Annotated in this window: 48 protein-coding genes, 1 pseudogene and 1 CRISPR repeat array (1 of these 50 running past the window's edge); of the genes and pseudogenes, 31 read left to right on the plus strand and 18 right to left on the minus strand. The window is 53.3% G+C overall.

Translation table 11 applies throughout. The annotated features are described in order from the left end of the window. The 5 genes and pseudogenes from cas3f to cas6f form a co-directional block, all read left to right on the plus strand. Nucleotides 1-276, plus strand: partial view of a type I-F CRISPR-associated helicase Cas3f gene (cas3f, locus tag KKH3_RS16145; RefSeq protein WP_039361443.1) — the final stretch only. 3,021 nt of this gene lie to the left of the window's left edge; the window shows 276 of its 3,297 coding nt (coding positions 3,022-3,297); its start codon lies beyond the left edge, outside the window; its stop codon occupies nucleotides 274-276. A gap of 23 nt (nucleotides 277-299) precedes the next feature. Continuing rightward, nucleotides 300-1,634: pseudogene (gene csy1, locus KKH3_RS16150) on the plus strand (type I-F CRISPR-associated protein Csy1). Continuing rightward, nucleotides 1,631-2,563, plus strand: coding sequence for a type I-F CRISPR-associated protein Csy2 (gene csy2 / locus KKH3_RS16155; RefSeq protein ID WP_039361445.1), 933 nt, complete (start codon nucleotides 1,631-1,633; stop codon nucleotides 2,561-2,563). The pseudogene csy1 and the gene csy2 overlap by 4 nt, the downstream one beginning before the upstream one ends. A gap of 13 nt (nucleotides 2,564-2,576) precedes the next feature. Continuing rightward, a complete protein-coding gene (gene csy3, locus KKH3_RS16160; protein ID WP_039361447.1) occupies nucleotides 2,577-3,587 on the plus strand; it encodes a type I-F CRISPR-associated protein Csy3 in 1,011 nt (336 codons plus the stop codon). A 9-nt stretch (nucleotides 3,588-3,596) separates the two neighbouring features. Next, nucleotides 3,597-4,151 carry a type I-F CRISPR-associated endoribonuclease Cas6/Csy4 gene (gene cas6f, locus KKH3_RS16165; RefSeq protein WP_039361449.1) on the plus strand — a complete coding sequence of 185 codons (555 nt, stop codon included), beginning with the start codon at nucleotides 3,597-3,599 and terminating at the stop codon, nucleotides 4,149-4,151. A gap of 129 nt (nucleotides 4,152-4,280) precedes the next feature. Then, a CRISPR array of direct repeats spans nucleotides 4,281-5,749; the repeat unit is 28 nt; unit sequence GTTCACTGCCGCATAGGCAGCTTAGAAA. A 99-nt stretch (nucleotides 5,750-5,848) separates the two neighbouring features. Here the strand turns inward: cas6f and KKH3_RS16170 are convergent. Together KKH3_RS16170 and uvrA are read right to left on the minus strand one after the other, a co-directional pair. Continuing rightward, the gene (locus tag KKH3_RS16170; RefSeq protein WP_039361451.1) at nucleotides 5,849-6,268 is read right to left on the minus strand and encodes a secondary thiamine-phosphate synthase enzyme YjbQ; all 420 of its coding nucleotides are present in this window, start codon (nucleotides 6,266-6,268) and stop codon (nucleotides 5,849-5,851) included. A gap of 16 nt (nucleotides 6,269-6,284) precedes the next feature. Beyond that, on the minus strand, nucleotides 6,285-9,119 hold the full coding sequence (gene uvrA, locus KKH3_RS16175) for an excinuclease ABC subunit UvrA (RefSeq protein ID WP_039361453.1): 2,835 nt from the start codon (nucleotides 9,117-9,119) through the stop codon (nucleotides 6,285-6,287). Between the two features lie 242 nt (nucleotides 9,120-9,361). Between uvrA and ssb1 the strand changes: the two genes are divergently transcribed. Beyond that, a complete protein-coding gene (ssb1, locus tag KKH3_RS16180) occupies nucleotides 9,362-9,904 on the plus strand; it encodes a single-stranded DNA-binding protein SSB1 (RefSeq protein WP_039362532.1) in 543 nt (180 codons plus the stop codon). Nucleotides 9,905-10,096: 192 nt separating this feature from the next. On the opposite strand, the gene KKH3_RS16185 is transcribed toward ssb1, so the two are convergent. Further along, nucleotides 10,097-10,483 carry a winged helix-turn-helix transcriptional regulator gene (locus KKH3_RS16185; RefSeq protein WP_039361455.1) on the minus strand — a complete coding sequence of 129 codons (387 nt, stop codon included), beginning with the start codon at nucleotides 10,481-10,483 and terminating at the stop codon, nucleotides 10,097-10,099. A gap of 112 nt (nucleotides 10,484-10,595) precedes the next feature. Here KKH3_RS16185 and KKH3_RS16190 point away from each other — a divergent pair, with 112 nt between their 5' ends. Both KKH3_RS16190 and KKH3_RS16195 read left to right on the plus strand, forming a co-directional pair. After that, nucleotides 10,596-11,645, plus strand: a complete 1,050-nt coding sequence (locus KKH3_RS16190) for an NAD(P)-dependent alcohol dehydrogenase (protein ID WP_039361456.1) — start codon at nucleotides 10,596-10,598, stop codon at nucleotides 11,643-11,645. A gap of 197 nt (nucleotides 11,646-11,842) precedes the next feature. Continuing rightward, entirely contained in the window at nucleotides 11,843-12,838 is a 996-nt protein-coding gene (locus KKH3_RS16195) for a LacI family DNA-binding transcriptional regulator (RefSeq protein ID WP_039361458.1), read from the plus strand. A gap of 124 nt (nucleotides 12,839-12,962) precedes the next feature. Here KKH3_RS16195 and KKH3_RS16200 read toward each other — a convergent pair whose 3' ends face one another. Continuing rightward, a complete protein-coding gene (locus tag KKH3_RS16200; protein WP_139338637.1) occupies nucleotides 12,963-14,396 on the minus strand; it encodes a glycoside hydrolase family 32 protein in 1,434 nt (477 codons plus the stop codon). Nucleotide 14,397: 1 nt separating this feature from the next. After that, nucleotides 14,398-15,663: an MFS transporter gene (locus KKH3_RS16205; RefSeq protein ID WP_039361459.1), complete on the minus strand. Its 1,266-nt coding sequence runs from the start codon at nucleotides 15,661-15,663 to the stop codon at nucleotides 14,398-14,400. A gap of 357 nt (nucleotides 15,664-16,020) precedes the next feature. Between KKH3_RS16205 and KKH3_RS16210 the strand changes: the two genes are divergently transcribed. After that, a complete protein-coding gene (locus KKH3_RS16210) occupies nucleotides 16,021-16,476 on the plus strand; it encodes a GNAT family N-acetyltransferase (protein WP_039362538.1) in 456 nt (151 codons plus the stop codon). A gap of 66 nt (nucleotides 16,477-16,542) precedes the next feature. Here the strand turns inward: KKH3_RS16210 and KKH3_RS16215 are convergent, their stop codons facing one another. From KKH3_RS16215 to KKH3_RS16240, 6 genes are read right to left on the minus strand one after another with little or no spacing between them, the layout of a single operon-like run. After that, the gene (locus tag KKH3_RS16215) at nucleotides 16,543-17,580 is read right to left on the minus strand and encodes a LacI family DNA-binding transcriptional regulator (protein ID WP_039361460.1); all 1,038 of its coding nucleotides are present in this window, start codon (nucleotides 17,578-17,580) and stop codon (nucleotides 16,543-16,545) included. Continuing rightward, nucleotides 17,580-18,632, minus strand: a complete 1,053-nt coding sequence (locus KKH3_RS16220) for a carbohydrate ABC transporter permease (RefSeq protein WP_039361463.1) — start codon at nucleotides 18,630-18,632, stop codon at nucleotides 17,580-17,582. Before KKH3_RS16220 ends, KKH3_RS16215 begins: the two co-directional genes overlap by 1 nt. Before the next feature lie 8 nt (nucleotides 18,633-18,640). Continuing rightward, nucleotides 18,641-19,639, minus strand: coding sequence for a carbohydrate ABC transporter permease (locus KKH3_RS16225; RefSeq protein ID WP_039361464.1), 999 nt, complete (start codon nucleotides 19,637-19,639; stop codon nucleotides 18,641-18,643). A gap of 23 nt (nucleotides 19,640-19,662) precedes the next feature. Next, the gene (locus tag KKH3_RS16230; RefSeq protein ID WP_039361466.1) at nucleotides 19,663-20,754 is read right to left on the minus strand and encodes an ABC transporter ATP-binding protein; all 1,092 of its coding nucleotides are present in this window, start codon (nucleotides 20,752-20,754) and stop codon (nucleotides 19,663-19,665) included. Between the two features lie 2 nt (nucleotides 20,755-20,756). Further along, nucleotides 20,757-21,863 (minus strand): beta-galactosidase BglB, encoded by a 1,107-nt coding sequence (bglB, locus tag KKH3_RS16235; RefSeq protein WP_039361468.1) that lies wholly within the window; start codon nucleotides 21,861-21,863, stop codon nucleotides 20,757-20,759. Nucleotide 21,864: 1 nt separating this feature from the next. Then, nucleotides 21,865-24,327 (minus strand): hypothetical protein, encoded by a 2,463-nt coding sequence (locus KKH3_RS16240; RefSeq protein WP_039361470.1) that lies wholly within the window; start codon nucleotides 24,325-24,327, stop codon nucleotides 21,865-21,867. 441 nt (nucleotides 24,328-24,768) lie between these two features. Between KKH3_RS16240 and KKH3_RS16245 the strand changes: the two genes are divergently transcribed. From KKH3_RS16245 to KKH3_RS16275, 7 genes are all read left to right on the plus strand, one after another. Further along, complete coding sequence (locus KKH3_RS16245) at nucleotides 24,769-26,076, plus strand: ABC transporter substrate-binding protein (protein ID WP_039361472.1); 1,308 nt, start codon at nucleotides 24,769-24,771, stop codon at nucleotides 26,074-26,076. Continuing rightward, nucleotides 26,073-26,624 (plus strand): glucosamine kinase, encoded by a 552-nt coding sequence (locus tag KKH3_RS16250; RefSeq protein WP_039361474.1) that lies wholly within the window; start codon nucleotides 26,073-26,075, stop codon nucleotides 26,622-26,624. Before KKH3_RS16245 ends, KKH3_RS16250 begins: the two co-directional genes overlap by 4 nt. Beyond that, nucleotides 26,621-27,535, plus strand: coding sequence for a glucosamine kinase nucleotide-binding domain-containing protein (locus tag KKH3_RS16255; protein WP_039361476.1), 915 nt, complete (start codon nucleotides 26,621-26,623; stop codon nucleotides 27,533-27,535). The genes KKH3_RS16250 and KKH3_RS16255 overlap by 4 nt, the downstream gene beginning before the upstream one ends. 25 nt (nucleotides 27,536-27,560) lie before the next feature. Beyond that, entirely contained in the window at nucleotides 27,561-29,384 is a 1,824-nt protein-coding gene (locus KKH3_RS16260; protein ID WP_039361478.1) for a metallophosphoesterase, read from the plus strand. A 539-nt stretch (nucleotides 29,385-29,923) separates the two neighbouring features. Beyond that, complete coding sequence (locus KKH3_RS16265) at nucleotides 29,924-30,634, plus strand: metal ABC transporter ATP-binding protein (protein WP_039361480.1); 711 nt, start codon at nucleotides 29,924-29,926, stop codon at nucleotides 30,632-30,634. Next, on the plus strand, nucleotides 30,631-31,485 hold the full coding sequence (locus KKH3_RS16270) for a metal ABC transporter permease (RefSeq protein WP_039361482.1): 855 nt from the start codon (nucleotides 30,631-30,633) through the stop codon (nucleotides 31,483-31,485). The genes KKH3_RS16265 and KKH3_RS16270 overlap by 4 nt, the downstream gene beginning before the upstream one ends. A gap of 40 nt (nucleotides 31,486-31,525) precedes the next feature. After that, on the plus strand, nucleotides 31,526-32,404 hold the full coding sequence (locus KKH3_RS16275; RefSeq protein ID WP_039361484.1) for a metal ABC transporter substrate-binding protein: 879 nt from the start codon (nucleotides 31,526-31,528) through the stop codon (nucleotides 32,402-32,404). A gap of 58 nt (nucleotides 32,405-32,462) precedes the next feature. On the opposite strand, the gene KKH3_RS16280 is transcribed toward KKH3_RS16275, so the two are convergent. The 3 genes from KKH3_RS16280 to dtnK form a co-directional block, all read right to left on the minus strand. Continuing rightward, the gene (locus tag KKH3_RS16280; RefSeq protein ID WP_039361486.1) at nucleotides 32,463-33,278 is read right to left on the minus strand and encodes a DeoR/GlpR family DNA-binding transcription regulator; all 816 of its coding nucleotides are present in this window, start codon (nucleotides 33,276-33,278) and stop codon (nucleotides 32,463-32,465) included. Nucleotides 33,279-33,424: 146 nt separating this feature from the next. Continuing rightward, nucleotides 33,425-34,405, minus strand: coding sequence for a D-threonate 4-phosphate dehydrogenase (locus KKH3_RS16285; RefSeq protein ID WP_039361488.1), 981 nt, complete (start codon nucleotides 34,403-34,405; stop codon nucleotides 33,425-33,427). Continuing rightward, nucleotides 34,398-35,726, minus strand: coding sequence for a D-threonate kinase (gene dtnK / locus KKH3_RS16290; RefSeq protein WP_039361490.1), 1,329 nt, complete (start codon nucleotides 35,724-35,726; stop codon nucleotides 34,398-34,400). The genes KKH3_RS16285 and dtnK overlap by 8 nt, the downstream gene beginning before the upstream one ends. Nucleotides 35,727-35,962: 236 nt before the next feature. Here dtnK and KKH3_RS16295 point away from each other — a divergent pair, with 236 nt between their 5' ends. From KKH3_RS16295 to KKH3_RS16335, 9 genes are all read left to right on the plus strand, one after another. Continuing rightward, nucleotides 35,963-37,099, plus strand: a complete 1,137-nt coding sequence (locus tag KKH3_RS16295; RefSeq protein ID WP_039361492.1) for an iron-containing alcohol dehydrogenase — start codon at nucleotides 35,963-35,965, stop codon at nucleotides 37,097-37,099. A 68-nt stretch (nucleotides 37,100-37,167) separates the two neighbouring features. After that, nucleotides 37,168-38,052, plus strand: coding sequence for a dihydrodipicolinate synthase family protein (locus tag KKH3_RS16300; protein WP_039361494.1), 885 nt, complete (start codon nucleotides 37,168-37,170; stop codon nucleotides 38,050-38,052). Between the two features lie 38 nt (nucleotides 38,053-38,090). Next, entirely contained in the window at nucleotides 38,091-39,506 is a 1,416-nt protein-coding gene (locus KKH3_RS16305; RefSeq protein ID WP_039361496.1) for a sodium:solute symporter family protein, read from the plus strand. 3 nt (nucleotides 39,507-39,509) lie between these two features. After that, nucleotides 39,510-40,697: a sialidase family protein gene (locus KKH3_RS16310; protein ID WP_039361498.1), complete on the plus strand. Its 1,188-nt coding sequence runs from the start codon at nucleotides 39,510-39,512 to the stop codon at nucleotides 40,695-40,697. Between the two features lie 199 nt (nucleotides 40,698-40,896). Continuing rightward, entirely contained in the window at nucleotides 40,897-41,367 is a 471-nt protein-coding gene (locus KKH3_RS16315; protein ID WP_039362542.1) for a NanQ anomerase/TabA/YiaL family protein, read from the plus strand. Nucleotides 41,368-41,518: 151 nt separating this feature from the next. After that, nucleotides 41,519-42,208 (plus strand): SDR family NAD(P)-dependent oxidoreductase, encoded by a 690-nt coding sequence (locus KKH3_RS16320; RefSeq protein ID WP_039361499.1) that lies wholly within the window; start codon nucleotides 41,519-41,521, stop codon nucleotides 42,206-42,208. Between the two features lie 574 nt (nucleotides 42,209-42,782). Then, nucleotides 42,783-43,844: an ABC transporter substrate-binding protein gene (locus tag KKH3_RS16325; RefSeq protein WP_039361501.1), complete on the plus strand. Its 1,062-nt coding sequence runs from the start codon at nucleotides 42,783-42,785 to the stop codon at nucleotides 43,842-43,844. A gap of 363 nt (nucleotides 43,845-44,207) precedes the next feature. After that, nucleotides 44,208-45,824: an acyl-CoA dehydrogenase family protein gene (locus tag KKH3_RS16330; RefSeq protein WP_052201356.1), complete on the plus strand. Its 1,617-nt coding sequence runs from the start codon at nucleotides 44,208-44,210 to the stop codon at nucleotides 45,822-45,824. A 43-nt stretch (nucleotides 45,825-45,867) separates the two neighbouring features. Further along, nucleotides 45,868-46,917, plus strand: coding sequence for a fatty acid desaturase (locus tag KKH3_RS16335; RefSeq protein ID WP_039361503.1), 1,050 nt, complete (start codon nucleotides 45,868-45,870; stop codon nucleotides 46,915-46,917). Nucleotides 46,918-47,179: 262 nt separating this feature from the next. On the opposite strand, the gene KKH3_RS16340 is transcribed toward KKH3_RS16335, so the two are convergent. Further along, the gene (locus KKH3_RS16340) at nucleotides 47,180-48,370 is read right to left on the minus strand and encodes a LacI family DNA-binding transcriptional regulator (protein ID WP_039361505.1); all 1,191 of its coding nucleotides are present in this window, start codon (nucleotides 48,368-48,370) and stop codon (nucleotides 47,180-47,182) included. Between the two features lie 256 nt (nucleotides 48,371-48,626). Here KKH3_RS16340 and KKH3_RS16345 point away from each other — a divergent pair, with 256 nt between their 5' ends. From KKH3_RS16345 to fsa, 4 genes are read left to right on the plus strand one after another with little or no spacing between them, the layout of a single operon-like run. Continuing rightward, nucleotides 48,627-49,070, plus strand: coding sequence for a PTS sugar transporter subunit IIA (locus tag KKH3_RS16345; RefSeq protein WP_039361508.1), 444 nt, complete (start codon nucleotides 48,627-48,629; stop codon nucleotides 49,068-49,070). 22 nt (nucleotides 49,071-49,092) lie between these two features. Beyond that, entirely contained in the window at nucleotides 49,093-49,380 is a 288-nt protein-coding gene (locus KKH3_RS16350; RefSeq protein ID WP_039361510.1) for a PTS sugar transporter subunit IIB, read from the plus strand. A 16-nt stretch (nucleotides 49,381-49,396) separates the two neighbouring features. Continuing rightward, nucleotides 49,397-50,656 (plus strand): PTS ascorbate transporter subunit IIC, encoded by a 1,260-nt coding sequence (locus tag KKH3_RS16355; RefSeq protein ID WP_039361512.1) that lies wholly within the window; start codon nucleotides 49,397-49,399, stop codon nucleotides 50,654-50,656. A 53-nt stretch (nucleotides 50,657-50,709) separates the two neighbouring features. After that, nucleotides 50,710-51,375 carry a fructose-6-phosphate aldolase gene (gene fsa, locus KKH3_RS16360; RefSeq protein ID WP_039361514.1) on the plus strand — a complete coding sequence of 222 codons (666 nt, stop codon included), beginning with the start codon at nucleotides 50,710-50,712 and terminating at the stop codon, nucleotides 51,373-51,375. Between the two features lie 62 nt (nucleotides 51,376-51,437). On the opposite strand, the gene yacL is transcribed toward fsa, so the two are convergent. Further along, nucleotides 51,438-51,797 carry a protein YacL gene (yacL, locus tag KKH3_RS16365; RefSeq protein WP_039361517.1) on the minus strand — a complete coding sequence of 120 codons (360 nt, stop codon included), beginning with the start codon at nucleotides 51,795-51,797 and terminating at the stop codon, nucleotides 51,438-51,440. Between the two features lie 186 nt (nucleotides 51,798-51,983). Further along, nucleotides 51,984-54,581 (minus strand): bifunctional aconitate hydratase 2/2-methylisocitrate dehydratase, encoded by a 2,598-nt coding sequence (gene acnB / locus KKH3_RS16370; RefSeq protein WP_139338638.1) that lies wholly within the window; start codon nucleotides 54,579-54,581, stop codon nucleotides 51,984-51,986. Between the two features lie 445 nt (nucleotides 54,582-55,026). On the opposite strand from acnB, the gene KKH3_RS16375 reads away from it, so the two are divergent. Further along, on the plus strand, nucleotides 55,027-55,533 hold the full coding sequence (locus KKH3_RS16375; RefSeq protein WP_039361521.1) for a DUF3060 domain-containing protein: 507 nt from the start codon (nucleotides 55,027-55,029) through the stop codon (nucleotides 55,531-55,533). A gap of 134 nt (nucleotides 55,534-55,667) precedes the next feature. Here the strand turns inward: KKH3_RS16375 and KKH3_RS16380 are convergent, their stop codons facing one another. After that, nucleotides 55,668-57,068: an RtcB family protein gene (locus tag KKH3_RS16380; protein WP_039361522.1), complete on the minus strand. Its 1,401-nt coding sequence runs from the start codon at nucleotides 57,066-57,068 to the stop codon at nucleotides 55,668-55,670. A 260-nt stretch (nucleotides 57,069-57,328) separates the two neighbouring features. Here KKH3_RS16380 and KKH3_RS16385 point away from each other — a divergent pair, with 260 nt between their 5' ends. Beyond that, the gene (locus KKH3_RS16385; RefSeq protein WP_139338639.1) at nucleotides 57,329-57,640 is read left to right on the plus strand and encodes an ArsR/SmtB family transcription factor; all 312 of its coding nucleotides are present in this window, start codon (nucleotides 57,329-57,331) and stop codon (nucleotides 57,638-57,640) included. The last annotated feature ends 31 nt before the right edge of the window (nucleotides 57,641-57,671 follow it).

The raw sequence follows: 57,671 nt of genomic DNA on the forward strand, positions 1-57,671 counted from the left end.
ATCGCCGCCGACGACGACGATGCCGTTTTCATGATACCGGACGACGGCCCCAGCAAGTGGAAGCAAAGCGATGTGATCCGCCCCACGTCACTGCACATGGCAGAAGGGGTTTGTGCATGGGTCGATCCCGACTACCACGCCTTATACCAGCGACTGGCGGACGAGAAACAGTGGGAACTCAAACGGGTTAGCGAACGCTTCGGCGAAATTCGCCTACGGGAAGACGAGGAAAAAGACTGGCTTTGGCACCCGCTGTTAGGGGTGTTTGCACTGTGACAAAAATAACAACAGGAGGAGGAATGGAAGAAAACAGGCTGACACAGTTCATCGTGTCCTACGTGAATAATCGAAAGCAGGCCAAGCTGGATGCGATCGATAAAGAGGCAGAGAAGAAACGCGTGACGCTCAGCGGTGAAGCATTAGCCACTGAGGAATTGGAGCAGGCCGAGAAGCGGCGAGAGATCGAGAAAAAACATGAGGTTCGCGCTTGGTTAACCGATGCCGCCAGCCGTGCTGGACAAATCAGCCTGGTCACTCACGCGTTGAAATTTACCCACAGCGATGCCAAAGGCAGCAGCATCTTTAGCGCAGAAACGGTAGCTGACGCCAAAACGCTTTCGACCGCAACACTGGCATAGCCCGCCATAGACGCAGTCGGCAACGCGGCTGCCCTTGATGTCGCCAAGTTGCTACAGACCGAACACAAAGGTAATTCGCTGGTCGCCGCCTTACAGCGCGGCGACCACAGTGCATTAGAAGCGCTGGCAGAAAGCCCAGAACAGCTCGCACAGTGGCTGGCAGGCTTTCAGCAGGTCTTTACCAATCGTCAGCCCAGTTCGCATAAGCTAGCCAAGCAGATCTATTTCCCAACAGAAAACGGTGAATACCATCTGTTAAGCCCGCTTTACTCTTCTTCACTCGCCCATGCGCTCTATCAGCGGATTAATGCCGTGCGCTTTGGTGATGAAGCCAAAGCGATTCGTCAGGCGCAAAAAGCGAATCAGTGGCACGATCAACTCTCCATCAGCTACCCCTATCTGGCAGTACAGAATATGGGGGGCACCAAGCCACAAAATATTTCCTCACTCAATAGCAGCCGTAGCGGCCGTTCCTATTTGCTCAGCAGTGCCCCACCGCAGTGGAACAGCATTGAAAAACCACCACAGCAGCATGACTCTATTTTCCGTCCACGCGGCGAGGTCGACTATCACACCCGAGCGACCTTAGCGCAGATGCAGCGCTTTCTGCTTAGCGTCAAAGAGGTGGAAAACAATCGCGACATTCGCCAACAGCGCCTGCGTTATCTCGATCAGTTGATCGATCAGCTCTTCTTTTATGTCACCAGTGTGCAAAATCTGCCTTCCGGCTGGAGCGCAGAATCTGAACTGAAACGCGCCCAGCAGCTATGGCTCGATCCCTATCGTGCAGAAGAAGATACGGTTTTCCGCCGCGAGCGTGAAGCGGGTGACTGGCAAAAAGCCGTAGCCTACGATTTTGGCCGCTGGCTGAACCGCCGACTCAAGCATGAAGCGTTGATCTTCGGCGAAGTCGAACGCCGCGAATGGTCTAGCGCTGCGCTATTCAAGCGCCGGATGCGTGAAATGGAAAGCGCACTGAAAGAGGATCTGGCATGAGCACGCTGATTATTCTGCATCGTATCAAGGTCGAAAACGCCAATGCCATTGCCGGGCTGACCTACGGATTCCCCGCTATTACACACTTTCTTGGTTTTACCCATGCGCTGTCGCGTAAATTACAGGCCAGCCACGGGTTGACGCTGGAAGGCTGCGGTGTGGTGAGCCATCAACATCAGCTACACGCCTACGGTTCTAGCTGGGAACGGAGTTTCGCTCTGACTCGCAACCCATTGACCAAAGAGGCGAAAACCGCTGCCTTCAATGAAGAAGGCCGTATGCACATGACCGTTTCGCTGCTAATCCGCTGCGAGGGACAGATTCCGGCGGATACCACGGCATTGCGTGATTTCCTCACCCAGCAGGCACAGTGCCAGCGGCTGGCGGGCGGCACGATTGTCGATATCGAGCGCGTCACCATTCAGTCATTACCCAGCGACGCAGCGGAAACCCGTAAAGTTATGCGCCGTTTGTTACCTGGCTTTGTACTCAAAGATCGCACATCGCTACTGCATGACCATTTCCAGACGCTACAGCAGGATAATCCGCACGCGGAACTGATCGATGCCTGGCTGGATTTCGCCGCGTTAAAAATGCGGGCAGAGCGTGATCCCAATGGGAGCAATGTACAGTGGCAATACCAGCCCAAACCCGGTGGTGGCGGCTTCCTGATCCCGCTAATGATCGGCTATCGCGCCATTTCGCCGCTTTATGCACCCGGTGAAGTCGATAAAACCCGCGATCCGCACACGCCATTCTGTTTTGCTGAAGCCACCTACGGCATCGGGGAATGGCAAGGCGCACACCGTATCAGCGATATCCGCCACATCCTCTGGGAGTACGACTATCAGAACGGCGATTATCACTGCCGCCAATTAGCGGATACCGATTCAACAGCAGAAGACACTTCCTACGAATTCGATGACTAAAAAGGACGACATCATGGCAAAAGCACCAACAAGTTTAAAAACTGCATCGGTACTGGCTTTTGAACGCAAGCTGGCGAATTCGGATGCGGTAATGTACGCAGGCAACTGGGCGCAGCAGGATAACTGGACACCGATTGCCATTCAGGAGAAATCGGTGCGCGGGACGATCTCCAACCGCCTGAAAAATGCCCTCACCAGCGACCCAGCCAAACTGGATGCAGAAATCCAGAAAGCCAACCTGCAAACCGTAGACGTTGCCGCCCTTCCCTTCGGAGCCGATACCCTGAAAGTCGTGTTTACCCTGCGGGTACTCGGTAATCTGGCGCAGCCCTCGGTCTGTAACGATCAGAATTATCAAACCGCGCTGGGTAACATCATTACCGGCTACGCTCAGGATCAAGGTTTTGGCACACTGGCGGCACGCTATGCGGAGAACATCGCTAACGGTCGTTTTCTGTGGCGCAACCGCGTCGGGGCGGAAGCCATTCGCGTGGTGGTTACCACGGGCGAGCTGCGTTGGGAATTTAACGGTGAAGACTATTCGCTGCGCCAATTCAGCCAGCCAACGGGTGACCTTGCCGCACTGGCACAGGCGATTGAGCAAGGGCTGGCGGGTGACACCTCGGCACTTTTCACCGTGGAAGCCTACGTACAGCTCGGCAACGGGCAGGAAGTCTTCCCTTCTCAGGAACTGGTGCTCGATGAAAAAGCGCGTAACGGCAAGAGCAAGATTCTCTATCAGGTGAATGACGTCGCCGCCATTCACTCGCAGAAAATCGGTAACGCGCTACGCACCGTTGATGACTGGTTTCCCGCCGCCGATGAAGCTGGCCCGATTGCCGTCGAGCCTTACGGTTCCGTGACCAGCCGGGGTAAAGCCTACCGCCAGCCCAAAGATAAAATGGATTTTTACACGCTGCTGGATAACTGGGTGATTAAAGGCGATGTTCCTGCACTGGAGCAGCAGCACTATGTGATCGCCACGCTGATTCGCGGCGGTGTGTTTGGTGAAAAAGGCGAATAAGGTGGCGGTATGGATCACTACATTGATATTCGCGTCCAGCCCGATCCAGAGTTCACTGCCTCGCAGCTCTTGAACGCGCTGTTTGCCAAACTGCACCGGGCGCTCGGACAGGTAGCGGATGGCAAGATTGGGATCAGCTTTCCCCAAGTGGGTAAAACGCTGGGGGAATGTCTGCGGCTGCACGGTACAAAAGAGGCGCTCTCTACGCTGGAGCAAACGGCCTGGCTGAAAGGATTGCGGGATTACACGCAGGTTTCTGAGTGTAAAGCCATCCCTGACGGCGTGAAATTTCGCACCGTACGCCGCGTTCAGCTCAAGAGTAGCGCCGAACGGTTACGCCGACGCTCAGTCAGCAAAGGCTGGTTGACGGAAGCGGAAGCCGCAGCACGAATTCCCGATGCGGTGGAAAAACGCAGCGCACTGCCGTTTGTGCAAATCAAAAGCTTGTCCAACGGGCAAATGTTTTTCGTGTTTGTGGAACATGGCCCGCTACAGGATACCCCTGTCGCTGGCCGCTTCTCTTCCTACGGTTTAAGCGCAGAAGCCACCGTTCCGTGGTTCTAACCCTTTTTTAGCGGCCAACTGCAAGCTATTGATTTTTAATTGCTGTTGGTCGCCCTAATAAAAAAGGGTTTTTCGCCAAAAAAGTCATATTCTCTTTAACAATCTGGTGGTTAGCGTAAAACCTTAACGGTTCACTGCCGCATAGGCAGCTTAGAAAAGATGAAGCAACTATCGAACGCCGAAGATGGCGTTCACTGCCGCATAGGCAGCTTAGAAAGTCGTCAAAATCTCAATACGATTGGCGATGCTGTTCACTGCCGCATAGGCAGCTTAGAAAAAAATTGCCGATCGCAGCCTGAACAGCACGCCGTTCACTGCCGCATAGGCAGCTTAGAAATTGCCGTTTAACTTTTTGATGAGCAAACCGGCGTTCACTGCCGCATAGGCAGCTTAGAAAAGCTCGCCCGTTTTGGGGTTAAAGAACACGGCGTTCACTGCCGCATAGGCAGCTTAGAAATGCTGGTTTCTCTTGGGCTGGAAACTGATGCTGTTCACTGCCGCATAGGCAGCTTAGAAAGTTATAGCAGTATTGATGCCCGTAGGCCGAAAGTTCACTGCCGCATAGGCAGCTTAGAAAAACATCTATCCGTGAGATAGCGAAACACGATAGTTCACTGCCGCATAGGCAGCTTAGAAAAGCGTAAAGCACGCGTCTATCCACCGACATCAGTTCACTGCCGCATAGGCAGCTTAGAAAGATTAGTTGCGCCAAACGCTGACCTGACGCCACGTTCACTGCCGCATAGGCAGCTTAGAAACTTGTCGCGATTCTTCCAGTAGCTTACGGCCAGTTCACTGCCGCATAGGCAGCTTAGAAATCATGCAGCAGGATGGCGTCATGATCCATTGCGTTCACTGCCGCATAGGCAGCTTAGAAAAGAACGAGGAAATAGTCTTGTTCCAGATTGTCGTTCACTGCCGCATAGGCAGCTTAGAAAAAGATGCCGTTACGACCACGGCGGTTGATTTCGTTCACTGCCGCATAGGCAGCTTAGAAATCATCATCAGTCTTGGCGTTAGCCAGACCGTAGTTCACTGCCGCATAGGCAGCTTAGAAAAACAAGTAGCAGCAGGCGGAACAACGGCAACTGTTCACTGCCGCATAGGCAGCTTAGAAAACAGGTGATGGTGTTATCTTCGAACACCAGGTGTTCACTGCCGCATAGGCAGCTTAGAAAACTGACATGCGGAATTACAACGAATACTCCAGGTTCACTGCCGCATAGGCAGCTTAGAAAACAGACGACACAGACGCATCGGGCAACGTAACGTTCACTACCGCATAGGCAGCTTAGAAAGTACCGTGCCGTTCCTGGTCGAGCTGGCCAACGTTCACTGCCGCATAGGCAGCTTAGAAAACAGCGCCACCAGTTCGCTTAACTTGCGATGCGTTCACTGCCGCATAGGCAGCTTAGAAACTAAAACGTGGGGAGGCTCATCACGCAGGGCTGTTCACTGCCGCATAGGCAGCTTAGAAAGTGGCCGAGGCCGCAGAGTGGAACGGCAAGGCGTTCACTGCCGCATAGGCAGCTTAGAAACACGCGCCTTGATTCAACGCTGCTTTTTGTGGGGTCACTGCCGTATAGGTAGCTTAGAAAATGACTGATAATGCGTTGGCTGTGGTATGGGGGTTAACTGCCGCACAGGCAGCTAGATGCTTATCAGAATGCGTCGCTGACGCGACGCATTTCGTGGCGTTATTCCCCGTTGAGCGTGACAACCAGCGAGCGACTGCCGCCGTGGTTGCGATGCTCGCACAGGTAGATGCCCTGCCAGGTGCCGATGTTCAGGCGTCCGTTGGTGATGGGGATCGTCAGGCTGTTTCCCAGCAGGCTGCCTTTCAGGTGTGCCGGCATGTCGTCACTCCCCTCATAAGTATGACGGTAATACGGTTCATCCTCCGGCACTAAGCGATTAAAGAAGCTCTCGAAATCCTGCCGTACCGTAGGGTCAGCATTCTCATTAATCGTTAGCGCCGCCGAGGTATGTTTGATGAACACCTGCATCAACCCGACGTTTATCTGGCGCAGTGCAGTAACCTGCACCAATATTTCATCGGTCACCAGATGAAAGCCTCTGGCTTTTGGCTTCAGGCGGATTTCATACTGCGTCCACATCGTCGGCTTCCCTTTATCAGGCTTCACGCGCCAGAATAGGTCGCAGGAAGCGCGCGGTATGGGACTGTTCGCACTCAGCCACCTTTTCCGGCGTGCCGGAAACCAGAATTTCTCCGCCGCCGCTGCCGCCTTCCGGCCCTAAGTCGACAATCCAGTCCGCCGTTTTAATCACATCCAGATTGTGTTCAATCACCACGATGGTATTGCCCTGATCGCGCAACTGATGCAGAACGGTAAGAAGCTGCTGAATATCGGCAAAGTGCAGGCCGGTTGTCGGTTCGTCGAGAATATACAGCGTCTGCCCGGTGCCACGTTTCGACAGCTCGCGTGATAGTTTCACACGCTGCGCCTCCCCGCCGGATAGCGTGGTGGCAGACTGCCCAAGGCGAATGTAGGACAGGCCGACGTCAATCAGCGTTTGCAGTTTCCGCGCCAGCGCCGGAATGGCATCAAAGAACTCTCGCGCCTCTTCGATGGTCATATCCAGCACTTCATGGATGCCTTTGCCTTTGTATTGAATCTCCAACGTTTCGCGGTTATAGCGCTTGCCTTTGCACTGGTCACACGGCACATAGACATCCGGCAGGAAGTGCATTTCGACCTTAATCACGCCGTCGCCCTGACAGGCTTCGCAGCGCCCACCGCGCACGTTAAAGCTGAAACGGCCAGGATTGTAGCCACGGGTACGGGCTTCCGGCACGCCAGCAAACAGTTCACGAATCGGCGTGAAAATGCCGGTATAGGTTGCGGGGTTGGAGCGCGGCGTACGACCGATCGGGCTTTGATCGATATCGATCACCTTATCGAAATGTTCCAGTCCCTGAATCTCGCGGTGCGCGGCAGGCTCTGCCAGCGTTGCACCGTTCAGTTGGCGCTGCGCCAGTGGGAACAAGGTATCGTTGATAAGGGTCGATTTACCCGATCCCGATACCCCAGTGATGCAGGTAAACAGCCCAACCGGCAGCGTCAGCGTGACGTCTTTCAGGTTATTGCCCTTCGCGCCAATTAGCTTGAGCACTTTGGTCGGATCCGCTGGCACACGCTGCTTCGGAATTTCAATCTTGCGTTTGCCGCTGAGGAACTGCCCCGTCAGAGAATCCGGCACCGCCATGATCTCTTCCATTGTTCCTTCTGCGACAATCTGCCCGCCGTGCACGCCCGCACCAGGACCGATATCAATCACATGGTCAGCGGCGCGAATCGCATCTTCATCGTGTTCCACCACAATGACGGTATTGCCCAGATTACGCAGGTGAATCAGGGTTTCCAGCAGGCGCTCGTTATCGCGCTGATGTAGGCCGATGGACGGCTCATCTAGTACGTACATCACGCCGACCAGCCCAGCACCGATCTGGCTCGCCAGACGAATACGCTGCGCTTCGCCGCCGGACAGCGTTTCCGCCGAACGGGAGAGCGACAAATAGTTCAGCCCGACATTCACCAAAAACTTCAGTCGATCGCCAATCTCTTTCAGCACTTTCTCGGCGATTTGGGCGCGTTGCCCGCTGAGCTTCATATTCTGGAAGAACGTCATCGCATGGCCGATGCTCATATCGGAAATCTGCGGCAGCGTCGTCTGTTGAACGAATACGTTACGCGCTTCTTCGCGCAGGCGCGTTCCGCCGCAGCTGGCGCAGGAACGGTTACTGATGAATTTCGCCAGCTCTTCGCGCACCGCCGTGGATTCCGTTTCTTTATAGCGGCGCTCCATGTTGTGCAGTACGCCTTCAAACGGATGGCGACGTACCGAGGTGTCGCCGCGGTCGTTGATGTATTTGAATTCGACGTTCTCTTTACCGGAGCCGTACAGGATCACTTTCTGAACCGCTGCGCTCAGGCTGTCAAACGGCGCATCGACGTCAAATTTGTAGTGCTCCGCCAGTGAGCGCAGCATCTGAAAATAGTAGAAGTTGCGGCGATCCCAGCCTCGAATTGCGCCGCCAGCCAGCGACAGCTCGGCATTTTGCACCACACGGGACGGATCGAAGAACTGCTGCACGCCCAGACCATCACAGCTTGGGCAGGCGCCCGCCGGGTTATTGAACGAGAACATACGCGGTTCCAGTTCGTGCATACTGTAGCCACACACCGGACAGGCAAAGTTCGCGGAGAACAGCAGTTCAGGCTGCGTCGGATCGTCCATATCCGCCACCACCACGCTACCACCAGACAGATCCAGCGCGGTTTCAAACGACTCTGCCAGCCGCTGCGCCAAATCCTCGCGCACTTTAAACCGATCAACGACGACTTCAATGGTGTGCTTTTTCTGTAATTCCAGCTTCGGTGGATCGGACAGATCGCAGACTTCGCCGTCAATACGGGCGCGGATATAGCCCTGTGAAGCCAGGTTTTCCAGCGTCTTACTGTGTTCGCCTTTGCGATCTTTCACAATCGGTGCCAGCAGCATCAGGCGTTTGCCTTCCGGCTGTGCCAGCACGTTGTCCACCATTTGGCTGACCGTTTGCGCATCCAGCGGCACATCGTGCTCTGGGCAACGCGGTTCACCCACGCGTGCAAACAGCAAACGCAGGTAGTCATGAATTTCGGTAATCGTCCCGACCGTAGAACGCGGGTTGTGCGAGGTGGATTTCTGTTCGATAGAGATGGCGGGCGATAGCCCTTCTATATGATCGACATCCGGTTTTTCCATCAGCGACAAAAACTGACGGGCGTAGGCGGAGAGTGATTCCACATAGCGCCGCTGCCCTTCGGCATACAGCGTGTCAAACGCCAGCGATGACTTACCCGAACCAGACAGACCGGTGATGACGATCAACTTGTCACGAGGGATTATCAGATTGATATTCTTGAGATTATGGGTACGAGCACCACGAACTTCGATCTTATCCATTCACACACTTCCCGGAATAAAAACGGTTTGTCATCGCCTCTCGAACGGAGAGAACCGGTACGAAACGAGCAATTATGGCACAAAAAAAACTGAATGGATATCCAGTATTAAACCCGTTTACTTTGCAAACGCTGCAAATCTTACTTTCATTTCTGAAGCCATTTCGCAGGTATGATACAAATGTGTATCATGATAAAATTGATCGTTTAGACTTACATAAATTGATTCATCAGGAGACGAGCATGGCCAGCAGAGGCGTTAATAAAGTGATTCTTGTCGGGAATCTGGGTCAAGACCCGGAAGTCCGCTATATGCCGAATGGTGGTGCAGTTGCCAACATCACGCTGGCTACGTCGGAAAGCTGGCGTGACAAGCAAACCGGTGAGCAGAAAGAGAAGACCGAATGGCACCGCGTGGTGCTGTTCGGCAAACTGGCAGAAGTCGCGGGCGAATACCTGCGCAAAGGCTCTCAGGTTTACATCGAAGGCGCACTGCAAACCCGTAAATGGGCCGATCAGTCTGGCGTAGAGCGTTACACCACCGAAGTGGTTGTTAACGTCGGCGGCACGATGCAGATGTTAGGTGGACGCCAGGGTGGCGGCGCACCAGCAGGCGGTAACGCAGGTGGCGGTCAGCAACAAGGTGGCTGGGGTCAACCTCAACAGCCTCAGGGCGGCAACCAGTTCAGCGGCGGCGCGCAATCTCAGCCGCGCCCAGCTCAGAACAGCGCGCCTGCACAGAGCAACGAACCGCCAATGGATTTCGACGACGACATTCCGTTTTAAGTGTGCTCTTTTTAGCATTCTTAACTAAAAATTATAAACCCTGCTCCGGCGGGGTTTTTCATGCTCTGCGGTATGGATATCGATTTTTGAACGGCATGGCTTGATGACATGCCGACATCCTTGTCGCGAACCCCGCTCCCTTGAAGTTCAACCTGCATCAATACGTCTCTCAACACTGTTCTTATGAAACCGTTACTGGTCGGTCATGGTTCGATAATAGGCTTCCATTTCATCCAGTGCGGACTGATTTTCCAGCCCCCACTGGTACATCAGCTCAATAGGTTCAGCAAAGGTTCTGCCAAGTGGTGTCAGGCGATAATCAACCTTGGGGGGGATCACGTCATACACATGTCGAGCAATCAGCCCGCGCTGCTCCAGCTCTTTCAGCGTCTGAAACAGCATTTTCTTGGAAATCCCCTGCAAGCTACGCTGTAATTCGCCAGTCCGTGCGCGTTCATCTGGCCAGTGATAAAGCGCGTGCAGCACCATCGTGCTCCATTTAACAGAAAAAAGATCCATCAGGCGGCGCGGCGGTGAATCCGCATAAAAAAAGAGTTTACCGTCAATCCAGGCTGGCATGCATTCCCTCTCTGTTTATGGTCACCAAATGGTGACTACTATCAATATTGAACCGTGTTAACTATAGTCTGCCGCCTTGGGTTAACTAAAACCAGTTCATTTCTGAGGAACGATGAAAATCAATGCATTCGTCGCATATGACGCGACAAAACCGTTAACGTCTGGTCAGGTCTCGCTACGCCCGCTGCAAAAACAAGATGTCAAAATAGAGATCCTCTACTGCGGCGTGTGCCACTCCGACCTACACATGGCACGTAACGAATGGGCGGTCAGCCGATATCCACTGGTGCCTGGGCACGAAATAGTCGGGCGTGTCGTAGAAGCTGGAGACGAGGTCACCCACTTTAAATTGGGTGATATTGTCGGTGTGGGTGTGATGGTCGACTCTTGCCGTGAGTGTCATTTCTGTCAGCAACACGAAGAGCAATACTGTGAAGCGGGATTTACGGCGACCTACAACGGCTTGGATAAATATACTGGCGACAGTACTTGGGGCGGCTATGCGCAGAGCGTGATTGTCGATCAACATTTCGTGGTTTCTGTACCGCCAAGCCTGCCACTTGCGGGCGTCGCACCGCTGCTGTGTGCGGGCGTGACGGTGTGGTCGCCGCTACGCCATTTCAACGTCAAAGCAGGCGATCGTATTGGTGTAGTAGGGTTGGGCGGATTAGGGCATATGGCCGTGAAGCTGGCCAGTGCGATGGGGGCGGATGTGACACTGTTTACTACGTCGCCACAGAAGGGAGAGGATGCCCGTCGTTTGGGGGCAAAACACGTGGTGGTATCGAGCGATGCCGCGCAAATGGCCGCGTGCCAGACCTCGCTGGATATGATTATTGACTGCGTGGCGGCACCGCACAATTTGGATCCTTATCTGGCAACGCTAAAAACCAATGGTCGTCTGGTACTGGTAGGCATTCCAGACCAACCACACGACGCGCCGAATATTACGCCCATGGTCTTCCGACGTTTAAGTATCAGTGGTTCATCGATTGGCAGCATTCAGGAAACGCAGGAGATGCTGGATTTCTGCGGTGAGCACAATATCACCGCCGATATTGAAATGATCTGTGGCGAGGATATCGAGAATGCCTTTGCCCGAATGCTCAACGGTGAGGTTAAGTACCGCTTTGTGATCGATATGCAGTCTACTCGCTGGTAACCGAGGCAACTGTCCGCGGGCGGCTGGTGAATCAAACGCCTTCACCAGCCTTATTCGAAATAGATTGGGTCGTCGATGATCAACTCGCCACATTGCTGGAGATCTGGCTCTTTCTGTGGTTATCCCTGACAATTGGAGCCCCACTTTATCGCCCATGTATGGTAAATTAGTCATCATCTTCGCATAATGGAAAAAGTATGGTTTCCCTTAAGGATGTTGCGCAGTTAGCGGGGGTATCAATGATGACGGTTTCACGCGTCATCAACCATCCCGATACCGTTCGCCCCGAAACCAGAAAACGCGTTATGCAGGCGGTACAAGCGCTTAACTATATTCCCGATCATTCCGCACGAAAAATACGCACCCAGCGCAACAGCGCATCGACGATTGCGATTCTGGCGCGAGATACCGCGACGACACCTTTCTCCGTCGAAATTTTATTGGCAATAGAACAAACCGCTCGGGAAAAAGGCTGGAATAGCTTTCTTATTAATATCTTTTCAGAACAAGACAGCGAGCGGGCGGTACGGCAGCTTTTAGCACAGCGGCCAGACGGCATTATCTATACCACCATGGGGCTACGCCATGTCACATTGCCAGATGTGCTTAAAGGGGAAAATGTTATTTTAGCGAACTGTCAGTCAGACGATACATCGCTTCCCGCCTACATCCCCAACAATTTTGACGCCCAGTATCAGGCAACACGCTATCTTATTGATCGTGGTTACCAAAAACCGCTCTGCTTTTGGCTCCCTGACACAGAAGCGGCAAGCCGCGATCGGCGTGAAGGATTTGAACATGCCTGGCAACGCGCGGGGCGTGCCTTATCAGACGCTTCCCAACACCATATGATGCTGGGGGACGAGCACTACACCGATTTGGCTGATTTATTGGCGACCAAATTACCCGATAATCATCCTGATTTTGATGTCCTCATCTGCGGTAATGACCGGATCGCCTTTATTGCTTATCAGGTCTTACTCGCACGCGGGATCGCAATTCCTGAACAGGTCGCGGTATTGGGGTTTGATAATCAGGTGGGCATGGGAAATTTGTTCCTCCCACCTCTTTCGACCATTCAGTTGCCTCACGATGAGATTGGTCGTCAGGCAACGCTTCACATTATTGAAAATCGTGAGAACATGGGTTGTCAGCAGCTCCCTTGCCCTCTCTTGATCCGTTCATCCACATAATATGGCTATCGTAAGACTCGCTTTGACGTTTGGCGAAGACGCATGGTTAGCCCAATCACCGAGTCTTCGCGCATAACCGCACTGCCCCTCTTAATAGACGATCGGTTGCAATAGAAGTAGAAGGCTATTCCAGATGCCAAAGCGAGCCACCAAGCATAACCGCTTCCCCTTGACTGGAATAAAGCGTCAATGCACGCTGCTCCGGCTGCGGATAAATCCGGCTCGTCATACAGGCTTCTCCATCGTTCACGAATACTTCCACCGAAGAACAATCGATAAACACCCGAATTTTTACCTGTTCACACTGCGGTAACGCAATGCTCCGATAGCCATCTATTCCTTCATGTAGATAGCGACGCCATAACACCAGCCGCTTAGCCTGATTATCCACATACAGTTGCAGCCCCTCCCCTAACCTGACGCCATAGTGCTCTGCCTGACTACGTGCCGTGTCCCAACAGATTTCCAGTTCAACCGCGTCTGCACAGGGCGCAATGAGGTAGGCATCCGTTACTGTCGCTGGCTCAATATGTTGCTGCTGCTGACGCAAACTGTCCAGTTCACGAACCGGCCGCTGATATAGCTTTCCGTGACATTCAATGAGTTCACGCGGCAAGGTAAACGATCCGGCCCACCCTTCCTGTTTGGACGGCATCGGCGACTCCCACATGTCCATCCACCCTAAAATGACACGTCTGCCGTCCGCCGTTAAAAACGACTGTGGCGCATAAAAATCGTGCCCATGATCCAGTTCTTCGAAGGCCCCCATCCGTTTAAACACGGTTTCAGGCTGCCAGTGTCCTCGCAAGACGCCACTTTGAAAGCGATTGCGATAGGCATAGCCTTCTGCTTTCATTCCCTGAGGAGAAAACATGAGGTAGCGGTGTTCACCTAATGGAAAAAAGTCCGGGCACTCCCACATATACCCTTCTTGTGCGTCGGCATGGGCCAGTACCCGTTCAAAACGCCATTCCGACAACGACACGCCGCGATACAGTAACACTTGCCCCGTATCATTCTTGTCACGCGCGCCCACAACCATCCACCAGCAACCGTCCTCATGCCAGACTTTCGGATCGCGAAAATGCATAATGCCTGCTGGCGGCGTCAGAATAACGCCCCGTTTTTCAAAATGGATGCCATCATGGCTGATCGCCAAACATTGCACTTCACGGATCGCACTATCGTCTCCTTCTCCTGATAACCAGACATGCCCGGTGTAAATCAGCGATAGCACGTCCCCATCATCTACCGCGCTACCAGAGAAGCAACCATCCAGGTCATATTCATCTCCAGGTGCCAATGCGATAGGTTCGTGCTGCCAATGCACCATATCCGGGCTTGTCGCGTGCCCCCAATGCATCGGTCCCCAATCTTCACTCATGGGATGATGTTGATAGAAAGCGTGGTAGAGGCCATTGAAATAGATCAATCCATTGGGGTCGTTCATCCACCCCGCTGGCGGAGCTAAATGGTAATGTGGATAAAACGTATTACCGCACTGCGCCAATAACGTGTCCCGTGCAGATTCTGCCTTTAATAAACGTGATTTCATCATTTCACCGTGGTGCTGTATTCATATTTTGAGAAGCGGATTCATCATTCTCCGCGCGAAGCAATACGCCAGACACCAGTGTCAGAATGAAGACGGCAACCGCCAGTATCATATAGGTGTCAGCAAAGCCCAATGCGTCATAGCCATATCCCACAATCGGGGAAAGAATCGCAGCGCAAAATGAAGTAACAAACTGAAATCCAACCAGATAGAGCGTGGCCGAAAGGCGTTTGTCGAACTGTGAGGTAATGTATTTGAACATGGCGATGAGCAGGATCGGCAGCTCAACGGCATGGAGTAATTTTAACAGCGAGATCGTGAGCGTATCTTCCGCCAGCCCCGAACCGAATATCCTCAACGTCATGATGAGGCCGCTTAACAACAGGCCACGTTTGGCACCGATACGGTTAACCAGAAAAGGCGCTAAAAACATGCCCCCGGCTTCCAAAAAGACCTGAAACGAATTGAGGAATCCGAACATTTCGTTGCCGCGAGCGGGGTCGCTAAACAGCGAAGCAAAATAGACGGGGAATTGTTGGTCGTAAACGTTATAGACGCTCACCCCGCAGACAAACACCACCAGAGACCAGAAACGCGGCAAGCGCAGCAGCCCGATGGCATCCGCTATCGTCAACGCATTGCTCTTACCATATTCCAGTTCTCCCATCGCATGCGGCTTAATATCATTCAGGCTCCATAGCAGCAGTAAGAACACGCTGGCTGATACACAGGCCATCCAAAAATTCAGGTTAGGATCGATGTTAAATAACATACCAGCGAAGAACGTCGCCCCCGCCCAGCCCAGCGATCCCCACATACGGGCTTTCCCATACTCAAACCCTGTAATGCGACTGACACGTTCGGTATAAGATTCCAGTACCCCAATCCCAGCGAAAAATGTGGCGCCGACATAGACGCCAACGCTGAACGCCCCCAGAAACATATTCCAACGTAAAAGCGGTGTTCCAACAAAAATAAACCAAGGGCCACTCAGTAACAGCAGTCCGCCAATGACCCACAGCAGGTTTTTGCGCAACCCTAGCTTATCCTGAATAAAGCCATAAATAGGCTGAGCGAAAAAGGCGGTAAGGCTGATGATTGAGAAAATGATCCCCGTATCGGCTCCCCGCAGGCCAACCTTCTGATTAAGCCAAAGCGAGATAAGCGAAAAGGCTGAAGACCATGTCCAAAAGAAGGCAAATAGCAACCCACTTAATTTTAAGTAATTTTGTCTGGCAGAGTGTGCCGGTGTATGCGCGTATTTATTCATGTTGGTTTATTCCGCAAGAAGTTCAGCGATATTGTTAACGTTAACAATTTATCATTTAAATAATTCTTATCGCGATTTGAGATGATAATCACAAATGTTAACGTTAACTTAAATGTTTTGTGAACTAACTGGCAATTTTTACTCACGTCAATGTGCGGGAAACGGAACAAAACGCAGCCTCTTTATTCGTATCAGCCAGCAGCCCGGGAGAGTGGAGGAATTGGTCTGCCCTGCCATCAATAAATGGAGGGGCATATCCGGTAATTCCGCTGCTATGTTATTGCGATGAGAAGCAAGCTGGTTTTCAGCGCGAATCCGCAACAACAAAATACCCACGACAATATGAGAGTAAAAACGATGAGTTTAGATCGAGAAATGATGATTAGTCCCGTAGAGCCGGAAGATTATGACCAATGGCTACCCTATTGGAAGAGTTATCAGGAATTCTATAAGGTGCAGCTTTCCGATGAGGTCACTGCAACCACCTGGAATCGCTTTTTTAACCCTGACATACCAGTATATTGCGCGGTAGCAAGAGACGGTTTACGCATTGTCGGTTTCGTACACTTTGTTTTTCACGACTCTACACGGGGAATAAACCGTTATTGTTATCTGGAAGATCTTTTCGTTGATCCAACCACACGCGGAAAAAACATTGGCAAAAAACTGATTGAATATGTGAGAGAAAAGGCTCAAGGAGAAAACGGCGATCGTCTGTATTGGCATACGCAGGAAACCAATAAAACAGCCCAGCGGCTTTATGATTGGGTAGCAGAAAAACCCGGCGTTATAGAATACAGAATGCCGCTTTAACTGTAGTACTTATGCAGAAACTATAGTGCTTATGCAGAGTGAAACCTCCCTGTAAATAACGCCCCTCTACCCCACCCGCCGCACCGATTCCCTGACCACCACCTGCCCAGCCAGTTCAGTACGCTGGGCAATGCCGAGCGCCTGAGTGGGCGTCATTTGCTGCGCTAGCAGCTGTAGCGCGGCACGGGCGATGGTCTCAAACGGCAGGTGCACTGTGGTGAGTGAAACCGGCAGCATGTCGAACGGCAGAATGTCGTCCATGCCCATCACGGATATATCCTCCGGCACGCGTAGCCCGTGCTGATACAGCGCGTCGATCACGCCGATGGCCTGATTGTCCGCCGCACAGAAAATCGCAGTAACACCCAATCTGTCGGGGTTAGCCGTCAGCCAGCGCAGTAGCGCATCGCGTGCCGTACGAGGATGGAAATCCGGCAGTGACAGAATCAGATCCTCGTCCAGCGCAATGCCCGCCTGCGCGAGTGCATCACGATAGCCACGCTCGCGCTGTTTGATCGTCATGCGTGACGTCCAGGTCAAGTGCAGAATCCGCGTGTGACCTTGCTCGATCAGGTAACGCACTCCCGCCGCCGCCGCATAGTGGTTGGCAGGCGTGACGCTGCTCAGGCGCATGGAGGGATCTTCCCCGTTGATCAGCACCGCCGGAATACCGCTTTCTGCCACGGCGTTCAGCAGCGTCGGGTGATCGTCATTCACGATCAGAATACCGCTCTCTTTTCCGCCCTGAAGTTCACGCAGCAGTTGCTGTTCGTTAATGGTGTCGTGTTCCCCCAGAAACGGACGTAGCTGGATGTTACGTTGCAGACAGAGCGTTTTCAGGGCGTTAATCAGCGTTAGCGACACCAGATTGTACTCACTTTCCAGCATCAGGTTGCGCGGCGTCGCCAGCAGGATGTGGCGCAACGGTTCCGTTTGCGCCACAGTCGTCTTGGCCACCTTGTGCAGCGGATAGCCCTGCTCGGTCGCAATCGCCATGATGTGCTGCCTGACCTTGGCGCTGATCGGCGCCGTCCCATTCAGCGCACGAGAAACCGTGCTGATGGAAACTCCCGCGCGGTCAGCAATATCCTTGAGTGTCGCCATTATTTCATCCCCGTGTTGGCAATCCCCGTCGTGATGTATTTTTGCAGGAAGACGAACACCGCCGTCACCGGCAGAAGCGAGAGCATCGTCATCGCCAGTATATAGTGCCACTGCACCGAGAACTGCCCCTGAAACGCATTCAGGCCAATTTGCAGCGTAAAATTATCCTGGCTGGAGAGGACGATCAGCGGCCAGAGGAAGTCGTTCCAACGCCAGATCACCGAGAAGATCGCCAGCACCGCCAGCGCGGGTGCGGTCAGCGGTAGGATGATCTTCCAGTAAATACGGAACTCGCTGGCGGCATCAATGCGCGCTGCCTCGATCAGCTCATCGGGGATCGTCAGCATATATTGTCGCAGCAGGAACACACCGGTCGGCGTCGCCACCGTGGGAATAATCACGCCCCATAGGTTATCGCCCATGTTCAGGCCAATCACCACCAGAAACGTCGGCACCATCACCACCGACAGCGGAATCATCATGGTGGAAAGGAACAAAGTCAGCACCGTGGCGCGCCCACGAAACTCGTATTTCGACAGCGCAAACGCCGCCATCGAACTGAGCAACAGGGTTAAAAGCGTCGCCATCACCGTCACGAATACGGTGTTCTTCAGGTAGGTGGCAAAGTGAAACTTCGTTATCGGCGTCGTGTAATTCTCCGTCTCCAGATGCAACGCCTTCATTGGCACCAGATCTTTGGTCGACACACGCACCACCTCGCTCGGCGCATCCGGGTTCACCAACTGCGCAATCAGCCCGATGCGACGCACCAGCGCCATCGTTTTCGCTTCGCCGTCTTCCTGCTTAACCTGCCACAGCTCCAGCGGCTTCGGGTACTCCGGCAGCGTGATGGTATCCGCCGCCTGCGGCAGAAAACTCGGTGGAAAGCGATTGATCTCCGCAGGCGTTTTGAACGACGACATCGCCGCCCACATCACCGGAATCATCACCAGCAGCGTCCCCACCACCAGCCAGACCCAGCTCATGATATCCGTAATATGGATGCGTCCCGGATGACGGGTGCGGGTGAGAAATGCGATTATTTTCATCATGGCTCCCGTTATTTTTTCCCTTCCAGCCGACGCGTCAGCAGGAACTGCAATGCCGTCAGAATCATCAGCACCACGCCCATCAACACCGACGCTGCCGAAGCCAGCCCGTAAAGCGAGGCATTTGACGAGAAGGCGGTCTGGTAGATGTACTGCACGATAAAGCTGTTGGCCGTGCCGGGGCCGCCGCCGTTGGTCAGCACCCAGGCTTCATCAAAGATCTGCACGCTGTTGATGGTCAGCAGAATCACCACCACCAGAATATTCGGTGCCAGCAGCGGCAACGTCAGGCGATAAAAGCCCCGCCAGCGCGAGGTGCCGTCCACCGCCGCCGCCTCGTAAATATCACGCGGAATGGCCTGCAACCCAGCCAGCAGGATCAGGGTATAAAATCCAACGTGAAACCAGACGGAGACAAACACCACCCAGAAGCGCGAAAACGTCGGATCGAGCAGGAAGGTAATCGGCTGCCCGCCCAGCGACGACAGCACCAGATTCAGCAGGCCGTTGCGGTTCAGGAACCACTGCCAGATCAGACCAACGACCACCGGCGACAACAGTACCGGATAGAAGAACATGGCGCGGAAAAAGCCACGGGCGATAATCTTGCGGTTGAGGATCAGTGCCGTCACAAGCGCCACCAGCAGCGTACAGAGCACGTTGAAAAAGGTGAACGACACCGTGTTGTAGACGCCGGTCCAGAACAGATCCTGCTCACAGCTGGATGGCTCGGCGTAGTTGCCACAGCTCAGCAGCGTGGAAAAGTTATCTACGCCGACGTAGGGGCGTTCCCACAGCAGAATATTGGTGCCGCCGGTAAAGGCATAGCACACCGCCAGCAGAATCGGAATAAAGACAAAAACGGCGAACAGCAGCATATTCGGCGCGATAAAAAACCACGGCATCACTTTGCGGCCACCGAGTTTTTGTAGCAGATTCACCGCTTTTTCCACTGGCGTCACCAGCTTATCGATCAGCGATCCTGCGGGCAGTAAGGCAATCTTTTTCATGTCGTCCTCTCCCGTCGCGATAGTTAGTGCTCGGTACAACGCGGCAATGTGTCATCCGTTTTGCCATCGAACAGATGGCAGTACGTTGGCGGGAAGCGGACGAACACCGATTCACCTGCGGCGAACTCGCGGTGCTGCGCCAGATGGACGATCATCTCATCGTCAATACCGCCCATTCGCCCGTAGATAAAGGTTTCATGCCCCATCATTTCGCAGCGATCGACGCACAGCGCGATCCCCTCGCCTTCCCCCACCAGTTCACAATGTGAAGGGCGAATGCCGAGCGTCACCGCTTGCCCGACGGTACCGATAAACGGCAGCACCAGACGGTTACCGGATGGGCATTGCACCTCGACGCCATCCGCGCAGGTGGTGACAATCTGCGCCGGGAACATATTCATGCGCGGTGAGCCGATGAAGCCCGCGACAAATTTGTTTTTCGGCCGATTGAACAGCTCCAGCGGTGTGCCAACCTGCTCGATGCGACCCGCGTTCAGTACCACAATGCGCTGCGCCATCGTCATCGCTTCGACCTGATCGTGAGTCACGTAAATCATGGTGGTACGCAGTTTCTGGTGTAGGCGGGACAGCTCGCCGCGCGTCTGTACACGCAGCTTGGCATCCAGATTGGAGAGCGGTTCATCAAACAGGAACAGGTCGGGTTCACGCACGATCGCGCGCCCAATCGCCACGCGCTGCTGCTGCCCACCCGACAGCGCACGCGGTCGGCGATCCAGATACGGTTCCAGCCCCAGCATGCGGGCGGCCTCATCAATACGACGGATGATTTCGTCTTTCGGAAAGTGCAGGTTTTCCAGCCCGAACGCGAGGTTCTTGCGCACCGAGAGGTGCGGATAGAGCGCGTAAGACTGGAACACCATCGCAATTTTGCGTTCCGCTGGGGTGAGATCGTTCACCTTGCGGTTATCGATCCACAGCTCGCCGTTGCTGATCTCCTCCAGCCCGGCAATCATGCGCAGCAACGTGGATTTTCCACAGCCCGAGGGGCCGACAAAGACCATGAACTCACCGTCATGAATCGTTAAGTCCACACCTTTGATAATGCTCACCGCACCATAATTTTTGTGGACGTTTTTTAGTTCCAGACTCGCCATTGTCAGCCCTCGCAAACAGAATCTAACTGTGCCAATAACATCAGCATGACCAGCGCCTGCCCGTAAGGCACGGCGACATTGGGAATATCGCGATAGAACTGTAAGTCGTGTCCCATCGCTGTGCCGTCCGAGACACCTTGCACCACACCCTGCGCGTCAATCTGCGCCACCACGGCGGCATAGCCTTTTTCCAACACGTCCTGCGGGAAATCGCACAGCATCCCCAGCCGCCGCGCCGTCAGAATCCCGGCGATAAATCCGGCACTGGCGGAGGTTTCCAGCGGTGAATCCGGGTCATCCAGCAGCGTATGCCACAGGCCGGAATCATGCTGACAGCGCGCCAGCGTGGTCGTTTGCTGTTCCAGAATCGCTTCCAGCGTGCGCAGTACCGGCGCAGAAAGCTGATCTTCCGCCAGCACCCGCATTTCCGGCAGCACCAGCGTGATCCAGGCGTTGCCGCGCCCCCAGAACGCATTGGCATAGTGATGGCGGCCAACGAACGTCCAGCCGTGATACCACAGGCCACTGCGCACATCGGCCAGATAGCGTGCGTGCGTAACGAGCTGGTACTCCGCCTCTTCGATCAAATCGCGACGAGAGAGCAATTTCCCCGCAACCACCAGAAACAGACCGGCCATAAACAGCGTGTCATCCCACAGTTGCCCGGTGTTAGGCCGTTCTTTCACCGTGTGCTGGAAGCCGCCATCTTCGGTTTTTGGCAGCGAGTGCAGCAACCAGTCCGCCCAATCACTCACGGTGTCACGCCACTGCGCGCGCGCATCCGGTTTGTCCTGACACAGCAAGGCCAGCACCAGCATTGGGGCTGTCGAATTGATCTGACGCGGCGGTAACCCGGCATCCAGCTTTTGCTGATACCAGTTCGCCAGCGTCGTCAGCATGGTGTCATCCTGCGTCAGATGCGCCAGTTTCCAGAAGCCGTACAGCCCGACGCCGACTTCCCAATCCCACTCTTCAAATTGAATCGTCAGTCCGGCATCCGGTACGTCATCCTGCGTTACGCTGTCGATCGCCTTCAGGCGGCAAAATGCCCGCGCTACCTGCGCCAGCAGCGCTGCGGTTTGTTGTCGGTTAAGTGAACCTGTCTGCATGTCATGGGTTTCCTGTGTTGAACTGCGGGACGACCGGGACATCGTCGGGGAAGACGAAAGGCTGCTGCGCCACACTGAACCCTGCCTGGTGGCTAAAGGCCAGTTCGCCATAGTCGGGATCGTCGATACTTAAGCCATCGCTATCTTGCACCAGGGAACGCCCTCGGAAGCGGGCTGCGAACGCGGCAAATCCCTCTGCACCATCGCCGCTGTCCACGGCAACGAACCAGACGTTCTGCTCGCCATACGCTCGCAGTTCGCCTTCCGCCTGCTGGCCTGCGGTCGCAAACGGCTGCAATCCGGCGGGATTATGGAAGGCGGCATAGCCGTTGCCGCCGCGCGCAAAGCACCAGACGTCTTCAACGATGACCTCATCCAGCACGGTTTGTGGCAGATAAAGGTGCGTCCACGGTCGGACATCCTGTTGCAGATCGAACACCATCAGCGCACGATTACGATGTTGCATCAGGTGCGGCAAACGTCCGTTCCCCGCCCAGTAAGACGGACGGTGCACGCCGTCAGGACGATCTTCGCCGGGGTGATTCACCCACAGGCGAGCGGCATAGTGCGTGCCCAGCCGCACATCCAGCAGATGCTGCTGATGCCCTGGGCTGCCAGGGTGATGATCGAAAACGGAAGAAAAGGCGACGTCGCGCTGCTTCCAGGCGATGATACGGGCGCTGCGGTTCAACCCCTGCACCCAGCGTGCCTCCGCACCGTGCGGTAGTGAACAGTGCGCGATCCGATCTGTCGCTTCCGGCGGCTGGTAGTCGCTCAGACACAGCAGCGGCAGCGCGGCACAGTGCGGAATCAACCAGCCCTCGCCCCACATCAGCGCACACAGGCCGGACAGCTCCGTCAACATGCCGGAACGTAATTCTTTATCGTAGGCACGTCCCATCGTGCCAACCGCAACGCCGTTCTGATGCACCCACGCCGTCATCAGCATGATGCGGTCAATCACCACGCGGGATTTTTCGCGCAGATCGGCATCCTGCGCCAGTTCATACAGCGCCACTAGACCAATCAGATCGATGGGGTAATAGGCCGCCGAATTCCACTCCACCAGCCCGTGCTCCAGAATGGAATCAAACCAGCGCGTCAGGCGTTCGTGAGCTATCGTCTTCTGCTCCAGCCCGCGACGGCCGCTGCACGGGAAGGTGTCATCGGGGAAGTTCTGTCCGGCAAGATACTGTGCGACGTGGAAGCACAGGCAATGGTTTTCACTCCAGAACCACATGGTGTCGTTGCCCGGCTCATCAATCCAGTAGCGGAAGCCGAGAATCGCGCTGCGCACGCGCCGCCAGTCCTGCGGCGGTAACGCTTGCCCCTGATAGCGCTGCCACAGCCAAATCAGCGGCACCAGTTGGAAATCCGCGCAGTCTTCGCGGCGGCTGATTTTCTGCAATGCGCTGTTGAGAATCGTCGCCGCGGCATCATAGCCCTCGCCGGTATCGACAATCGCCAGCAGCCGACCGAGGCGCTCAAAACCGTGCAGCGCGGTATGCCGCAGTACGGCTTCACGCCGTGCCGCCAATGTCGGCAGCACTGGCATCGTTTGCTCAGGTAAGCGACCAAAGCTGAGGGTGCGCGTCAGCGTGATGCCGTTACAGGTCGCGGCACAGACCAGATCGTAGTAGCCAACCAAGACATCGGGTAAATCCACCTGCCAGCCCAGATTGCCGGCAGGCAGCGTCTGTTGCTGCTGCCACGCAGGGACGGACTCGTTAACGTTGCCAATCAAACGATGCGCCATCGTCACGGATGCCGGTAGCGGCTGCGTACTGTTCAATACCAGCACGGGCGGTTGGATCAGGTTATTCGCCAGCGTCAGCCCGTTCACCCAGCTATCCAGCGCTTTTAGCGATTCACTGAACGCCTGATTGTCGTCAAGCTGCCAGAAGAGCGCGTCTTCTCCCTGATAGCACAGGCTAAACAGATAATCGGTATCGCGCTCGCACAGCTCTTCACTGTGCACCACCAAGGTGTTCAGTCCCGCTCTCAACGGCAGTGCGATAACACAGGTTTGTTCGGTGTTGCGGGTAAAAGGCGTAAATCGGGTAACCTGTTCGCCGTTCAGCCACAGCGTGACGCCACCACAGGTACTGAGCGTAAACGGCGCCGTCTGCGCACGGTCACTGTGGATCACACAGCGAGCAAAGCGCTGAACGTGAACCGGACACGGCCAGAAATCGCTGAAATTCACACTGCGGCTTTCATCGCCGCCGCTCCACATCAGCGGGAAATGAAGATCTTCGGGTAACGTCACCTCGCGTTTTGCCTCTTCCTGCAAAAAGCGCACACGGCAGGGTAAAACACCGACATCGACAAAACCGTTAATAAAACGGTAATTCACCTTATCCGGCAGCGTATCCGGCTCGGCGAAATAACGTTTTTCCGTCAGTTCAGTCATCAGAAACCGATTAATGACGCCGTTCTTCTTTAATTTCCAACCGATATTCATACGATATCCCGTTTACAGCTTTGACAAATAAAATAACGAAAATGTATGACTGCACTTATTTCACTCTCGCGGTGCATACGATGCCAATATTTAGAGCATCGAAATATTTCCGCACCGTAATATCGCAATCAGAATGCAAATTTGCATAAAATCAGTGTTTGCATTCATTTATTGACATTTCGCATTAATAAATAAGATTCTCATATTTATATATGTGATTAATATCACAAAAATGCTTTATTTAAACCAACATTTAAAATATCTTTAACCTGCTTCACATAAATCAGTCAGGGTTCTGTCCATGATTGCACAATGAAAATGGCAAATTAATGCAAATTTGCATTAACCAGAACACAGAATAAATGTCAGGAATAAAATAAGCCTATTGCCAATAGCCAGGGTATTTCATACATAAATCAAACCTATGATGTGGAGATGTTTATGATACGTCCCAACACCGCGTTATTTTTTTCCGCCCTTGCACTGGGGTTATTCAGCAACAGCGCGTTAGCCGCCAAAACGCAAATAACATTTTTATATAGTGACGACGATCCCGAATTAGTGCATTTCATGGAACAGAAAGTGAAAGCTTTCTCCCAGAGCAATGCGCGCATTGATGTGAATTTTGTCAGCACTGGCTATAACGCGCTGCAAACACAATTACCGATGCAGCTGGCGGCGGGCTTAGGCCCCGATATTGCTAAAACCACGCAAATGGGGCTGCTCGGCTATACGCTGGATTTGCGCCCCTACCTGAAAGATCCCGCCGCCTTTGAGAAACGCTACAGCGCGGGTATCGAAAAGATTATGCGCGTGAAAGGCGTGCATAAAGCGGATGCGCTACCGGGCTTTGTCGCCTCCTGGACCGCCGATCTGCCATTTATTAACGTGACGCTGTTTGAGCAGGCGGGCGTTCCGCTCCCCCAATCGGGCTACACGATTGATGATTTGATGAAAGCCTCGAAGCTGGTCGCGGAAAAAACCGGCGTGCATATCCCCTTCACCATCGACCGCAGCGGCTTTCGTTTCTCTGGCCCAGCCTACTCTTACGGGGCACGCTACGATAAAGACGGGCTGATCAACTTTCCGGACGCGGCAGCACAGCAGTGGATTAAAGATCTGAAACGCTGGTCGGATGAAGGCGTGTTCCCGCGTGAAATGTGGGGCGCAGCGGGCGGCGGTCAGTACAAGAGCATGGCGGACGATTTCGTGAACGGTAACATCGTGACCTACTTCTCCGGCAACTGGCTGTTGAACCAATTCAGTAAGCAGATTGGCGACGGCTTTGACTGGAAAGTGCTGCCCGCACCTTGCAAAGAGAAGTGTATTTCGATGGGCGGCGCGACCTTTATCATGCCGTTCACCACCACCAAACACCCACAGGAAGTCGCCGAATTCATGGAGTGGCTGGGCAGCGAGCCGCTACAGCGTGAGATCGCCGAACGTTTCAATATCATCGTCGGTGCGGATATTAGCGATCTGCACTACCAGACCAAAGATAAGCACGTGATCGACGGTCTGAACACCGCGCGTGAGGAGATCAAAAAGATCCCGTCTTATGTCTTCGATTGGGAACGTATGGAAAGTCTGGGCGCGAACGAACTGTACCCCATCATCCTGACGCGCTTTACCCAATATCTGAACGATCAGGTGTCGTTTGATGAGTATCTGCGCCTGACGTCAAACGATGTGAAGCGCCTCAACGAAACGATCGCGACCAATCAACAACAGCGGAAAAACGCACCGTGAAAGGGCAACTGAGGGAGATCGGCATTGATGGCGATCGCCCCTTTGATCGGGCGCAGGAGAGCACGTTGTGCGAACAGCGCTGGCCGGGGCAAAGCCGCTATCTGCTGGTCACCGGCGGCTTTACCCGATTGCTGCACTGGCATGATGGCCTCCTGACCTGTCGCGGTGGCGAGAGCTTTCCCATCGGCATCCCAGCCAGCCTGTCGCGACTGGGGCTGTGGGCGGTGCAAGAGATGCTTCAAGCCGTTGAGGGCATCACCCCGCTGACGCCACTCAGTGAAGCGCTATTCCTGCACTTCGATAAGCATATCGATCGCGTGATCGACTGGTCAAAACACGCACAGGCCGCAGACTACAGCTCGCTCGGACGCGTTGTGCTGGCGCACCCGCAGGACACGCTGACGGTGCAACTGCTGACGCGCTGCGCGGGCGAGCTGACCCTGCTGCTCACCAGCCTGCCAGAATCACAGCGCGATGCGATTTTTCTCAGCGGTGATCTGGCGGCGGCTTGCCTTCCCTATCTGGATTCAGGAGCAAGCACATCATGACGACATGGCTCTATGCAGGTGTGGATGGCGGCGGCACAGGCTGTCGGGCGCGGATTTATCAGGCAGACGGTACGCCGCTCGGACAGGGACACGGCGGCCGCGCCAACTTGCTGCTCGGCGTGGAAAGCGTGCGCCAGTCGGTGGACGACGCCATTGCTCAGGCGTTGAAGCACAGCGGTTTTTCACCGAATGACGCCTCTCGGCTGAAAGTCGGGCTGGCACTCGCCAGCGCGGAACATCGCACCGCCTACGAGGCGTTTTTGGCGTTGTCACATCCTTACGCGACTCAGGTGCTCAATACCGATGCGTTGGGCGCTTGTCTGGCGGTCAACCAAGGGAAAGATGCGGGCGTAGTCATTGCCGGAACCGGCTCCTGCGGGCTGGCATGGCAAAACCAGACGATTACCGCCTATGGCGGCCATGAATTCCCCATTTCCGATCAGGGCAGCGGCGCACGCCTTGGGCTGGCGGCGCTGCAACATACCTATGATGTGCTGCAAGGCTGGTGCGCGCCGTCTGCACTCAGTCAGCGCATCGACAATTTCTTTTCTGCCCGCGCAGCGCCCGCGCAGGCCGCGAACACGCTCGACGCGCTACAGACGTTTAGTCAACAGGCGAAACCGGGCGACTATGCGCAGTTCGCCCGCCACGTATTTGACTGCGCTCAGCAGGAGGATGCCGTTTCTCACGCGCTACTGGCGCAGACGGCTAGCGAAATCGGCCTGCTGCTAGCCGCCGTGGCACGCCACGCGACGCCTCGCCTGTCGCTCATGGGCAGCATCGGCCTACATATCCGCCCCTGGCTATCCTCCAAATGGCAATCCCAACTCGCCGCCCCGATGGGCGATGCTCTCGACGGTGCACGATTGATTGCCTGTCATGATTATGCGTTATACAGCCATCCGTTATAAAAAATAAATAATGCCGGAGACATCAATGACATCATTCACTCGCAGAACTTTCGTCAAGCTCGGTGCAGGCAGTGCCATTACGCTAGCTGGCGGCTTTTTTCACGCCAACGCTAACGCGCCAACGTCCACCGGACCGCTGCGCATCGCCATTATTTCGGATGTCCACGTCCACAATATTTACGGCCACTACGATTTTGACGGCCTGCCTGATGCGAAGACCGGAAAGAAGCTGACCATCCGCACCCTAAAAGATTCGGTGAATTCGACCCGCATCTTCAATGAGCCTTACTTCGCCTTGCTGGCCGCGCTAGACGAACTGGCAAAACAGCAGGTGAAATACGTCGTACTATCCGGCGATTACTCTGATGATGGTCAACAGCCCACCGTTGAAGGTATTGCCGCCATCCTGACGCAGTATGAGCAGCGTCACGGCATGCGATTCTTCGCGACGACGGGCAACCACGACGTTAATCGCCCGCAGGGGGACGACTCCTCGGAGAGAATGCTCAATGCCGACGGCAGCAGCACCATGCTAAGCAGCAAATCCGACGTTAAGCTCGGCGACGCGCAGTCGCTGATTGTCACCGCCAAGATGCAGGCGCTCGGCTATGAGCGCGGCCTGCCGCTGATGAAGCCGTTTGGCTTCTTTAAACGCGACGATTTTCTGCACTGGGAAACGCCGTTTGGTGACAGCGATGAACTCAGTCAGCGCCAATATCTCGCCCGCTCGCCGGACGGCAGCAAACAGTGGAACATTGTGGACGCGTCCTATCTGGTGGAGCCAGAAGCGGGACTGTGGCTACTTTCCATCGATGCCAACGTGTATCAGGTTAAAAACGGACCGGAAAAGCGTGAGGAGATCAAAGGCTACTCCACCAGCACCGACACGGGCTGGAACGCCTTGTTGACGGAAAAACCGTTCATGCTGCCGTGGGTGAAATCGGTAGTGCAACGGGCGAAAGCGCAGAACAAAAAGCTGCTGGTGTTCTCGCACTATCCGCTGGTCGATTTCCTCGACGGCACGATAGAAGATGAAAAACAGCTCTTTGGCAGCAACAGCTTCATTAAACGCACGCCACGGCCAGAGGTTGCCGAACAGGCGCTGGCGGCAGGTATTCGCCTGCATTTTAGCGGCCATCTGCACGTTAACGACACCGGTGTGTATCGCAGTTCACAGGGCACGCTGGTGAATGTGGCGGTGCCATCGCTGGCCGCTTACCCGCCCGCGATGAAGCTGGCGACGCTGCATAGCGATCGGGTGGATATTGATACGCTGGTCTTGCGCAACGTGCCGCAGTTCAACCATCTGTTCCCGTTTTATCAGAAAGAGTTGGATCGCACGGGTGAACCGCTGGGCGACATCCTGAAAAGCCGCGATTATTACGATTTCCTGCACCATCATCTGGCGCTGCTGGTACGCCAGCGATTCCTGGTGAAAGACTGGCCGGAGGATTTATCGACCCTCATCACGACGCTGAACTGTGCCGATCTGCTGTGGATCGCACAACAACAGCAACCGCTCAGTGCCAAAACGCTGCCCGACGCCGCCGAGCGTAAACCGAATGCGGTTGCAGGTACAGATGGGTTACAGGATATTTCACTGCTCACGCTGGTGACCGACTGGTATTGCCTGCGCAACGGCAGCGATCTCGCCTGGCAGGATATTCCTGCTGCACGGGTGAAGCAGTACCGCGCACTGCTGACGGCCTACACGCCAACGACCACGCTGCCGCCGGACAGCCTGCAATACCGCTTCGGCCTGATGCTGAAAATCCTCGCCGGTTACATCAACGATGAGCCTGCAACCCGCTTTGTGGTTGATATGCAGGGGAATTTCTTAACAGTATAAGATTTTCTCTTTCGGGGGAGGCTTCGTGCGCCACGCTGAAGATAAAACTGAGCCAACTCATCTTGCTCACGGGTCTTCTCTTCACGGCGTAAAAAATTATGCTGAGGTGAACATAAACGCCGAGTGAGCGGCATGGACGCCGCGAAAGCCAGTGCCGCGTCGGGAACGCGTCACTGGCGGCTCGAAAAGCGGACATGGGCACCGAAGGAACCGCGTTAGCGGCATAATTTCCGCCAAAAGCCGGGGTTCATAGGGGGCTGGCTTAGCCCCCTATGTCGGGCGCGTGCTACGACGTAGCATGAAGATAACAGTGCTTGAAGCGCACGAAATATTCCCCCAAACCTAATCGACTTACATACTTTTTTACCGATTCCCTCTGTCGTCATCGTCAAAAAGTGATATGTTATAATATAACAAATAAACCTTTTATCGATGACAATGACAAGTTTTTACTCCCTCTCCGCGCTGAAGCGCGTGTTACTGGTTTCCCTACTGCTGGTGCTGTTGTGGCTATTGGTCGGGTGGGCAGTGGTGTTGCCATGATTGCACTACAGGAACTGGCCTGTGGCTATCGTCACCAGCCGCCGCTCGCGACACTCAGTGGATGCTTTCATCAGGGTTCACTGACGGCGATTATCGGTGCGAACGGCAGCGGAAAATCGACGCTGCTGAAAACGCTGGCAAGCCTGCTGCCGCCACTTTCCGGCACGTTCAGCGTCGGTAACGGCAGCCAAAAGAACGCTATCGGCTACTTGCCGCAGCTCTCCGAATTCGATCGCCAGTTTCCTATTAACGTACGCGATCTGGTGCTCATGGGGTCACTACCCCATCGTGGCTTGCTGCGGAGTATTAACGCCAACTGGCACCGCAAAGCACTTGATGCGCTCGACGCGGTCTCCATGGCGGACTTCGCCGATCGGCATATTGGCGTCCTGTCCGGTGGGCAATTACAGCGCGTACTCTTCGCCCGACTGCTGCTGACACAGGCTCCCATCATCCTGCTGGATGAGCCGTTTACCGGTGTCGATAGCCAGACTACGCAAGCGCTCTTGCAGATTATCAACCAGCTTCACGCCGAAGGCAGAACCATTCTTGCCGTATTGCACGACCTGGAACTGGTTGAGCAGCACTTTCCGGCGATCCTGCACCTCACTCCAGACGGCCATCGCTGGGGATATGCCCAGCCCATATTGGATAGCCTGCGCAAGGCGAAAAGTGAGACGCCAACACTCAGGATCGTCACGTCATGATGCTCTTTCACCTGATGACTTCTCCTTTTGCCGAATTCGGTTTTATGCGTCGTGCGCTGGTCGGCTGCCTGGTGATAACGTTGAGCGCCGCGCCGCTAGGCTGTTTCCTGCTGTTGCGGCGTATGAGCCTGATTGGCGATGCGCTGTCGCACGCGGTCTTACCCGGCGTCGCCATCGGCTACCTCATCTCTGGGATGTCGCTGCTGGCGATGGGGATCGGCGGTTTTATCGCCGGGCTGTCCGTCGCCATGCTTTCCGGCTTCGTCACCCGCCACACGGAATTGAAAGAGGACGCCAGCTTTGCCGGATTTTACCTCGGCTCGCTGGCGCTCGGCGTCACGCTGGTGTCACTACGCGGTTCCAGCGTCGATCTGTTGCATGTGCTGTTCGGATCGATTCTGGCAGTGGATCGCGACGCGCTGATCGACATTGCGCTGATCGGATCGACCTCCTTGCTGGTGCTAGCCGCTCTCTATCGAGCGTTGGTGATTGAGTCGTTTGACGTCACCTTCTTACGCATCAGTTCAGGGCGCTATCGGGCGCTGATCCACGGCCTGTTTCTGTCGCTGGTGGTGTTGAATCTGGTCGCTGGGTTCCAGCTGTTAGGCACGCTGATGACGGTCGGCATGATGATGCTGCCTGCCGCCAGCGCCCGCTTCTGGACGCAGCGCCTGCCCGTCATGCTCGGTATTGCGGTGCTGCAAGGGATGCTCGCCAGCCTGATTGGGCTGCTGTGGTCTTACTACGCCGAGCTGCCCGCCGGGCCTGCCATCATCCTGACGATGACGCTGTTCTTCTGTTTCTCGGTCTGCGTTGGTCACAACGGTGGGCTATTACGCCTGCGTCGGTGACCGATGAATTTCGTTATTTGCAACTGTCTGTGAGGGAAAAATGAAACGTTCACTGTTAGCTATTGCGTTATCTGGCCTGCTGCTTAGCCCACTGGCGATGGCAAAGAACCTTGATGTTGTCGCCAGCTTTTCCGTACTTGGCGATATGGTCAGCCACATCGGCGGCGATCGCGTTACCGTGACCGATCTGGTGAAGCCTAACGGCGATCCCCATGAGTTTGAACCGTCGCCGAAAGACAGCAAAACGCTGGCTCACGCCGATCTGGTTTTCGTTAACGGGCTGGGGCTGGAAGGCTGGCTCGACCGACTGGTCACCGCTTCCGGCTACCGTGGTGAAGTCATCACGGCATCAAATGGGATTGAAACGCGCTCGATGGTGGAAGACGGAAAAACCGAAACCGATCCGCATGCCTGGAACAGCATGAGCAACGGCGTGGTCTACGCACACAACATCGTCAATGCGCTGGTGAAAGCCGACCCAACGAATGCCGATTACTATCGCCAGCAGGGTGATGCCTACATCAAACAGCTACAGGGACTGGATAGCTACGCGAAGAAAACATTCGCCGACATTCCGCAAGAAAAACGTAAAGTGCTGACCAGCCATGATGCGTTCGGCTATTTCGGCCAAGCCTACGGCGTGACGTTCCTGTCGCCAGTGGGCTACTCTACCGAGTCGGAAGCCAGCAGCAAAAAAGTGGCCTCGCTGATTAAACAAATCAAACAAGAGAAGGTGAAAAGCTACTTCATTGAAAACCAGACCGATGGACGTCTGGTGAAGCAAATTGCCAATGCCAGCGGCGCACAGCCCGGTGGTGAGCTGTACCCGGAAGCACTAACTGATTCATCCGGCCCCGCGTCCACTTACACGGCAGCGTTTAAGCACAACGTCGATACCCTCGCCGCCAGCATGAAGTAGATACGCAATATTTAGCCAGCACGCAGGGGATCACGCCACGGATGGCACCCGCCCCCGCTTACACCAGCGTCAGATTAAACGTTTTGCCTGTCAACTGCGTCTGAACCTCAGGCGCCAGCGCGCTGTCAGTGATGATATCGGTCAGTTCCGACAGGGGGGTGACGCAGAACAATGAATACGCACCGTATTTACTGCTATCGGCCAGCAGTATCCGGCGGCTGGCATTCGCACCGAGATCTTGTTTCACGCCCGCTTTCTCTTCTGTCGGCGTCGTCACGCCTTTATCCAGACTCCACGAGTTGCAGCTGATAAACGCGATATCGGGATAAATGCTGCGTAACAGACGGCGGCCATGTTCGCCGATGCAGGACTGACTGCTGTCATCAATACGCCCACCGATAATCGTCACTTCTATCTGCTTAAACTCAGACAGAAACAGCGCGATTTGCAAATCAGCGGTAATCACACGCAGCGGCAAGTGCGTCAGGTTGCGCGCCAGTTCCAGCATGGTCGTTCCCGCATCCAGCACCACCGCGCTGCCCGGTTTTACCAGCGTCGCGGCATAGCGGGCTATCGCCTGCTTCTCCTGAAGGCTACGATGTAATTTCTCATTCGTAGTCGGCTGGGAAGGAATAAAACGATTGAGCGTCACGCCGCCGTGACTGCGACTAATCACGCCCTGTTCATCCAGCTTGATTAAATCACGACGGATCGTCGCCGGGGAGGCGTCGATCACGGACACCAGTTCATCTACCGTCACCAGATTATGGCTTTTCAGATAATCCATAATCTGATCAAGACGGCTCTGCCCTCTTACTTTATCCCCGCTCATGCGGAAAGCATCGGTTAATGTAGGATCCACGGCGATATCCATCTTGCTGTTGTTAAGCGATATATTCTTGGTTGCAGGATACCAGAAACCTTCCCGGAAACGGGAAGGAAGATCTCCTGCAATGCGCACTGTATCCCGTTTTCTTCGCTTACAAAACCGTACTGACAGCGATGATGAATTATCGCAAATCAGGCCAGTTGCATCGCGAGCTGAATAGAGATCGCCATACTTTCGCACTTCGCTTTACCCGTCCAGGCAATGTCAAACGCCGTACCGTGATCGGCCGAGGTGCGGATAAACGGCAAGCCAGCGGTGATGTTCACCCCATCATAGAAACCCAGCAGTTTAAGCGGAATATGGCCCTGATCGTGATACATCGCCACCACCATGTCGTACTGGCCTTCATACGCCTGTAAATAGACGGTATCCGGCGGGCACGGGCCATAAACATCAATGCCTTTGGCCTTCATGGCTTCAACCGATGGCGACACGATGGTGATCTCTTCATCACCAAACAGGCCATTCTCGCCCGCATGCGGGTTAACCCCGGCCACGGCAATACGTGGGTGGGAAAAGCCAACGCGTTTGAGGAAGACATCCGCCATCTCGATCACTGTTTCCACGCGGTCGCGGTTCAGCGTATCCAGGAACTTACGCAGCGCAATGTGCGTTGAAACATGGATCACCTTCAACTTATCGGTATACAGCACCATCGCATAGTCGCGGCTGTTGGTCAGTTTCGCCAGCAGTTCGGTGTGGCCCGGATAGAGGTGACCCGCCGAGTGCAGCGCTTCCTTATTGAGCGGCGCGGTGGCAATCGCATGGACTTCACCCGCCATCGCCAGCGCGGTCGCTTTCTGGATGCAGCGGTAAGCTAAATCGCCCGCCTGCGCCTGAACCACTCCCGGCTTCAGCGCCTGCGGATCTTCCAGCGGTTCATCAATAATATTGATTACGCCCGGCGCGAAGACTGCGTCAGCCGGCTTATCAATAACGTTTAGCTCTACGGCTGGCACGATATTCAGCGCCAGAATACGTCGCATCGTCTGTACGCAGCCCACCACCACAGCAGATGCGCCGGAAAGCTCGCCTTCGGCCAGCGATTTGATAATAATTTCCGGTCCAATCCCTGCCGGATCCCCCATCGTTACCGCAATAATTTTACTCACTGACCTTCTCCTCAATAAAACGTAAAACGTCGAGCAAAGTAGTTTCGTTGCCAAAACCCCCCGCTTTAGTCATCACGGGGGTTGTGCCGACAACGCTGTTCAGCAGGTATCCCCAGGGCACGCAGGATGCGATTTGCCCCTTAATCTGAAAGCCGGTCGCGCCCAGTGCGGTTGCCACAGCAATCGCAATGTCACCACCGGATAAATACAGCCCCCCCGGCCAATGCCGGTTAGCACTGTCCGTCGTCAGGCTGTCTAACGTCTGAACAATATTGCGCGTCAGTTCCCCCAGATAGTGGCTGATCGTTTCGCCAAGCTGCTGTCGGCTGAGCCCAAGCTCCCGACAGCGCGCGTCAATCTCGAAGCGCTGATTGTCGTTATGACAGGTACGAATAATGCAGTGACTCCCGTTCATCAGCGCCTTCACCGCGTCCTCACACTGGGATGCCATGACGGTGGACGAATCGGCTGAAAAGAGTGCGTTGATATCAAGCTCAACCAGCGCGACATCGCTGCGCAGTCTGACGGCCGCAATCTGTTTTTGAGCGATATCGCTCATCGAGCCGATGACAGCCAGCAGCGGCCTTTCAGTCTTGCGCGTAAAATTCTGCGTATTCGCCAGCGCCTCGCTCAGGCCCGCTGAACCGACCAGCAAGGGGCGAAACGGCAACGTTCTGGCGGCACCAACGATATGCGTCAGATCGTCCTGCACATCCGTATCAAGAATAATCAGACGTACACCCTCATCCGCCAACTGCTGCAAACGGTGGGCTAAAGTGGCCTGACGAACCTCATCAAGGTGTATTTCCGCCACTGGCAAAGCGGTTTGCTCCGCCAGGCGGGCGGCAATAGAAGATGAAGCCACCGGGGTTTTGGGATCGCTGGCAAATTCTGTGTCGGTAAGCAGACGACCATTCACCCAGACTTCACCTTTGCGGGTCACACGCCCCAGCGTCGGCGATGCGGCAGCAATCAGTGCAACGGGTACAGCGGCCGCAGACAGCGTAGCGGCCACTTCCGCTCCCAGATTCCCACGCAGCGTCGAGTCAATCTTCTTAATAATCCAGCCTTGTCCGTCGGCTGCTTGCCAGGCTGCAACCGCTTCTGCGGTACGTTGAGACGCCACGTCGTCACGCGCCGCACGGCTATCGGTGTTGATCACCACTGCATCGCCCAGTAAATCCGCATGCAGTTTATTAACGTCAAATACGACGCTAACCCGCGCGCCATGCTGCGCCAGACCGACGCCCGCATCATTGGCACCTGTAAAGTCATCAGCAACCACTAATACCTGTTCTGCTGATTGCTGCACGTTTGGCATACCTCATCCCCGCGTCATGATTACCTGACAATGATTATATTGAATCACATTTGATTATATGTGAGCAATATCAAATTATTTAAAAGGAATTTCACCTATAAATTACCACCACGATGTGGCAAATGGCGTTTATTAGTGATGACAACCACGCCATTTGACTGAAAGTAATCAACGCCGCAACCGTTATCATCATAGCGATAACGCTCTGGCGAAAGAGAAAAGGCAAGGTAATAAGCATGAACATCAATAGCACTATCCTCAGCGGTTACCGGGTACTTCAGGACATCAGTCACCTGTTGGCAGGGAAACAGCACGTTTTATTTGTCACCGACAAAAACATCGTCGGACTGCCTGACGTTCAGGCGCTGATCGCCCACGTTAAGCAAGCTGTTCCACAGGTTCTGTTGGTTGATCATGTTCCTGCCGAACCGAGCCAGCACGACGTCGCCCAGATATTGAGCCAGCTCAATCAAATCCAAACCGATCTGGTCATCGGCGTAGGCGGCGGCAGCGTGCTGGATGTTGCCAAACTGCTTTCCGTGCTGTGCGCGGGCGATGACAGCGTCACGCTGGATAGCCTACTGTCAGGAGAGAAGCCGACTCGCCGCACGACATCCCTCCTTATCCCGACCACCGCAGGAACCGGCTCAGAAGCCACGCCGAATGCCATTCTGGCGATCCCTGAAAAAGAGACCAAAGTCGGCATTATTACGCCAGTGATGCTGCCGGATTACGTTGCGCTGGTGCCGGAACTGACCATCAGCATGCCGTCGCATATTGCCGCTTCAACCGGTATCGATGCGCTCTGCCACCTGATCGAGTGCTTCACCTCGACGATTGCCAACCCGGTCAGCGACAACTACGCGTTGATTGGCCTGAAAAAGCTGTTTGCCAACCTCGAAACCTCCGTGCGCGAACCGAACAATATGGAAGCCAAGCTGAATATGCTGTGGGCGTCCTATTACGGCGGGGCTGCTATTGCCCACTCGGGTACGCATCTGGTTCATGCCATGTCTTATCCGCTGGGCGGCAAATATCACATCCCGCACGGCGTGGCGAACGCCATCCTGCTCGCCCCTTGCATGCGTTTCGTGCAAGACGCCGCGCAGGACAAATTCGCACAGGCGTATGACCTACTGCCGGATGCCGACCTGACGCTGAGTACCGCGGAAAAAGCGCAGGCGCTGGTGGCCTATTTCAGCGAGTTGGTTAAACGACTCAATCTGCCTAACACCTTACAGCAGCTCGGCGTGGAAAAAGACCACCTGCCGTACCTGGTTGATGCCGCGCTACAGGTTCAACGTCTGATGAAAAACGTACCAACGCAGGTCAGCGCCGACGATGTCCGTGAGGTTTATCTGACCCTGTTTTAAAGCACGCAGGTTTAGGTAGAACGGTTTTAACTTTTCATCTTTTTGATTACGTGTCACGAGGAAGAACAATGAATAAAAATATTACCGGCGTCCTAACCGCCATCGTCACGCCATTTGATAACCAGGGCGAATTTAACCCCGCAGCCATGCGCCTTCAGGTACAGCGCCAGATGCGCTACGGCAACGGTATTTTCTGTAACGGCACCAACGGTGAGTTTTTCGTTCTACACACCGATGAGAAAGTAGCCGTCACAGAAACCTGCGTGGATGAAGTTGCCGGAAAAGTACCGGTTGTCGGCCACATCGGTGAAATCTCCACGCGGGAAACCATCAAGCTCGGCAAGCGCATCGCCGCGCTGGGTGTTGATGCCGTTTCAGTCATCACCCCGTATTTCATCCCACTCAAACAGGAAGAACTGATTGCCCACTACACCGCCGTCGCCGATGCGCTGACTGTGCCGGTGTTTCTCTACAACATTCCTGCGCGCACGGGGAATACGCTGGCACCGGAAACCGTCCGCACGTTGGCGGATCACCCGAACATCATCGGCATCAAAGACAGCGCAGGCAGCTATGAAAGCCTGAGCGGTTATGTGCAAGCGGTGAAAGGTGTACAGGGCTTTAACGTTCTGAACGGCCCAGACTCGCTCATTCACCAGGGCTTTGTCGACGGCTGCTCCGCTTGTATTTCCGGGCTGGCTAACGTGGCACCGGAACCGATCAGCCAGATTTGGCACCGCTTTCACGCGGGTGACATCGAAGGCTCTCGTCAGGCACAAGAACAGGTTGCCGAGTTGCGTAAGACACTGTACGCCATCGCGTTCTCACCGGCTGTGGTGAAAAAAGCGCTGGCGATTATGGGTGAAGATGTCGGTGTTAGCCGCTATCCGATCCAGTTTTCCGCACAGGATGAAGACAACATCCGCAACATACTGAGTCAATTCTCGCAGTAACAGAGAAATATCAATTTCCACTTATAGGCCGAGAAGATATGAACCATTTTAACTTAACTGATACCCTCATCATCGTTGGGATGATTGTGTTTTATATCGCATTCACCTCATGGTTAACCTACAAGCTCCGCAGTAAATCGAACACCGAATTCATGGAAGGCTCACGCGCGCTGCCGGCGTTTATCGTCGGCATCCTGCTGATGACCGAGTTCATCGGTGCCAAATCCACCATCGGTACGGCACAGTCCGCCTTTGAGAACGGCTTTGCCGCATCATGGTCAGTCATTGGTGCCGCCATCGGTTTCCCGCTGTTTGGTATGATTCTGGTGAAGAAGATTTATAACACCGGGAAAATCACCATCTCCGGTGCCATTGCCGAGAAATACGGAACCAGCACCAAGAACATCATTTCAATCATCATGATCTATGCGCTGTTGCTGGTGAACGTGGGCAACTACGTCAGCGGCGCGGCAGCCATCGCCACGGTATTGAAAGTCTCCCTGCCTGTCGCCGCGTTGATCACCGCTGTCGTCAGTACCTTCTACTACTATTTCGGTGGCTTGAAAGGGACGGCCTACATCACGCTAATCCACAGTGCCGTGAAGTACGCTGGCGTGATGATCATCCTGTTTGTAGCATTGAAAATGACCGGCGGCTTCAAGCCAATGATCGAACAAATGCCGGATTACTACTGGACGTGGGACGGTAAACTCGGTGCCAGCACCATCTTCGCCTGGCTGATCGGGACCATCGGTTCTATCTTCTGTACGCAGTTCGTGATTCAGGCCATTTCATCAACAAAAGATGCCACCAGCGCCAAACGTGCCACCTGGGTTGCCTTCTTCTTCTGTATGCCGATTGCGCTTGCTATTGCGGTCATCGGTGTTGCGGCGAAGTTTGCTCACCCTGAAATTAACAGCCTGTACGCGATGCCTGTCTTCCTGCAAGACATGAACCCGTGGCTCGCCGGTCTGGTCACTACATCACTGGTCGCATCTATCTTCATCAGTGTGAGTATGGTGGCACTGGCTATCGTTTCCCTGCTGATTAAGGACTTCTACGTTCCTTACTGGAAACCGACGCCAGAAAAAGAAATGAAAATGACCCGGATCCTCTCGCTTGTCGTAGGTTTCGCGCCGCTCGTCTTCGTTCTGTTCGTCCCTGAAATCCTGAAGCTGTCGTTCTTTACCCGTGCCATTCGCCTGTCGATTTCCGTGGTTGCCGTCATTGCGTTCTATCTGCCGTTTTTCAACAGCGCACGCGGCGCAAACGCCAGCCTGATCTCCGCCTGCGTGGTCACCTCCGTCTGGTATATTCTCGGTAACCCATACGGCATCGATAACATGTACGTCGCGTTGATTACCCCAGCTATCGTCATGTTGATCGATCGCATGATTCCGAACAAAGCGAACAAAATCAAAATCTCTCCAACTGAAAATAAATCAGGAGCCTGAGTCATGAGTAGCGAAACCATTACTGTGGAACGTAGCGGAAAAGTTCATCACGCAGAAGGCGATGCCGCGCGTCTGGATGCCTACATTCCATCGGAATGCCCGCAGAATCATGCGGCCAACCTGCTCCATCTGCCAAACGGCGATGTACTGTGTGTCTGGTTTGGTGGCACACAAGAAGGGATTGCGGATATCTCTATCTACATGTCCCGCCTGGCGAAAGGCAGCGATAACTGGAGTAAAGCCGTTAAGCTGTCTGAAGATGCTACGCGTTCCGAGCAGAACCCGGTTCTGTTCCTCGCGCCGGACAACGTGCTGTGGCTGCTGTACACCGCGCAGAAATCCGGTAATCAGGACACCGCCATTGTGCGCTACCGTCAGTCTACGGATTTGGGCGCCACCTGGGGTGAGATCGATACGCTGCTCGATCAGCCGGGCACCTTCATCCGCCAGCCCATCACCGTGTTGGCAAACGGTGACTGGCTGCTGCCAGTATTCTACTGCCGCGTTCAGCCGGGTGAGAAATGGGTTGGCAACGATGATGACAGCGCCGTGAAAATTTCCAGCGATCAGGGGAAAACCTGGCAGGAATATCCGGTGCCAAACAGCACGGGCTGCGTGCATATGAACATCACCCCGTTGCTGGATGGCACACTGTTGGCGCTGTACCGCAGCCGCTGGGCGGATTTCATCTACCAAAGTCATTCAACGGACGGCGGTAAAACCTGGTCAGATCCCGTGCCAACCGATTTACCGAACAACAATTCGTCCATTCAGGTGACGACGCTGCAAAACGGCCATCTGGCGCTGGTGTTCAATCACATGAGCGCCGCTGATGCCACCGAGCGCCGTCTGTCGCTGTACGATGAAATCGAGGATGAAGAAGACAAAGCCAGCAATGCCAAAATGCCGGAAGTGCAAGCCGGTGGTCGTAGCGCCTTCTGGGGTGCGCCGCGAGCCCCGATGACACTCGCCATTTCGGAAGACGGCGGTAAGAGCTGGCCGTGGCAGCGTAATATCGAAGTGGGCGACGGCTACTGCATGACCAATAATTCAACCGAGAAGCTGAACCGCGAGTTCTCTTACCCCAGCGTCAAGCAAGCGCAGGACGGTAAGCTGCACGTGGCGTTCACCTACTTCCGTCAAGCGATCAAGCACGTCGTGGTAAGCGAGGAGTGGGTCAAAGCGAACTAAACCGCGCTCAGCCCGTACAAAACTATTTGCGAAACGAAAACGGTGATAATGGGATAGAAGAGTAAAGCGTCCGCGCCAAGGATGGCGCGGCTCGAGCTTACAGGGACGTACTTGCAGCGTCTTTACGATCTACCCATTACCACCGCCCGACGTACCTTGTCAGCAGGGGGGATATCCCTGCTATACCCGGGATATGATTATGATTGCAGGAAACCTCAACACCCTCAAACTCGCCACGCTGCCCGATGCACTGTGGACCATTCTGTCCGCACCGGGCATGTCGTTAGCTGAACTGAATGCGCTGCCCGAAGGCCGTTATCAGCCGGAAGGCGCCGAATGGTTCTACAACATCGGCACCGTGAACACCGCACCGCGCGCCACGCGACATACCGAATTCCACAGCAACTATCTCGATATTCAACTGATTCTGGAAGGCGAGGAGATTATCGGTTACGGTCTGAATGATGTGCATGGTCAGCCCGCGACTGAACGTAAGCCGGATCTCTATATTCTGGATAATCCTCAGGTGCCGCATCAGATCCACCTACAGGCAGGCGACTTTGTCACGTTTTATCCGGGCGAAGCCCATCAGGCACTGTGTGCGATTAACGACAGCCCTGCACCGGTCAAAAAAGCCGTGTTTAAAATCCCCGTAACGTTGTTGCAATAAGAACAGTTATACCCTAAATAATTCGGGTTGCAGGCAGGCGGCAACCGCGCGAATCCCCAGGAGCTTACACAAGTAAGTGACTGGGGGAAAGTAAGGGAAGCCAACGCACATGCAGCTTGAAGTATGACGGGTATATAAGGAGACGTATTTCATGTCATCTACAGCCCCTAAACACGCGCTAATTACCGGTAGCAGCTCAGGGATCGGTGCCGCCATCACACAAAAATTACTGGCGGAAGGCTGGCGGGTAACAGGTCTGTCACGCAAGCCGGGTGACTATTCACATCCAAATTTTACCCACCGCGCAGTGGATATCATGGATACGCCCGCGCTGACGGCCATTCTGGACGAGATTACGCAGGTTGATGCCGTCATCCATGCCGCTGGCATTATGAAAGCAGCCCCGCTCGGTCAGCTTTCGCTGGAAGACGGTGAAACGCTATGGCGCTTGCATATCAACGCGGCACAGGTGCTTGCCGATCGTCTGGTCGATAAACTGCCGCAGGGTGGAAGAATTGTACTGCTGGGCAGCCGCACGTCCAGCGGTTCGGCAGGACGTAGCCAGTACGTCACAACCAAATCCGCGATGATCGGCATGGCGAGAAGCTGGGCGGCAGAACTGGCCCCACGCGGCATTACGGTAAACATCGTCGCGCCAGGCGCCACAGAAACCCCGATGTTGACCATGCCGGGGCGGCAAAGTTCTCCGCCGAAGCTGCCGCCAATTGGGCGCTTCATCCAGCCACAGGAAGTGGCCGATCTGGTAGGCTATTTGCTCTCCCCTTCTGCGGCAGCCATTACCGGCCAGCAGTTGGTGATGTGTGGTGGTGCATCGCTGTAATCTGATACACAGGAATAGCGGCATGATTTATCACAGGACAGTTGCCGCTTATTCCACACCTATCCCCGTCATACTTCAAGTTGCATGTGCGTTGGCTGCGTTCGTTACTCGGCTCATCCATGAGCCTCGCCCTAAAGGGATAACGCTTCGCGTTATTCAAAACGTTCTCGTTTTGTCCTGAAACTCGAATTATTTGGGGTATAGATAAATTATCGCTAAGTAAATGAGGAAGACGGCATCTTGTTATGCCGAGGTTTTTATTTTCCTTAATTTCCAATAAAGAATAAATAGCCCGCCCCCAAAGAAACATTCAAAAAAATTATTATTTATAGATAAAAAACAATAAGATAATCATTCCAGCCATAGTTATATCTTCTTTAGCAAGAGAATATTCAGGAGAAACCAAGTTAATTAAAGAAAATAAATTTTTCTCTTCCTACATTCCCCATCTAGCTTATGTCAAAAAACTCTTTATCAAGCGCGGCACGCCTCCTTACTCTCAGAAAAGTAATATTTTCACCCTGATATTTTATCTGGCTGCACACAGCCCTAACACATTGACGGACAGGTCATTATGCATAATAAAAGTCATACAATTCGCCCTCTTCACTCTGGGAACGCTTTACGCCGTAAATGGCTTGGTTTGACAGTCGCCAGCGCGGTGTTGTTGTCGGGACTCGGTCTGCCAGCTCTGGCACAAGCGGAAGGACAGCTGCGTATCGCGCAGCAATTCGGCATCGTTTATCTGCTGCTGAATGTCGCGCAGGATCAAAAGCTGATTGAGAAACAGGGCAAGGAAGAAGGACTGGATATCAAGGTCGAGTATCTGCAACTTTCCGGTGGCGCCGCGGTGAACGATGCTTTGCTCTCCGGCTCGGTAGATATTGCCGGAGCAGGCACCGGACCGCTATTTACGCTGTGGGATCGTACCAAAGGGCGTCAGAATGTCCGCGCCGTGGTAGCAACCGGCAACTTCCCGTATTACCTGATCAGTAATAACCCTAACGTCAAAACCATTGCAGACCTGACGGACAAAGATCGCATCGCCATTCCTGCGGTCGGTGTCTCCGTGCAATCACGTTTCCTGCAACAGGCCTCCGCCGAGTTGTGGGGCGATAAAGCCTATAATCGTCTGGATAAACTTCAGGTCGCCATTCCCCATCCAGAAGCTACCGCCGCCATTATCAGCGGCGGAACGGAAATCACCACGCACTTTTCCAACTCCCCTTTTCAGGAACAAGCGCTGGCAGGCAACCCCAAGGCGCATATTATTCTGAACTCCTATCAAGTCACCGGTGGGCCAAACTCACCAGTAGTACTCTACGCCACTGAAAAATTCCGCCAGGACAATCCACGAACCTATCGCGCCTTTGTTAATGCCATCGCGGAAGCAGCAGATTTCGCCAGCGCGCACCCTGAAGAGGCCGCTGACGCCTTCATCCGCGTGACAAAATCGCGTATCGATCGCGAGCTATTGCTGAACATTCTGAAAAGCCCGGAGGTGTCGTTCAGTGTGACGCCGCACAATACCTTGCAGCTTGGTCAATTCCTGTATCGCGTTGGAGCGATTAAAAACAAACCGGAATCCGTCAAAGACTACTTCTTCGACGATAAGCACGTCGACGCAGGCAGCTAATCACATCGCGTGTGGCGAGCCTGCATGAGAAAGATGCAGGCTTGCTCAGATCCCTTCTTCCCCCCCTCGGCCTTCCATCATCAGTCTGGCAGCTATCGCTGCATGTTAGTAAAAAATAAAATAACAGTAATTTTTGATGAATTAATCTCAGACTAAATATTTTTAAATAAGTATCCCCATGAAAATACTAGCTAATAAAAAAACACCAGAAAAAATTAATAATACGCTTTATATCTAATAGCAGTAACAGTAACGCTCTCACCTTGAATAAAAAAAACACAGAACTATACTGGAAAAAAATCACTTTTAACCACCATGCGACATTAATTTAACACTACACATAGAAAACTAAGGAAGGTATTTATGGACTGCAACGACAAGATTAAGAAAATAATAGAAATGGAATTGTTTGATACCCGATCCAGGCATCATATTTCATCACGTGATTATGTGGATTTAACGGTAAAGAGAATGAGAGTTATTTTTCATGAAGGATTGATTAATAACGATATGTGGCTAGGGCAAAACAAGCAATCAAAGTTTGAGGAACTCTGCCAGAATATCGCTTTGTTCGGTACTCTGGATCTGTCACTAGGCATCTCTCTCGCCGCACACCTTATCGCGGGAAATGTGATATTGACGCAATCCAGCCCTCAACAGATAAGTCAGTATCGTGATGAAGTAATTAACTTAGACAGGATCTATTCTTTCTGCTGTACAGAAATAGCCTGTGGCACGAACTTACGCAACATAAAAACAACGGTAACCTACGATCATACTCAAAAAAGGCTGTTTCTCCATTCCCCCACTCCTGACTCTTATAAATTCTGGATAGGCAATGCCCTTTATTCTGCCACCGTCGGAATGGTGCTTGCGAGGCTTATTGTTAACAATCGTGACGAGGGCATTCACTGGTTTCGAGTGCCTCTACGCGATGAAGAAAATGGCAGTCTGCTACCGGGGATCCGGGCTATTTCCTGCGATCCTAAAGGCGGTGTGGAAGGCTATCAGATTTCGGGCATTCGGTTTGATCAAGTCAGCTTACCACCTGACGCAATGATGCAACGTCATGCTGAGATTACGCAACAGGGAACATTTTATAGTCAGTTTTCAAAATCCCAACGTTTTGCCTCACTGTTTGAGACATTTTTACAAGAGCGTATTTTTCCATTAAGTAGTGGTAGCCTTTCAGCAGCCGTTGCTCTTTATATTACTTATAAATTCTCCGAACATCGTGTCACATCATTGAAACCGACATATCAAACCTTAATTATGGAGCCATTATTCTGCCAAAGGCTCTACCCAGAGTTATTAAAAGCATTTTCACTACATGTTTTAAATAAGGTTATAATTCATCAATTCAAAAAAAACTGGGACGATAAAAGCACACATAAAAAATTGCAAATTTTAGTCGCTGTTGGTAAGTATCTAGGGTCATCATTAGGATTAGACATCCTACGTAAATGCCGAGCAATGTGTGGGGCACAAGGTTTACACCACTATAACCAGATTATGTCTATGCAAATTGACTATGAAGCTAATATTACTTTTGCAGGCGACAACTCCGTCATGTCTTATCAAATAGCCAAATATATGATCGGACTCGATAGATTCAAAAACGATGATGTTGTACCCCAAAATATTGCGCAAGAGGTAGAAAAGAGCGTTGTTGCCGATTGTCATCAACGTCGATTTACCCATGCAGAGGCACAGGCTCTCACCTATACCTATGCCTTGGATCTTATTATTCAGGAAATACAAGAAAACAGGATTGTGGATAAGGAAATACTTCAAGATCTTAGTAATAGCTTTATCCCTTACATGTTGGAAAAACAGTCTTTTAACATTATTACTCCAACGATAGAGAAGATAAACTATTTGATGAAGATCCTTACTCCTCCCATTGAGTTGATCACGGCGCCGATAATCAACCAAAACTACACCGAGATATTTACCTCAGAGTTATACACGACATCATAGTTCATTATTTAAACCTGCATTATTACTTATGGATAAATATATCATGGACATATCAAAATCAAATATTGAATACAATGATGATATTTCAAGAGCAAAAATAATAAGAAAAGTCATCATTGATCATGGAAAAGTGCTACGAAAAAGACATCCGATTCTTAACCATCAGGATTTACTAGGATTTAGCGCATGCACTGCGATTACAGTTATTATATTACTAAGCTCTTTATGTTATCTTTATGGGTATATTCCTTGGTGGGTTTGTTTGATAATAAATACCATATGTATCTCTATCGCGCATGAAATTGAACATGATTTAATACACAATCTGTATTTCAGAAAAAACCGATTTATACATCACATAATGATGGCGATCGTCTGGTTAATGCGCCCAAGTACAGCCAGCCCTTGGATGCGCCGCGACGTACATTTACTGCATCATCAGGTATCAGGATCTGAAAATGACGTGGAAGAGAAGTTCTTGGGAAATGGACGAAAATGGGGACTTCTTCGGATTTTAATGCTCAGTGATTTAGTGGTTGCTGCTGTAGTTATGATGCTTAATGCCAGGTCGGAGCTAGAGAGAAAGAAACTACTTTCATTTTCGGTAAAAGCATTTTTTCCTTTTGCCGTATTCTATTCACTAATCTGGTATTCATTTTTAATTTTTCATAGCATAAATATTTATTCAACATTAACAGAAACTCCCGTCATGTGGTCTGATAGAACAACGACCGTAATGAATTTTATTGACGTTGCCGTAGTTATTATTGTTGGCCCCAATATGCTATGGTCATTTTGCCTGCACTTTATATCTTCAAATTTACATTATCACGGTGACAATGAAAGCGGTAATGTCATTCAGGAAACACAAGTGCTTAATCCCTGGTGGCTCTACCCCATTAACTTATTCTGTTTTAACTTTGGCAGCACACACGCCATACACCACTTCGTTGTGAATGAACCCTTTTACATAAGGCAGCTATCTGCCCCCGTCGCTCATAGGATAATGAAAGAGATGGGAGTGAGATTTAACGATTTTGGCTCCTTCAGCCGTGCTAACCGCTGGAAGCAAGGTCAACAAAAGCATGAATAGGCGTTAAAGCATGACGCGTACGCAAGTTCTACACAGGCTTCAACGATCAAAGCATACGTTTTGGACGTAGACCTCTTGTTATCTTTATTACTATATACCCTAAATAATTCGAGTTTCAGGACAAAACGAGAACGTTTTGAATAACGCGAAGCGTTAGCCCTTTAGGGCGAGGCTCATGGATGAGCCGAGTAACGAATGAAGCCAACGCACATGCAACTTGAAGTATGACGGGTATATTTCATCGGTGACACTTCCCCCCCTGCTAGCTGCTAGCGCGGGGTTCAAAGATAAATTTCACCTTTTCCAGTGCGGGTGGGTGCTCGTCGTTGTCCATCATGGCGAGCACCAAACGCCCGACCTCCGCGCCCAACTTTTCATAGTCAAGCCGCATCGCGGTCAGCGCAGGGAACGTGTGCTCACATTGTTCAGAACCATCAAGACAGGCGATCGCCAGATCGTAAGGGACTTTCATCAGGCGGCGTTGGCATTCAAAGAGCGCGCCCAGCGCGATCTCCTCATGGCTACAGATAATCGCGTCCAGCTCCGGCTGATTTTGCAGCAGCTCCGTGAGTGCATAGCGTCCAAACTGTAAATTGGGAGCTTCTGGGATCGTAATTTTCAAATCCGCATTATGGTAATGCGCCAGCATGGCTTTATTCCAGCCGTTCAATTGCTGTTTTTGCAAACGGTTATCCGTATGAGCACCAATATAAGCTACGTGACGATACCCCTTTTCCAGCAGCGACATCGTCAGTTGCTCTGCCGCGTCGGCAAGAGCGATATCAATATTGATATTTGCGCTCAGCACATCAGCGCCCGAGACGTTCACCGTAATGACGTTACTGGCCTGGATGATATCCTGGGTACGTTGTGAAAGCTGCGCACTGAACAGCACCAGTGCGGCTGGCCGTTGCTGTAGGAGCTTTTCGACCATTCCCGCTTCAGTATGCTGGCGATATTCATGGCAGCCCATGATTAACGGAATGTTGTGTTTGCCCACGGCCTGTTGCAGCGCCTGCACAAAACGAACGCTGGTGCGATCTTGCTGAAAAGGATAAAGCACCGCAATAGCAGGCTGATAGGCTGATGCCAGTGCACCTGCGGCCTGATTCGGTACATAGCCCAGCGTTTTTATCGCATCATTAATTTTCTTCTGCGTGGCATCAGAGACCAGTCCCGGCTCCCGCAAGGCGCGGGACACCGTCATCGCACCGACACCGGCGTGGTTCGCGATGTCCTGTAGCGTGACGCGATGGGTGCTCTCGGTAAGCTGGCTGGCTTCTTGATTGGGTTCATAGCCTAATGCTCTGGCGGCCAGTTCCACTTTGCTGCGTAACTTTTCAGAAACCAGATCGGGTTTGCGCATTACGCGCGATACCGTCATCGTCCCTACGCCCGCGTAGTCAGCGACATCCTGTAGCGTAACCTTACCGGTACTGCGACGCTTACGCATGTTCACTTCCTCTCCATTCGTCATTTTCCCATCGCACAGAGGTATTACACCGTCCGAGCATGCTGCCACGCCGTGTCATCGCCGTTCATAGTGTGCCTGTGACGACACGGGGGAACAAATAATGGCTCCGCTTGTGCTAAGCCGGTCACAGTTAATGATACGCATATCAGTTAGCGCTACCTTTTTAGATGTTAATCACATTATTTTCGCAATCAGCACACTATCCTGCGTTCAGAATGATACAGAGGTGACTCTAATGCTTAACACTTTACTAACACCAGACGTTGTTCAGATTTTACCTGCCTGTGATGACTGGCGTCACGCTATCGCCTTGTCCTGTCAGCCTTTACTGGATAACGGTTCGATTGAACCCACCTATGTTGAGGCGATATACCGCTCTCATGAGGCCATCGGCCCTTACTATGTCGTCGGCCCTGGGATTGCCATGCCGCATGCGCGCCCGGAAGACGGCGTGAACCAACTTGCCGTCAGCCTGACACTGATTCGTGACGGCGTGATTTTCCATTCCGAAGATAACGATCCCGTGCATTTACTCATTGTTTTGGCCGCCACGGACAGCAATAGCCACATCGATATTATTTCACAGCTCGCTCAGTTGTTCGACACGCCTGATGACGTCGCCGCGTTACTCCACGCGACGGACGTAGAACAGGTGCGTTCCGTTATTTCTCGTTATTAATTGCCACCAGAGGACACAGATTATGAAAATTACAGTCGTATGCGGTAACGGCCTGGGTACCAGCCTGATGATGGAAATGAGCATTAAAAACATCGTTAAAGAACTCGGCGTAGCTGCTGACGTGGATCACGTCGATTTAGGCTCAGCGAAAGGCACGGATAGCGACATTTTTGTCGGTACAAAAGATATTGCCGATCAGCTCGTCGCACAGGCGGTGGGGGGAAAAATTGTCTCCCTGAGTAACATGATCGATAAAGTGGCGATGAAAGAGCGTCTATCGGTCGCCCTGACAGAACTTGGCGCCTTATAAGCGGGGGGAATCAAAAATGGAATTCTTCCGTTTTTTAATGAGTGACGTGCTGTCTGAACCCTCCATTCTGGTCGGTTTAATTGCGCTTATCGGCCTGATTGCACAAAAAAAACCGGCCACGGAATGTATCAAGGGAACGGTGAAAACCGTCATGGGTTTCCTGATCCTCGGGGCGGGAGCCAGCCTGATCGTGTCCTCGCTGGGAGATTTCGCCCAGATTTTCCACCATGCGTTTGGTATTGCCGGTGTGGTGCCTAACAATGAAGCCATTGTCGCCGTCGCCCAGAAGAACTTCGGCACCGAGATGGCAATGATCATGTTCTTTGCGATGGTCATTAATATCGCAATCGCACGATTTACGCCGTGGAAATACATTTTCCTCACCGGCCACCACACGCTGTTTATGTCGATGATGGTTGCCGTGATTCTGGCGACAGCGGGCATGAAAGGCGTGCTGCTGATTATCGTTGGGTCGCTGGTGGTTGGGGTATCGATGGTGCTGTTTCCCGCCATTATTCACCCGTATATGAAGAAAGTAACCGGCTCGGATGATGTCGCCTTTGGTCACTTCTCTGCGATATCACAGCTACTGTCGGCCTTTATCGGCAGCAAGTTTGGTAATAAAGAGAAATCAACGGAGGACATGGAAGTACCGAAGAGCCTGCTGTTCCTGCGTGATACACCGGTCGCCATCGCCTTTACTATGTTTTTCATCTTCATTTTCACCTGCCTGTTTGCCGGCCCGGAAGCGGTTAAGACGATGAATGCCGGTGGAAAAAACTGGTTCATGTTTTCGCTGATTCAATCCATTACCTTTGCGGCTGGCGTGTACATCGTACTGCAAGGGGTACGCATGGTGATTGCGGAAATCGTCCCCGCGTTTAAAGGCATTTCGGACAAACTGGTTCCCAATGCAAAACCGGCATTAGATTGCCCTGTCGTCTTCCCCTATGCCCCGAATGCCGTTCTGGTCGGCTTCCTGAGCAGCTTTGCCGCGGGTGTCATCGGAATGGTTCTGCTCTACCTGTTGGGCATGACGGTGATCATTCCCGGCGTAGTGCCACACTTCTTCGTCGGCGCAGCGGCAGGCGTGTTCGGTAACGCCACTGGCGGGCGTCGCGGTGCGATTTTAGGTTCTTTTGCCAACGGACTGCTGATTACTTTCCTGCCTGTTTTCCTGCTGCCCGTGCTGGGCAGTATTGGACTGGCGAACACCACGTTCAGCGATTCCGATTTCGGCGCGGTAGGCATTCTGCTAGGTATTATCGTGCGCTAAGCCAGCATGATGAATGTCATCCAACAGACCGGTTTTAGTTTACGGAGGAAATGATGGAATTCTATTTAGATACGGCGGATGTAGCCGCAGTAGAACGACTCGCTGGCGTGTTGCCGATTAAAGGCGTGACCACCAATCCGAGTATTGTCGCCCGCGGAAAATCCGATATTTATCGTGTACTACGGGACATGCAGGCCGTTATCGGCACGGAAGGACAGCTGTTTGCTCAGGTGATGTCACGCGATCCTGACGTGATGGTGGAAGAGGCGTTGAAGCTCAGAGACGTGATCCCCTCTCTGGTCGTCAAAATACCGGTGACGCATGCGGGTTTGAGTGCCATTAAGCAACTGACGGCGCTGGATATTCCCACCCTCGGCACCGCAGTCTACGGTGCGGGGCAAGGGTTTTATGCCGCGCTGGCTGGCGCTCGCTATATCGCGCCTTACGTTAACCGCATTGATGCGCAAGGTGGCGATGGGATTGCGCTAGTGAAAGAACTGCAAACCCTGATTAACCTGCACAGCCCACAGACTCAGGTGCTGGCAGCCAGCTTTCGCACGCCGCGTCAGGTCCTGGACTGCTTGCTGGCTGGGTGTCGGGCGATTACAGTCGACCCTGTGGTTGCTGAACTGTTCCTGCAAGATCCGGCGGTTGACGATGCGCTTAACCGGTTCGATCATGACTGGCAGGCACGCTTTGGTCATGCCGATCTTGGCTGATTGATAAAAACACCACCCGCTCGTCGGGTGGTGTTCCCCACATTATCGTGCGACCAAAACGTTCAATGCAGAACGAACTCGCGATACTTTTCCACCAGCGTCAGAAAATCATCCAGACCGCATAAAGACAGGCTCTCTTCGTCGTAATAACTCATGCCTTCCTCCAGCTCATCTGTGGTGAAAGACAGCTGGTTTGCCTGCACCATCACTTCTTCTTCATCCAGCAACAGCGTGTATTCATGGCCCACGCGCCGCCACTGCCGCTCGCTGCCTGCGACGGAACGCGCGGCGTCTTCAACGTCAGTCAATATCGTCAGTTGGCCTTTCACTTCTTCATTGAACCAGTGCCCGATCGCTTCATGTCCCATCGACATACGAACGATGACCTGGCCCGTCACATCCCGCAAAAATTCATAGTCCATGATGCCATCCTCACTGTGATGTTTCTTTTGTTCAGTTTAGTCGTCTCTGCCCCCTATCGTCGTGATGCACCTTCACCTTTCATGTTGCAGATGCACACAATCCCGTATGCCAATTCCAGCAGAGATGGCGCATAAAAAAAGGAGGCACAAGGCCTCCTTCAATGTTGGGATGCGAACTATAGCGAGTTAGACCGTCGTCTGGAAGATCACGCCATCGGCTTTCTCGGTATATTGACCTAACTGGTCAAAATTCAGATAGCGATAGGTGTCCTGGGCGGTTTTATCCACCTGCGACATGTAGGTCTGATACTCTTCTGAGGTCGGCAAGCGACCCAGCAGCGAAGCCACCGCAGCCAGTTCGGCAGATGCCAGATACACGTTGGCACCGGTTCCCAAACGGTTCGGGAAGTTACGAGTCGAGGTCGAAACCACCGTCGCACCATCCGCCACACGCGCCTGATTACCCATACACAGCGAGCAGCCTGGGATCTCGATACGCGCCCCGCTCTTACCAAACACGCTGTAGTAGCCCTCTTCGGTCAGCTGTGCCGCATCCATCTTGGTCGGCGGCGCAACCCACAGGCGGGTCGGCAGCTGGCCTTTGTGGCTATCCAGTAGCTTACCTGCCGCACGGAAGTGACCGATGTTGGTCATACAGGAACCGATGAAGACTTCATCAATCTTCTCGCCCTGCACGTCAGACAGCCAGCGTGCATCGTCTGGATCGTTCGGCGCACACAGGATCGGCTCTTTGATGTCGGCCAGATCGATGTCGATCACCGCCGCGTACTCAGCATCGGCATCCGCTTCCAGCAGTTGCGGATCGGCCAGCCATTTTTCCATGCCCTGAATACGGCGCTCCAGCGTACGACGATCGCCGTAGCCTTCAGAGATCATCCACTTCAGCAGCACGATGTTGGAATTCAGGTACTCGATAATCGGTTCTTTATCCAGCTTGATCGTACAGCCAGCCGCAGAGCGTTCCGCCGAGGCGTCAGTCAGTTCAAACGCCTGCTCGACTTTCAGATCCGGCAGACCTTCGATTTCCAGAATACGACCCGAGAAGATGTTCTTCTTACCTTTCTTCTCAACGGTCAGCAGGCCTTGCTTGATGGCATACAGCGGGATGGCGTGAACCAGGTCGCGCAGAGTAATTCCCGGCTGCATTTTGCCCTTGAAGCGCACCAGAACGGATTCTGGCATATCCAGCGGCATGACGCCGGTCGCGGCAGCAAACGCCACCAAACCGGAGCCCGCAGGGAAAGAGATACCGATAGGGAAACGCGTATGGGAGTCACCGCCCGTACCAACGGTATCCGGCAGCAGCATACGGTTCAGCCAGGAGTGGATAACCCCATCGCCCGGACGCAGCGATACGCCACCACGGTTCATGATGAAATCTGGCAGCGTGTGGTGCGTGGTCACGTCAACCGGCTTCGGATAGGCCGCCGTGTGGCAGAATGACTGCATCACCAGATCGGCGGAGAAGCCCAGACAGGCCAGATCCTTCAGCTCATCACGGGTCATCGGCCCAGTGGTATCCTGTGAACCTACCGAGGTCATCTTCGGTTCACAGTATTCGTCAGGGCGAATGCCCGCAACGCCACAGGCACGACCCACCATTTTCTGCGCCAGCGAGAAGCCTTTTTTGCTGGCTTCAACTGCTTTGGAAATACGGAAGACATCGCTGTGCGGCAAGCCCAGTGACTCACGCGCTTTGGAGGTCAGCCCGCGGCCGATAATCAGTGGAATACGGCCACCGGCGCGTACTTCATCCAGCAATACGTCGGTCTTCAGCGCGAACGTCGCCAGAACTTCATTGGTGTCATGGCGGCGTACTTCACCTTCATACGGGTAAATGTCAATCACATCGCCCATATTCAGATCGTTCACATCCACTTCGATCGGCAGCGCACCAGCATCTTCCATCGTGTTGAAGAAGATCGGGGCGATCTTGCCGCCCAGCACCACGCCACCGCCGCGTTTGTTCGGAACGTAAGGGATATCTTCGCCCATGAACCACAGCACGGAGTTAGTCGCCGATTTACGCGATGACCCCGTACCGACGACGTCACCGACGTAAGCCAGCGGGAAGCCTTTCTTGTTCAGTTCTTCGATCTGTTTGATCGGGCCTACCGCGCCAGGTTGATCGGGATCGATACCTTCACGGGCGTTTTTCAGCATTGCCAGCGCGTGCAGCGGGATATCAGGTCGTGACCAGGCATCAGGTGCCGGAGACAGGTCATCGGTGTTAGTTTCACCGGTGACTTTAAAGACGGTAACGGTAATTTTTTCCGCCAATTTCGGGCGGGACAGGAACCACTCGGCATCAGCCCAGGATTGGATCACTTTCTTGGCGTGCGCATTGCCTGCCTTCGCCTTTTCTTCCACATCATAGAAGTTATCAAACATCAGCAGCGTGTGAGACAGCGCTTCGGCGGCAATTGGTGCCAGCTTGTCGTTATCTAACGCATCAATCAGCGGATGAATATTGTAACCCCCTTGCATGGTGCCCAGCAGCTCAATCGCTTTTTCCTGGGTGACCAATGGGGAAGTGGCTTCGCCTTTAGCGACGGCAGCCAAAAAACCGGCCTTTACGTAGGCGGCTTCATCAACACCGGGGGGGACACGGTTAATCAGCAGGTCAAGCAATGCTTCTTCTTCGCCCGCCGGGGGATTCTTGAGTGACTCAACCAGCGCGGCCATCTGCGTGGCATCTAACGGTTTAGGAACAATCCCCTGTGCAGCCCGGTCGGCTACGTGCTTACGATATTCTTCTAGCACGACGTTCTCCTCGCTCTCATTGTCTTCATTATGCCCGGCGCTCTTGTTCCCGCTTGTGGTGTCCATGCCTGGGTGTCAGCGTGTGGATGTAAGGTAGTAGAGTGTCCGGTCCAGCCTCGTCAGCATATCAGGATTTGAATTGATTGTTAATTCGTTCACATAATAGCAACATTAATTTTTATTCAACTACGCTATGTGCCCAACGTCACTCTCACTGAAAAATGCCGACATCAGCAGAATAGCATGTCCCTGACGGCGCACACTAACTATGCTGAGTTAACCACATAATAGGTAGGTTTTTAACAACATAGCGTGATTAATCATCGTTAGATGGCGTAGCGATAATCAGAATGTTCGCAATAGAGTCAGGAAAAGTGTTAACAGATGATAAGAGCCTTCACGGCAACGATGCCGGATGACCTCTTTGATAACAGGAAAAGACTCCATGACGATAAAACGGTATCTGCCAATGGTTTCCGTCACTGCCTTCGCGTTCACCGCATCCGTCTATGCCGCGCCTATTGAACTGGAGGGTATCGGTTTAACACGCGATATTCCTTGTAATGGCAATGATGTCACTATTTCAGGTAACAGCAATAACATCGTGCTAACGGGCAAATGTGCCGCTATTTCCATCGCGGGTTCCGAGCACAACGTCACATTCGATACCGCCACATCGCTGACCGTGACTGGCTCAGAGATTGCCGCCACGGGTCAATCAACGGGCGATCTGACCGTCGCCGCGTACAAAAACACGATCCACACTCACATCCTTGCCGATGATAAGCCAGCAAAGGTGAACGTGACCGGTACGGAACATCATCTCGATCTCGATTTTAAAGGCCCGACTGTTGTTTCCTTCAATGGCATCAGCAACCGTCTCTCATGGGGAGGAACAGAACCGAAACTTTCTTCTAGCGGTGCTAATAACGTCATCAAACAAAAACCATAACGCGCGGCTTTCTTTCCTCTGACTGACCCGGCACCGACAACAGAAAACATACGACCCAATCAATCACGTGTTGATTGGGCCATAATGTTTAGTATACAAAAATATCGACTCAATTCCCGCAGAAACGGGGCACGTCAGGCCTTAAATGTCAGCCACGGGCGCAGTCGTGCTACGGGTTGAATCAGCTCCGACTGTTCCTGAATATCAATCACGGGCGTGACTGGCTTATAGGCCGCCGGCGCTTCTTCCCGCAGGCGCTCATCCTTCAGCGTAATACACTGCCAGGGCAACGTATCTGCCTGCTTCGCTGTATCGATCTTGTTACGCATATTCTGCCGACGCTCGGCACGCCCCGCGCCGTGTGAACACGACCACAGCCAATCGGGATTTCCTTTCCCCGTAACGAGGTAGGAGTAGTCTCCCATTGAACCGGGAATCAGCGCAAATCCCCCGGCTTTGGCGGGCGTCGCGCCTTTACGATGCAGGTTCATTCCGTGTTCCGGCAGGATAATGTTATGCGACAGATCGACCACCAGTTTGCTGGCGTCATGCGTAAACACCTGCTTCCAGGAGGAACGAATCAGTTCAGTCAGCACGATCCGGTTGATCCACGCATAGCGAGCGGCGACGCCCATGGCTTCCATATAATCCGTCGCCTGCTCATCAACCAGACCAAACAGGCCGGATGCCGGATATTTCTCTCCCGCAGGCCAGCAGGTTCGCGCTTTATCGATCCCACGCTGGCCGACATAAAAGCCAACGTCCCGTGAACCGGTGTGAATCATAATCACAACCTCGCCTTCCTTTACGCCAGCTTGATACGCCGCATGCCTGTCTAAGACGGCATCAACAATTTGCAACTCAACGAAATGGTTACCCGACCCTACCGTGCCCAGACTGGCAGGTCGAAGTATCTCGCGAGGCGCGAAAAACGGCTCAGGCGCATGTCGGCTATCGGCACGAACCGCATCAGTTCCAGCGATAGAACCGAGTTCCGCTGCCAGCCGTTGGAAGTCCACGTCCTGCCAAAGCCCCAGTAAGGGCAAGGCCGCCAACCACGCCGACAGCCCTTCATCAAAGAGTGCGGAAAACGAATCTGGCGTAACGGGAACATCGCGCTGATCCAGCAGTAACGTATTTTTGAGCGCCTGAATCAGCGCAGGCTTGTGCGCATCCGCATCCGCATGATGCACGCCCGTCGTCAACAATCGCATGCCGCAGTTGATATCCGTCCCAATCGCCGCAGGGATAACAAAGTTCTCCGTTGTAGCGACAATACTGCCAACTGGCGCAAGCGTGCCAGGATGGAAATCCGGCGTCGCGCGGGCGGCACAGACGCGCGCATCGCTGCCCGGTAGGTGTACCGAGGCGAAATCCAGCAGTTGCTGAACCGCCTTTTCTTCCAGCGGCAACGTTTCCGGCAACAGAACCTGCGCTTCTGCATTCTGCCTGCGGAGATGATAAATAGAATGTTGGTAATCGGTGTCTATCCCCAAACGGGATAAACGTTTTTGTAAGCGAGTAAATGTAGACATGGTGCTACCTAGAAAAACAAAAAATCGCTCCTCCCGTTTCGGAGAGAAGGTTGTTTTTCCTGCAGCAGCAGATTCAGGAAAGGATGTCGGGCTATTCTAGGGAGGAACGCCCCTATTGTAAACAGCAGGCCGCATCGCTTTGGCTCCGTTATCAGCTATTTTATCGATGCCAGCCATTCTCCTCGCTCAAGGCTAAGGGTATGGTAAGCTCAATACATTAGGGATCACTAAATTAGTCAGTCACGCAGGACGGTATGAATATGACGTTGAGCAATTCGCATCGCGAATTCATGCAGGAGGGTGCGGTAAAAGCCGCCGCGCTGCTGCGCGCGATTGGCAACGAGAACAGGCTGCTGGCGCTTTGCCTGCTCATTGAACACAAGGAAATGTCGGTGGGTGCGCTGCTTGAACACATCCCGCTAAGCCAGTCCGCCCTCTCACAGCATCTGGCGAAAATGCGTGAAGAAGGATTGATTAGCTACCGGCGCGAGTCACAAACGCTGTACTACCGCATCGAAAACCAGGATGTGGAGAAAATCGTCGCCACCTTAAAAGGCATTTTCTGTCCCTGATAGCGGTGACACGAAACGGCATAGACAGAAT

It is taken from the genome of Pectobacterium actinidiae (assembly GCF_000803315.1).
Classification (GTDB): domain Bacteria; phylum Pseudomonadota; class Gammaproteobacteria; order Enterobacterales; family Enterobacteriaceae; genus Pectobacterium; species Pectobacterium actinidiae.

Bases quoted from the DNA above. Each gene is read 5' to 3' on its own strand.
- csy2 (WP_039361445.1), top strand. From the start codon at position 1,631: ATGAGCACGCTGATTATTCTGCATCGTATCAAGGTCGAAAACGCCAAT.
- csy3 (WP_039361447.1), top strand. From the start codon at position 2,577: ATGGCAAAAGCACCAACAAGTTTAAAAACTGCATCGGTACTGGCTTTT.
- cas6f (WP_039361449.1), top strand. From the start codon at position 3,597: ATGGATCACTACATTGATATTCGCGTCCAGCCCGATCCAGAGTTCACT.
- KKH3_RS16170 (WP_039361451.1), bottom strand. From the start codon at position 6,268: ATGTGGACGCAGTATGAAATCCGCCTGAAGCCAAAAGCCAGAGGCTTT.
- uvrA (WP_039361453.1), bottom strand. From the start codon at position 9,119: ATGGATAAGATCGAAGTTCGTGGTGCTCGTACCCATAATCTCAAGAAT.
- ssb1 (WP_039362532.1), top strand. From the start codon at position 9,362: ATGGCCAGCAGAGGCGTTAATAAAGTGATTCTTGTCGGGAATCTGGGT.
- KKH3_RS16185 (WP_039361455.1), bottom strand. From the start codon at position 10,483: ATGCCAGCCTGGATTGACGGTAAACTCTTTTTTTATGCGGATTCACCG.
- KKH3_RS16190 (WP_039361456.1), top strand. From the start codon at position 10,596: ATGAAAATCAATGCATTCGTCGCATATGACGCGACAAAACCGTTAACG.
- KKH3_RS16195 (WP_039361458.1), top strand. From the start codon at position 11,843: ATGGTTTCCCTTAAGGATGTTGCGCAGTTAGCGGGGGTATCAATGATG.
- KKH3_RS16200 (WP_139338637.1), bottom strand. From the start codon at position 14,396: ATGATGAAATCACGTTTATTAAAGGCAGAATCTGCACGGGACACGTTA.
- KKH3_RS16205 (WP_039361459.1), bottom strand. From the start codon at position 15,663: ATGAATAAATACGCGCATACACCGGCACACTCTGCCAGACAAAATTAC.
- KKH3_RS16210 (WP_039362538.1), top strand. From the start codon at position 16,021: ATGAGTTTAGATCGAGAAATGATGATTAGTCCCGTAGAGCCGGAAGAT.
- KKH3_RS16215 (WP_039361460.1), bottom strand. From the start codon at position 17,580: ATGGCGACACTCAAGGATATTGCTGACCGCGCGGGAGTTTCCATCAGC.
- KKH3_RS16220 (WP_039361463.1), bottom strand. From the start codon at position 18,632: ATGATGAAAATAATCGCATTTCTCACCCGCACCCGTCATCCGGGACGC.
- KKH3_RS16225 (WP_039361464.1), bottom strand. From the start codon at position 19,639: ATGAAAAAGATTGCCTTACTGCCCGCAGGATCGCTGATCGATAAGCTG.
- KKH3_RS16230 (WP_039361466.1), bottom strand. From the start codon at position 20,754: ATGGCGAGTCTGGAACTAAAAAACGTCCACAAAAATTATGGTGCGGTG.
- bglB (WP_039361468.1), bottom strand. From the start codon at position 21,863: ATGCAGACAGGTTCACTTAACCGACAACAAACCGCAGCGCTGCTGGCG.
- KKH3_RS16240 (WP_039361470.1), bottom strand. From the start codon at position 24,327: ATGAATATCGGTTGGAAATTAAAGAAGAACGGCGTCATTAATCGGTTT.
- KKH3_RS16245 (WP_039361472.1), top strand. From the start codon at position 24,769: ATGATACGTCCCAACACCGCGTTATTTTTTTCCGCCCTTGCACTGGGG.
- KKH3_RS16255 (WP_039361476.1), top strand. From the start codon at position 26,621: ATGACGACATGGCTCTATGCAGGTGTGGATGGCGGCGGCACAGGCTGT.
- KKH3_RS16260 (WP_039361478.1), top strand. From the start codon at position 27,561: ATGACATCATTCACTCGCAGAACTTTCGTCAAGCTCGGTGCAGGCAGT.
- KKH3_RS16265 (WP_039361480.1), top strand. From the start codon at position 29,924: ATGATTGCACTACAGGAACTGGCCTGTGGCTATCGTCACCAGCCGCCG.
- KKH3_RS16270 (WP_039361482.1), top strand. From the start codon at position 30,631: ATGATGCTCTTTCACCTGATGACTTCTCCTTTTGCCGAATTCGGTTTT.
- KKH3_RS16275 (WP_039361484.1), top strand. From the start codon at position 31,526: ATGAAACGTTCACTGTTAGCTATTGCGTTATCTGGCCTGCTGCTTAGC.
- KKH3_RS16280 (WP_039361486.1), bottom strand. From the start codon at position 33,278: ATGGATATCGCCGTGGATCCTACATTAACCGATGCTTTCCGCATGAGC.
- dtnK (WP_039361490.1), bottom strand. From the start codon at position 35,726: ATGCCAAACGTGCAGCAATCAGCAGAACAGGTATTAGTGGTTGCTGAT.
- KKH3_RS16295 (WP_039361492.1), top strand. From the start codon at position 35,963: ATGAACATCAATAGCACTATCCTCAGCGGTTACCGGGTACTTCAGGAC.
- KKH3_RS16300 (WP_039361494.1), top strand. From the start codon at position 37,168: ATGAATAAAAATATTACCGGCGTCCTAACCGCCATCGTCACGCCATTT.
- KKH3_RS16305 (WP_039361496.1), top strand. From the start codon at position 38,091: ATGAACCATTTTAACTTAACTGATACCCTCATCATCGTTGGGATGATT.
- KKH3_RS16310 (WP_039361498.1), top strand. From the start codon at position 39,510: ATGAGTAGCGAAACCATTACTGTGGAACGTAGCGGAAAAGTTCATCAC.
- KKH3_RS16315 (WP_039362542.1), top strand. From the start codon at position 40,897: ATGATTGCAGGAAACCTCAACACCCTCAAACTCGCCACGCTGCCCGAT.
- KKH3_RS16320 (WP_039361499.1), top strand. From the start codon at position 41,519: ATGTCATCTACAGCCCCTAAACACGCGCTAATTACCGGTAGCAGCTCA.
- KKH3_RS16325 (WP_039361501.1), top strand. From the start codon at position 42,783: ATGCATAATAAAAGTCATACAATTCGCCCTCTTCACTCTGGGAACGCT.
- KKH3_RS16330 (WP_052201356.1), top strand. From the start codon at position 44,208: ATGGACTGCAACGACAAGATTAAGAAAATAATAGAAATGGAATTGTTT.
- KKH3_RS16335 (WP_039361503.1), top strand. From the start codon at position 45,868: ATGGACATATCAAAATCAAATATTGAATACAATGATGATATTTCAAGA.
- KKH3_RS16340 (WP_039361505.1), bottom strand. From the start codon at position 48,370: ATGCGTAAGCGTCGCAGTACCGGTAAGGTTACGCTACAGGATGTCGCT.
- KKH3_RS16345 (WP_039361508.1), top strand. From the start codon at position 48,627: ATGCTTAACACTTTACTAACACCAGACGTTGTTCAGATTTTACCTGCC.
- KKH3_RS16350 (WP_039361510.1), top strand. From the start codon at position 49,093: ATGAAAATTACAGTCGTATGCGGTAACGGCCTGGGTACCAGCCTGATG.
- KKH3_RS16355 (WP_039361512.1), top strand. From the start codon at position 49,397: ATGGAATTCTTCCGTTTTTTAATGAGTGACGTGCTGTCTGAACCCTCC.
- fsa (WP_039361514.1), top strand. From the start codon at position 50,710: ATGGAATTCTATTTAGATACGGCGGATGTAGCCGCAGTAGAACGACTC.
- yacL (WP_039361517.1), bottom strand. From the start codon at position 51,797: ATGGACTATGAATTTTTGCGGGATGTGACGGGCCAGGTCATCGTTCGT.
- KKH3_RS16375 (WP_039361521.1), top strand. From the start codon at position 55,027: ATGACGATAAAACGGTATCTGCCAATGGTTTCCGTCACTGCCTTCGCG.
- KKH3_RS16380 (WP_039361522.1), bottom strand. From the start codon at position 57,068: ATGTCTACATTTACTCGCTTACAAAAACGTTTATCCCGTTTGGGGATA.
- KKH3_RS16385 (WP_139338639.1), top strand. From the start codon at position 57,329: ATGACGTTGAGCAATTCGCATCGCGAATTCATGCAGGAGGGTGCGGTA.